Source organism: Gardnerella sp. DNF01144 (assembly GCF_049244245.1).
GTDB lineage: Bacteria > Actinomycetota > Actinomycetes > Actinomycetales > Bifidobacteriaceae > Bifidobacterium > Bifidobacterium piotii.
This window is the reverse complement of the sequence record NZ_CP058390.1, coordinates 1,383,247-1,440,917: the sequence shown is the minus strand read 5'-3', so window position 1 is coordinate 1,440,917 and position 57,671 is coordinate 1,383,247. Positions and strand designations below refer to the sequence as shown.

Annotated in this window: 33 protein-coding genes and 1 other RNA gene (2 of these 34 only partly in view); 5 read left to right on the top strand and 29 right to left on the bottom strand. The window is 45.9% G+C overall.

The annotated features are described in order from the left end of the window. The 8 genes from HXT36_RS05880 to HXT36_RS05845 form a co-directional block, all read right to left on the bottom strand. Positions 1-1,304 carry the 5' portion of a KUP/HAK/KT family potassium transporter gene (locus HXT36_RS05880; protein WP_421778766.1) on the bottom strand. 1,228 nt of this gene lie to the left of the window's left edge, so the window shows 1,304 of its 2,532 coding nt (coding positions 1-1,304); its start codon is at positions 1,302-1,304; its stop codon lies beyond the left edge, outside the window. A gap of 197 nt (positions 1,305-1,501) precedes the next feature. Continuing rightward, the gene (locus tag HXT36_RS05875) at positions 1,502-2,482 is read right to left on the bottom strand and encodes a TatD family hydrolase (RefSeq protein WP_421778765.1); all 981 of its coding nucleotides are present in this window, start codon (positions 2,480-2,482) and stop codon (positions 1,502-1,504) included. A gap of 52 nt (positions 2,483-2,534) precedes the next feature. After that, the gene (locus tag HXT36_RS05870) at positions 2,535-4,331 is read right to left on the bottom strand and encodes an ABC transporter ATP-binding protein (RefSeq protein ID WP_421778764.1); all 1,797 of its coding nucleotides are present in this window, start codon (positions 4,329-4,331) and stop codon (positions 2,535-2,537) included. Between the two features lies 1 nt (position 4,332). Beyond that, positions 4,333-6,159 (bottom strand): ABC transporter ATP-binding protein, encoded by a 1,827-nt coding sequence (locus tag HXT36_RS05865; protein WP_421778763.1) that lies wholly within the window; start codon positions 6,157-6,159, stop codon positions 4,333-4,335. 330 nt (positions 6,160-6,489) lie between these two features. Next, positions 6,490-8,238 (bottom strand): ABC transporter family substrate-binding protein, encoded by a 1,749-nt coding sequence (locus HXT36_RS05860; RefSeq protein ID WP_421778762.1) that lies wholly within the window; start codon positions 8,236-8,238, stop codon positions 6,490-6,492. A gap of 324 nt (positions 8,239-8,562) precedes the next feature. After that, positions 8,563-10,458, bottom strand: a complete 1,896-nt coding sequence (locus HXT36_RS05855) for an ABC transporter ATP-binding protein (protein WP_016795340.1) — start codon at positions 10,456-10,458, stop codon at positions 8,563-8,565. A gap of 20 nt (positions 10,459-10,478) precedes the next feature. Further along, the gene (locus HXT36_RS05850) at positions 10,479-11,426 is read right to left on the bottom strand and encodes an ABC transporter permease (RefSeq protein WP_004132192.1); all 948 of its coding nucleotides are present in this window, start codon (positions 11,424-11,426) and stop codon (positions 10,479-10,481) included. A 26-nt stretch (positions 11,427-11,452) separates the two neighbouring features. Further along, positions 11,453-12,436 carry an ABC transporter permease gene (locus tag HXT36_RS05845; RefSeq protein WP_032815600.1) on the bottom strand — a complete coding sequence of 328 codons (984 nt, stop codon included), beginning with the start codon at positions 12,434-12,436 and terminating at the stop codon, positions 11,453-11,455. A 464-nt stretch (positions 12,437-12,900) separates the two neighbouring features. Between HXT36_RS05845 and HXT36_RS05840 the strand changes: the two genes are divergently transcribed. Then, positions 12,901-14,331 carry an aminopeptidase C gene (locus tag HXT36_RS05840; protein ID WP_421778761.1) on the top strand — a complete coding sequence of 477 codons (1,431 nt, stop codon included), beginning with the start codon at positions 12,901-12,903 and terminating at the stop codon, positions 14,329-14,331. 700 nt (positions 14,332-15,031) lie between these two features. Here the strand turns inward: HXT36_RS05840 and metG are convergent. Then, on the bottom strand, positions 15,032-16,897 hold the full coding sequence (gene metG / locus HXT36_RS05835) for a methionine--tRNA ligase (RefSeq protein ID WP_421778760.1): 1,866 nt from the start codon (positions 16,895-16,897) through the stop codon (positions 15,032-15,034). A 402-nt stretch (positions 16,898-17,299) separates the two neighbouring features. On the opposite strand from metG, the gene HXT36_RS05830 reads away from it, so the two are divergent. Together HXT36_RS05830 and HXT36_RS05825 are read left to right on the top strand one after the other, a co-directional pair. After that, entirely contained in the window at positions 17,300-18,061 is a 762-nt protein-coding gene (locus HXT36_RS05830) for a hypothetical protein (RefSeq protein WP_421778759.1), read from the top strand. After that, the gene (locus tag HXT36_RS05825) at positions 18,051-18,341 is read left to right on the top strand and encodes a hypothetical protein (RefSeq protein ID WP_421778758.1); all 291 of its coding nucleotides are present in this window, start codon (positions 18,051-18,053) and stop codon (positions 18,339-18,341) included. Before HXT36_RS05830 ends, HXT36_RS05825 begins: the two co-directional genes overlap by 11 nt. Before the next feature lie 88 nt (positions 18,342-18,429). On the opposite strand, the gene rsmI is transcribed toward HXT36_RS05825, so the two are convergent. Next, positions 18,430-19,335 carry a 16S rRNA (cytidine(1402)-2'-O)-methyltransferase gene (gene rsmI, locus HXT36_RS05820; protein WP_421778757.1) on the bottom strand — a complete coding sequence of 302 codons (906 nt, stop codon included), beginning with the start codon at positions 19,333-19,335 and terminating at the stop codon, positions 18,430-18,432. 184 nt (positions 19,336-19,519) lie between these two features. Here rsmI and HXT36_RS05815 point away from each other — a divergent pair, with 184 nt between their 5' ends. After that, the gene (locus tag HXT36_RS05815) at positions 19,520-20,365 is read left to right on the top strand and encodes an alpha/beta hydrolase (RefSeq protein WP_421778756.1); all 846 of its coding nucleotides are present in this window, start codon (positions 19,520-19,522) and stop codon (positions 20,363-20,365) included. A 258-nt stretch (positions 20,366-20,623) separates the two neighbouring features. Here HXT36_RS05815 and HXT36_RS05810 read toward each other — a convergent pair whose 3' ends face one another. The 12 genes from HXT36_RS05810 to HXT36_RS05755 form a co-directional block, all read right to left on the bottom strand. Further along, on the bottom strand, positions 20,624-22,141 hold the full coding sequence (locus HXT36_RS05810; RefSeq protein ID WP_421778755.1) for a formate--tetrahydrofolate ligase: 1,518 nt from the start codon (positions 22,139-22,141) through the stop codon (positions 20,624-20,626). 214 nt (positions 22,142-22,355) lie between these two features. Next, positions 22,356-23,975, bottom strand: a complete 1,620-nt coding sequence (locus tag HXT36_RS05805; protein ID WP_421778754.1) for a C69 family dipeptidase — start codon at positions 23,973-23,975, stop codon at positions 22,356-22,358. A 202-nt stretch (positions 23,976-24,177) separates the two neighbouring features. Further along, positions 24,178-24,729: a YbhB/YbcL family Raf kinase inhibitor-like protein gene (locus HXT36_RS05800; protein ID WP_016636093.1), complete on the bottom strand. Its 552-nt coding sequence runs from the start codon at positions 24,727-24,729 to the stop codon at positions 24,178-24,180. Positions 24,730-25,241: 512 nt separating this feature from the next. Beyond that, positions 25,242-26,429, bottom strand: coding sequence for a DNA polymerase III subunit delta' (locus tag HXT36_RS05795; protein WP_421778753.1), 1,188 nt, complete (start codon positions 26,427-26,429; stop codon positions 25,242-25,244). Positions 26,430-26,447: 18 nt separating this feature from the next. After that, positions 26,448-27,158 (bottom strand): dTMP kinase, encoded by a 711-nt coding sequence (tmk, locus tag HXT36_RS05790; RefSeq protein ID WP_421778752.1) that lies wholly within the window; start codon positions 27,156-27,158, stop codon positions 26,448-26,450. 20 nt (positions 27,159-27,178) lie between these two features. Beyond that, the gene (gene topA, locus HXT36_RS05785; RefSeq protein WP_421778751.1) at positions 27,179-30,091 is read right to left on the bottom strand and encodes a type I DNA topoisomerase; all 2,913 of its coding nucleotides are present in this window, start codon (positions 30,089-30,091) and stop codon (positions 27,179-27,181) included. A gap of 192 nt (positions 30,092-30,283) precedes the next feature. After that, positions 30,284-31,378, bottom strand: a complete 1,095-nt coding sequence (locus HXT36_RS05780; protein ID WP_421778750.1) for a phosphatase PAP2 family protein — start codon at positions 31,376-31,378, stop codon at positions 30,284-30,286. Between the two features lie 213 nt (positions 31,379-31,591). After that, positions 31,592-33,370 carry a cellulosome anchor protein gene (locus HXT36_RS05775; protein WP_421778749.1) on the bottom strand — a complete coding sequence of 593 codons (1,779 nt, stop codon included), beginning with the start codon at positions 33,368-33,370 and terminating at the stop codon, positions 31,592-31,594. Positions 33,371-33,583: 213 nt separating this feature from the next. Next, positions 33,584-35,419: a CAP domain-containing protein gene (locus HXT36_RS05770; protein ID WP_421778748.1), complete on the bottom strand. Its 1,836-nt coding sequence runs from the start codon at positions 35,417-35,419 to the stop codon at positions 33,584-33,586. Between the two features lie 428 nt (positions 35,420-35,847). Next, the gene (locus HXT36_RS05765) at positions 35,848-37,035 is read right to left on the bottom strand and encodes a hypothetical protein (RefSeq protein ID WP_421778746.1); all 1,188 of its coding nucleotides are present in this window, start codon (positions 37,033-37,035) and stop codon (positions 35,848-35,850) included. A 726-nt stretch (positions 37,036-37,761) separates the two neighbouring features. Continuing rightward, positions 37,762-37,858: signal recognition particle sRNA small type (gene ffs, locus HXT36_RS05760), an RNA gene on the bottom strand. A gap of 132 nt (positions 37,859-37,990) precedes the next feature. Continuing rightward, a complete protein-coding gene (locus tag HXT36_RS05755; protein ID WP_421778745.1) occupies positions 37,991-39,133 on the bottom strand; it encodes an inositol-3-phosphate synthase in 1,143 nt (380 codons plus the stop codon). Between the two features lie 189 nt (positions 39,134-39,322). Between HXT36_RS05755 and HXT36_RS05750 the strand changes: the two genes are divergently transcribed. Further along, on the top strand, positions 39,323-41,716 hold the full coding sequence (locus HXT36_RS05750; RefSeq protein ID WP_421778744.1) for a transglycosylase domain-containing protein: 2,394 nt from the start codon (positions 39,323-39,325) through the stop codon (positions 41,714-41,716). A 122-nt stretch (positions 41,717-41,838) separates the two neighbouring features. Here the strand turns inward: HXT36_RS05750 and HXT36_RS05745 are convergent, their stop codons facing one another. The 7 genes from HXT36_RS05745 to HXT36_RS05715 all read right to left on the bottom strand — a co-directional run. After that, on the bottom strand, positions 41,839-42,552 hold the full coding sequence (locus HXT36_RS05745) for an HAD family hydrolase (protein WP_421778743.1): 714 nt from the start codon (positions 42,550-42,552) through the stop codon (positions 41,839-41,841). 139 nt (positions 42,553-42,691) lie between these two features. Next, entirely contained in the window at positions 42,692-43,300 is a 609-nt protein-coding gene (locus tag HXT36_RS05740; RefSeq protein ID WP_016789920.1) for a heat shock protein transcriptional repressor HspR, read from the bottom strand. Positions 43,301-43,383: 83 nt separating this feature from the next. Then, positions 43,384-44,415, bottom strand: coding sequence for a DnaJ C-terminal domain-containing protein (locus tag HXT36_RS05735; RefSeq protein ID WP_421778742.1), 1,032 nt, complete (start codon positions 44,413-44,415; stop codon positions 43,384-43,386). Between the two features lie 234 nt (positions 44,416-44,649). Continuing rightward, positions 44,650-45,381 carry a nucleotide exchange factor GrpE gene (grpE, locus tag HXT36_RS05730; protein ID WP_421778741.1) on the bottom strand — a complete coding sequence of 244 codons (732 nt, stop codon included), beginning with the start codon at positions 45,379-45,381 and terminating at the stop codon, positions 44,650-44,652. Further along, a complete protein-coding gene (gene dnaK / locus HXT36_RS05725; RefSeq protein ID WP_421778740.1) occupies positions 45,381-47,279 on the bottom strand; it encodes a molecular chaperone DnaK in 1,899 nt (632 codons plus the stop codon). Before dnaK ends, grpE begins: the two co-directional genes overlap by 1 nt. A 626-nt stretch (positions 47,280-47,905) precedes the next feature. Beyond that, positions 47,906-55,267 (bottom strand): peptidase, encoded by a 7,362-nt coding sequence (locus HXT36_RS05720; RefSeq protein ID WP_421778739.1) that lies wholly within the window; start codon positions 55,265-55,267, stop codon positions 47,906-47,908. Between the two features lie 635 nt (positions 55,268-55,902). Further along, positions 55,903-57,671: the 3' portion of a TIM-barrel domain-containing protein gene (locus tag HXT36_RS05715; protein ID WP_421778738.1), read on the bottom strand. 1,015 nt of this gene lie beyond the right edge of the window; the window shows 1,769 of its 2,784 coding nt (coding positions 1,016-2,784); the start codon falls outside the window, past its right edge; it ends in the stop codon at positions 55,903-55,905.

Genomic DNA, 57,671 nt, shown 5'->3' with positions numbered 1-57,671 from the left:
CGAGTTCGCGCAGGGTATCGCACTTGAAGATGAGGCATCCAGTTAAGGCTGGTAGCTTCCGAAACCATAGTAAAAGCACCAGTAATCAAAGCCTGGGACGCAATAATGCCAGCTGTTACAGAAAGCACAACGGCAACGTAACGTAAATTCGGGCTTAGCATCTGGAAGAACGGGTTTAAGCCTTCTATAGACCACAATGCTTTATTGTTTTGATGCTGAAGCATCCAGCTGCCTTGACCGAAGTAGTTTAGAATAAGCGCCACTTTAATAAACGGCCAAGTAACATAAACGTTTCCACGACCAACGTGACCCATATCAGAATACAGCGCTTCTGCACCAGTTGTAGAAAGGAATATAATGCCCATTAAGGCCATTCCTTGCATATTGTGCGAACTAAACAAGAACTTTAGGCCATAAATCGGGTTCAAAGCCTCAAAAATCGCCAGATTTTCGCCAATATTCATGATTCCAACAAGCGCTAGGAATCCGAACCAAATCATAACGACTATGCCGAAAACTTTTCCAATTCTTTCGGTTCCGCGCTGTTGAACAGAAAACAGAATCACAATAATAATTACCGTGATCATTAAAGAAAGATTGTCGTTTTCTAAGAAGATAGGCCTAAATGCAGATATTGTGCGCAAGCCTTCTACTGCAGAAGATATTGAAACTGCTGGAGTTAGAACAGAATCCGCAAGGAACGCCGCACCACCAATCATTGCTGGAATCGCAAGCCATGCGCCTTTTCGCCTAATAAGCGAGTAGAGTGCAAAAATTCCGCCTTCGCCCTTGTTGTCTGTTCGCATTGCAACAAACACGTATTTTACTGTTGTGATTAGCGTAATTGACCAAAACACAAGGGAAAGCATGCCATAAACCGCTTCGCGACTAATGTTTTGCAATCCGCCTTGACCTGCCAAGAATGTTTGAGCAGTGTACAAAGGAGACGTTCCAATATCTCCATAAACAACGCCCAATGCCACAATTGACATGCCCAAAGTGAATTTATCGGAGCTGGTTTGTATCTTTGCCCACAATCTTCCAAGCGGGCCTCTAACAGCACTATCCGCAAGCTTTTCGGCCTCTTTAACCTCTTTTGCTTGCTGATACGCCAACGCCTCTCGCTCTTCGCGAGTGGTGGTTTTCTGAGAAACCTTTGGCGCTTTTGTAAAAGAAGCGGCCTTTAGAATCGCCTCTTTAGGGTTTGTTACGCCCTTATTAGCGGCCTTCTCAGACTCCTTCGCCACGTTACGAAGATCTTTAGCGTTATCACCAGATAACGCTGAAACGCGTGACTTAGTCATGCTTGATTTTTCCTCCAAAAAGTAAAACCTCTTCTTGGCAATAATCTGCCATAATAAGAAGTCGCATACGGTCTTACCACTTACAGTTTTATTTATTTGTACCTAAATATTGTATACAACAACAGATATATAGCGCAAAATTGCCGCAGAATCCTTGAAAAATAAGGGCTAATTTAAGCGTGATTAATGCCTAAATTTTAAAAACCATAAACTTCATGCGTTGTTTTTAAGGTTGACTTTGCTACCTCCCTCAAAGAACAGTCAAGCGCGGTTGCTAACGATTCAAGAGTGTAAGGCACCATATAAGGCGCGTTAGGCCGCCCGCGGTAAGGCATCGGCGTAAGGTACGGCGCATCCGTTTCAACAGTTATGTGGTCTTTGCCAATGATTCGCGCAGACTCTTGCAAATCCTCATTTCCCTTATAGCTAATCGTTCCAGAAAAACTTGCGTACCATCCGTTTTCTTTTAGCACTTGAGCTAAGTCTTTTCCGCCAGAATAGCTGTGAAACACTGTTCGCTCTGGCGCTCCGTCTTTTAGCAAAATTTCTACAACATCGCTATGCGCATCTCTATCGTGAATTTGAAGCGGCAAATTAAGCTCTTTTGCAAGCGCTATATGCGCGCGGAACGAGTCGCGTTGGTAAATTCTTGCGCGTTCGCCTGTGCGGAAATAGTCTAATCCCGTCTCTCCAATCGCCACTACTTCTTTTGGATGCTCCATTACTAGCGAGCGCAAGCGTTGCATTGCTTCGTCAAATGGAATATCGTGATACGGCTTATAAACTACTGGCAAGCCGTCTGGCCCTTCTGCTCCCCTATGGCCATGTAAAGGCGCTTCGTTTGGGTGAATCGCTATTGCAGCACGTACGCAATCCGCGTGATCTGCCGCAAAGTCTATTGTTGGCTGCCAATCTGGGTATTCGCATCCAACTTCAATCATTTTAGAAACGCCTGATGCTTTTGCATGATTTACTAAGTCGTTTGCGCTAGGCTCAGCTATTAAATCTCGACCTTTTTGCTCTAATTCTTGATTAAGATTTTTTGCAAAATCCACTACGCTTAGCATATGCGTGTGGTCGTCTGCGATTGTTATGCCTTCTTTAATTAGATTCTGCCATATTTGGGACTTCTCTGTTAAAGAAGGCGCCCAATTGTGTTCGCGATGATGCTTACTCATGATTTACAAGTGTAGTCGCATATTTAACGCGACTTAAACGCGACTTTTGCGCTTATTGAATCGCCGCACTAATCGCAGCATACTGCGATTCCACAAGTCTGTAATACGCACCTTTTTGCGCCATAAGTTGATCATGGCTTCCGCGCTCCACGATTTGCCCATGGTCAATCACGCAAATCAAATCTGCATTCTCGATTGTAGAAAGCCTGTGCGCAATCACAAAAGAAGTGCGATTTTTAAGCAATTGAGCTAATCCTGCTTGCAAAGCTTCTTCTGTACGCGTATCTATATTGCTTGTTGCTTCGTCTAGGATTAAAATTCGCGGGTCTGCTAAAAGCACGCGCGCAAACGATATAAGCTGCCTTTGGCCTGCAGAAAGAGTAGCTCCTCGCTCTTCAATCTTAGTATTGTAGCCATTAGGCAATTCTTCAATAAACTCGTGCGCGTGAACTACTCTAGCCGCAGCCTCAATCTCTTCGTCCGTTGCGTCAAGCTTGCCGTATCGAATGTTTTCTTTAACAGTTCCGCTAAATATAAAGCTGTCTTGAAGCATAACGCCCATTTGTTTGCGCAAAGATGCTAACGTTATTGAACACACATCGTAGCCGTCAATTGTGATTGAGCCTTCGGAAACGTCGTAGAATCTAGAAAGCAGGCTTACAAGCGTTGTTTTGCCCGCTCCAGTAGGGCCAACAAGCGCAACCGTTGTTCCAGGCTCAACATGCAAGTCAACTAAATTCAAAATCGGCTTTCCGCCCTCTTCGTAGCGAAAAACAACATCGTTTACGTCAACCTTGCCTTTAATTTTCGGCAATTCTTTTGCATCTGGCTTATCTACAATATTTGGCTTAATACTTAAAGTCTCAAAAATACGCTCCAAATACACTGAGCATGTTACAAGTTGCGTGTAGAAGTTACCAATGTTTACAACTGGCTCCCAGAAAGTGCTCGAATACCACACAAATGCTATAAGAGTACCCGTGCTTATGTTCATACTGCTCGCGTTTGTTATGCCAACATAGTAGAGCAGCGAAATTGCTGCGCTTTCAATAATCGAAGCTCCAGGCCAAAGCAGCATTTGCACTCTAACATTTTGCATCCACGCTTTTCTAACTCCCGACTGCTGCTCTTGGAATGTAGCGTATTGCTCCGATTCGCGAGCAAAAGTCTGAGTTGTTTTTACGCCTGCGATTGATTCGTGCAAATATGCGTTAAGATTGCTTTGCTTATTTGATAGTTTTTTAGACGCTTTTCGTTGCAAAATTTGCAAAGTGCGAGTCCAGATTATAAAAACTGGGAATAATACAAGACTCCACAATGCCATTCGCCAATCCAGAGCAAACATTGCGATTAGTGTAATGATTAGCACAAAAACATCGGAAAACACGTTGATTAAACCAGAAGAAAGCGTGTCGGAAAGCGTGTTTATGTAGTTTACTATGCGAATCAAAATCTTGCCGTGTGGGCGCGAATCGAAGTAATCAAACGATAACGATTGCACGTGCGTAAAAATATCTCGCCGCATATCTTTAATTATCATTTGACCGAGTCGCGTAATTGCAAGCGTTCTGTAGGCTAACCCAAGCTCATACAGCACAATAAGCACGCCAAACAATGCAATAAGCGCGTACAAATAAGAAACGTTTTTATTAGGCAAAACTACGTCTATAAGTGTTTTTGTAATCATTGGAGTTACTGTCATAATGCAACTTCCGCTAATAACAACTAAAACTATTTTGACTAGCTGCCATACGTACGGCTTTATATATTTGCGAACGCGCATCAACTCGTGCAAATTTACGTGCTCTTCTTGGCCTTCGTCTTCTCTATAAGTGTTGCGCTGCGCCATTCTACTCCCCCTTAGCCTCGTGTGAATCTTCAAATCCCAAAGCTTTGCCTGTTTGCATACCAAGCTGCTTTTTATAGATTTCCCAATATCTTCCATGCGACGCAACAAGCTGCTCATGTGTTCCGCGCTCTACGATTTTGCCGTGATCTAGCACAACAATCATGTCTGCGTCTTTAACAGATGAGATTCTGTGAGCAATTGTGATTACTGTTCGCAAGCAGTCTAACTTTTTTAGCTCTTTTTGAATATGCTCCTCAGTTTCCATGTCTACTGCAGAAGTTGTATCGTCCATAATTAAGACTGCGGGATTATTAGCTAGCGCGCGAGCAAGACTTAAGCGCTGCTTTTGACCGCCCGAAAGGCCAACTCCTCGTTCTCCTACAACAGTTTCGTAGCCTTCTGGCATACTCATAATAAAATCGTCTGCATCTGCGATTCTTGCCATGCGCCTAATAGTGTTATCTAACTCTTTGCAATTTTCCTCGTTTTGAGGCAATCCAAAGCTAATATTTCCTGCAATCGTATCGGAAAACAGGAATGTTTCTTGCGCGACTATGCTAACTTGATTTCTAACAGTTTCTAGAGGCCATTCGCGCACGTCTTTTCCATCAATCAAAACGCGACCGCTCGTAGTGTCATAAAAACGCGCTATAAGACTTACAAGCGTTGACTTTCCAGATCCTGTTTCGCCTAAGATTCCAAGCTTTGTGCCTGCTGGAACATCTAAATCAATATCGCTTAAAATTGGGGAATCAAGATCGTCTGGGAATGCAAAATCAACGTGTTCAAAAGTTACGCGCCCCTTAACTTTAAGATTTTCCGCAGATGTAGATGGCAAATCAATATGCGATTCTTGCGTAAGAAGCTTACGAATATTTACGCATCCTGCGTTGAATCGCTGCCAATCATTAATAAGCCACCCAACCATTCTTACTGGCATGTGGAGCATCCAAAGAAAACTGTTAAACGTTACAAACGCGCCTAAAGTCATGCTTCCATTAAGCACAAGCCATCCGCCAAATCCTACTGTTACAAGCTCCAGCGCAAAGCCCATACCGTCCAGCCATGGCATGTATTTTTGCGTGTTTTTTGCAAGCGTAATATTGCGATTAAAGTAGTCTTCGTTGCAATCGTCGAATTTCTTTGTTTCAAAAGGTTCGCGAACAAAAGCTTTTACAACGCGATTGCCTTCAATGTTTTCTTCTACCATTGAATTCATGCGCGCAAACGATTCGCGAATCGCAAGGAACTTCGGCCTAGCATTCTTGCCCATAAGCTTTGCAAGCCAGAATAAAAATGGTGTAATTGCCATAAGTGCTAGAGCTAGCTGCCATTGGATTGAAAACATTATAACTAGCGCAAACACAAACATCACTAAGCAATCCAGCGCCATATAAGACACCCAGCTTAAAACGTGGCGAATCGCGTCCGTATCCGAAGTCATGCGGCTCATAATGTCGCCTGTGCGCGTGTGATTAAAGTACGTAAAATCAAGCGAATGTAGCTTTTCGTACTCGTCGCTTACAAGGCGATACACGGCATTTTGGCCAAACTTTTCCATTAGAAGCTGGTAGATATACCTTGATCCAACGCGAACAATCATCATTGCAACCATTAGCACGCATACAAAAGCAAGCAAATCATGCTGTTTGCCAATAATTATTTTGTCTACAATAAAGCCCGAAAGCAGAGGCATTGTCATTGCCATTGTGTCGTTTATAGTAAAAAGAACTAGCGATACGCCTACTCTCCACATATCTGGCTTACAATATTGCAAAACCCAGCGCACGTTACTCGCGTCTTTGCGTTTATTTGGATTTACATACATGCGCTAGATTCTCCCTTATTTTTGGCTTTGTTTTTTGAGACTTAATCTTAAATTTATAGTTTAATCGACAGCTCTTGTTTGGTGTTGAGCGAGTTTCATAGCGAGCGCTTATTCCTCACGGCATAGCCGTTCGGCTGATTTGGCATGTGAAGCACACCGTGCTTCACAATTGAGCCAAATCACGCTTTGAAGGAGCTTGAAATCCTGTTGATTTCAAGCTCAGTCAAAGCGCACGAAAGCATGTGGCGTGCAGCCAAAGACCACACGCCACATGCTATAAGTTAAGCAATCAGCTTAGTAAACTTGCGCGAGTTATCGCTACAAATTTACTCACTTCTGCCAACCAATGTTTTCAACAAAAACGTTAGCATATCCAGCAGGACCGCCGTTAGCGAAGCCCTTCTTGTATGCCTGGTAGGTTGGAGGAGCAGAAACTGGGAGCGTGCCATACTCAGCAAGAGCCATGGACTCAGCCTTGTTGCTCAATGCAGTCTGTTCCTTGTAATCGTAAGTCTTACCAACCTTGGCAAGCAGGGCATCAATCTTCTTGCTGCCAGTGCCAGTAAAGTTGGAATCGCTCTTAGAACCGTAGACCTGGGAAGCGGATGCCAAGAAGCTCAATGGAGATTGGGAAACCCAAGCCATTGGAAGCACCTGGAAGTCGAAGGAAGCAACAGTCTTAGAGAACTTAGATGCAGGCTTGTTTACAGTCTTGCACTTCATTCCAGCCTTCTTCATCATGGCCTGGAATGCGTTAGCAAGAGCTGCCTGAGTGGAGTCATCGCCGAAGAAGGTGAATGTGAACTGAACGGTCTTGCCATTCTTAGCGTAGTAACCGTCTTTGCCCATCTTGTAACCAGCGGCCTCAAGAGTCTTCTTAGCGTTTTCTACGTTGAACTTACCATCAGCTGGAAGGTTGTTCTTGTAGCCAGCCTGGAACATGGAGAGAAGCTCCGAACCTGGCTGCTCGCTCTTCCAGCTCATACCCTGGAACTGAATCTTGTTGTATGTAGCAACGTCGAATGCCTGAACAACAGCCTTACGCACGGCCTTATCCTTGAATGCGCCAGCCTTTGCGTTTAAGTTAATAACACGAATCTTGGTGCTGTAGCCGTAACGGAGCTGAGCGCCCTTAACGCTACGAGCAGCCTTAATCTTATCCTTGGTGGAGATGGAATCCACGGAATCGATTTCGCCGTTCTGGAAGGCGTTCATTGCAGCGGTATCTTCCATACGCTTTACAACAACCTTGTCAAGCTTTGCCTTCTTGCCCCACCACTTTGGATTGCGCACGAAAACAACCTGATCTTCGGTTGCGGACTGAATCTCGAATGGACCTGCGCCCCACTCGTTGTGAGGATTACCTACCCAACCCTGGTTGAACACGGTTGGATCGGTTGCCTTTGGATGAACCAATGGAGCGAAAAGCAATTCCCAAGTTGCGCATGGCTTATTGTACTTAACGATTACTTGCTTAGGATTTGCGCCCTGCTCAACGGACTCAATGCAGTCGTAGCCCTCGTGAGATGGAACGGAGTAGGCTTCGTTCTTGCCATTCATAACTTCCCAAGTGGCCTTAAAAGCAGTGTAATCAATGTCTGTGCCGTCGTTCCACTTAGCCTTTGGATTCAAATCGTACTGAACTACGAGTGGCTTGTCGCTAACCTTCTTAACAGAAGTAATGTAATCAGGGTTGTACTTAACCTTCTCGCCCTTAACGGTATCGTAATAAGGAAGCGATGGCTGGTAGAAGCCCCACAAAGTGGCCATATAAGCGGTGTTACCGTCGTTAGAAGCGTAGTTCCAGTTTGGACCCATGTCGGAAAGCGAGAACGTGTAAGTACCGCCATCCTTAACATTGTCACGAGGCTGTGGATTGTCGTAACGCTTGTCAACCTTAGGCATTGGAAGAGCGCCAGTGTAGGAAGTATCCACACCTGCGGCTGGCTCTTCGGTCATTCCGCCCTTAGCTTTATCTGCCGTAGTGGCGGTTGTACCACCACAAGCGCCGAGCAGCATTGCAACAGAAAGTGCAGCTGCGGCGAATACAGTTAATTTACCTGCATTAGTTTTTTTCATGATTCCTCTCATTCCCCAGAAATGATGTCCACTTTCTGGTATGTGTGTAGAGTATATCTAATCTTTTGACATTTTGTGTTACGACTTTTTTAACAAATGCTGAATTTAAGCTTTTGTTACTTAAGATTTAATCCAGAAAAAAGAAAATTAAATGCAGAAAACAGCAAAACAGAAAATTTTTTAGTTTATTTTGATTAAAAAACAAAATATATTACTTTTTTTAGAATTTATGCGCCTGTAACAAAAATCGCGTGTGTCTTGCATAACACACGCGATCAAACTTGCCCTAAACAAAAGTTTAGGCGTATTCACAAAAGATTAGAATCAGACGCTTGCAACGTCATCAAACGAATCTTCTTCGTTGAGAATAATACGCTTACGATTCTTCTCAATAACAGGGTCTGGAATTGGCACAGCGCTAATCAAAGCCTTAGTGTACGGGTGCTTAGGATTATCGAATACCTCATCCGTTTCGCCAGATTCAACAATGCGTCCGTGGTACATAACAGCAATTCGGCTAGAAATATGACGAACAACCGCCATGTTGTGAGCCACAAACAAGTAAGCAACACCCAACTTGTCTTGCAAATCTTCAAGCAAGTTAATAATTCCAGCTTGAATAGAAACATCCAAAGCCGAAACAGGCTCATCAAGAAGAAGCAGCTTAGGGTTTACAGCCAAAGCGCGAGCAATAGCAATACGCTGACGCTGACCACCAGAGAACTGCGTTGGGAAGCGATCAACCTGATCTGGATTTAGCTCAACAAGCTGCATAAGCTCCGCAATACGCTGACGAATCTCTTCCTTCGACTTCTTTTGAACATGAAGAGGCTCTGCCAAAATATCGTAAACAAGCATACGAGGATCAAGAGAGCTCATAGGATCCTGGAACACATATTGAATCTTAGAACGAAGCTCGCGACGCTGCTCTTTAGTCAACTTATCGTTAAGCTCGGTGCCAAAAACTGTAATAGAGCCAGCTTCTGGCTTCTTTAAGCTCATGATTTCCATCAAAGTAGTTGACTTACCAGAACCAGATTCTCCAACAAGAGCCACAGTTTCGCCTTCGCGAATCTCAAGGTCAATGCCATCAACAGCGCGAACTTCGCCAACCTTACGTCGCAAGAAACCGCCACCTGTAATTGGGAATGTTTTAACTAAGCCCTTAACATCCAAAACAACCTTGCGATCCTCGCGAGGAATGCCTTCAAACATTGGCTTAATCGTTTTTTCGGTTTCTGCGTGAAGCATCGCGCGAACAGTTTCGCTTTCTGCCTCAAGGCCCATCATATCGCTGGTATCGCCACTCTTTTCTTCTGCAATCAACATATCCATTGTTGGCTTAGAGATTGGAGTTAAGCGGCGAGTACGCTTTTGATCAACGCGCGGAACAGCGCCAAGCAAACCGATTGTGTATGGCTGAGTTGGGTGAGCAAAAATCTCCTCAACGCTATTATGCTCAACCAAATGACCCGCATACATAACAATAACTTCGTCTGCAACGCCAGCAATAACGCCCAAATCGTGAGTAATGAAGATCATTGCGGCGCCAGTTTCTTTCTGAGCCTTCTTCAAAACATCCAAAACCTGAGCCTGAATCGTAACATCCAAAGCGGTAGTAGGCTCATCAGCAATAATAATATCTGGGTTGTTAGCAATTGCCATTGCAATCATAACGCGCTGACGCATGCCGCCAGAAAACTCATGAGGGAAAGCCTTTAAGCGCTCAGCTGGCTTAGTAATACCAACCAAGTTAAGAAGCTCAATAGAGCGATCGCGAATCTGATCTTCGGTCATATTTGGATTATGAATAACCAAAGCTTCCTTAAGCTGATCTCCAATAGAGAACACTGGAGTTAAAGCAGAAAGAGGATCCTGGAACACCATTGCAATGTTCTTACCGCGAATCTTACTCATCTCTGCATCAGACTTTGTTAAAAGCTCTTCGCCCTTATAAACAACAGAACCCTTAACAGAAGCATTCTTATCTAGCAAGCCCATAACAGCCAAAGAAGTAACAGACTTACCAGATCCAGATTCGCCAACAATACCAATGGTTTTGCCGCGGTACAAATCAAAGTTCATATTGCGAACAGCGTGGACTGTACCAGCTTCCGAAGCAAAGCTAATTTGCAAGTTGCGTACAGAAAGAAGTGGTTCGTTGTTCTGATTTTCCATTGCAAAGTCTTCCTTATTTGCGTTATTACCCATATCAGTCATGTTTAAACCTCCAACAAGCCTTACTCGGCCTTACCAACAGACCTAGAATATGGATCAATCGCATCGCGCAAGCCATCTCCAATAAGCTGAACGGAGAAAGTCAAAACAACCAAAACCGCAGAAGGAACCAAAAGAACCCAAGGAGACGTCATAACGCTACTTTGACCAACGTTAAGAAGAGTACCCAAAGAAGTATCTGGAGCCTTAATACCAAGACCCAAGAAGCTCAATGCTGTTTCGCCATTGATTGCGCCGATAACACCAAGAACCGTGTTAATAATCAAAACGGAACCAAGATTTGGAACAAGGTGGCGAACAATAATGCGGAACGAAGAAACGCCTTCAAACTTAGCGGCACGCACATATTCACGTTCGCGCAAGCTCAAAGTCAAAGTTCTAAGCGTACGAGCGTAACCAATCCAGCCAAAGGAAGTCATACCAAACGCAAGCCACAACCAATCGTTGCCGCCAGTAGCAGAGCTAACAATCAAAGCAATAAGCAAGAAGGATGGAACAATCAAAAGCATGTCTAGAAGCCACATGCCAACCTGCTCAAACCAACCTTCAAAGTAAGAAATAGCAGTACCAACCAAAGCAGCAATAATCGTAATCGAAATGGAGCTTACAATACCAATAGAAAGCGAGCGACCAAGTCCGCGAACAACCATTGCATACATGTCTGATCCGCCAGGCGTAGTTCCAAGCCAATGCTCGGCGCTAGGAGGAGTTGCAAGAGCCGTAAAATCAGGCTCGTCGTAGCCCCACTTGCTAATCTTAGAGCCAAACAAAGCAAGAAGAATCAAGAGAACAAGTAAAACTAAGCCAACAACAGCGGATGGACGCCTAAAGAAGCGGCGCGTATAAAGCGTTATTTTGCCTGTGCGCTTAAAATTACCCCAAGAATTAGCAGTTGCCTTCTTATCAGCAGCAGACTCTTGAGCCTTTGAAGATACATCTTTTTTACTCATATCAATACACCTACACTATTGCGCAATTAGCTCAAACGAATACGAGGATCAAGCCAAGCGGAGAAGATATCTGCCAACAAGGCTCCAGCCAAAGTACACACGGCTCCGAACGCAGCAATAGCAACAGAACCATTAATGTCGTTATTAGAAATAGTTTGTACGAAGTAGCTACCCAAACCGTTAATTGCAAACACGGTTTCGGTAATCACAGCGCCCGTAAACACGCCTGCAATAGAGAAGGCAACGTCTACGGCAGTAGGAATCAAAGAAGTACGCAAAGCGTGACGACGAATAGCCACATTTAGAGGCAAACCCTTAGCGCGAGCAGTACGAACGTAATCAGCATTCATAGTATCGAGCAAATAGGTGCGCTGCGTAAGATGGTAGCCAACCATGCCAGGAACGGTCATAACAATTGTTGGCAAAATCAAATGCTGCAAGAAATCAAGAATAAAAGCAATAGGATTAGAACCCTGGTAGGAATGTAATCCAGTAACAAAGAACAAACGAGAACCAGCAGCGTTGTTAATGCTAATCGCAGCTAAAACAATAAGTAATCCAAACACGGCGGCTGGAACAACAAGCAAGAACGTAGCAATAGAGTTAAGAACCCTGTCTTGCCACTTATATTGGCGAATAGCAGTATAAACACCAACGCTAACGCCTAAAACAATGCCAAGAACAGTTGCGCAAGTAACCAGCTGCACCGATGCGCCGATTCGCGCAGCAATCGCAGGACCAACAGGCGCTTGCTCTGGGCTTAATCCCCAATCCCAACGAGTAAGAACACCAGTAATCCAACGCAAATACCTTGTAATAACTGGAGTTTGGTCGTTAATATTTGCTAAATCCAAAGAACGGTTAATCGAAGGAATTGGCGGATGCGGATGCCTAGACATATAGTTCGATCTCGGATCCATAAATGCACTTGCCAAGAAATACGTCATGGATACGGACACAAACAGCATCACAACATAATTCAGGCATCGTTTAACGATGTATCGTATCATTGTGACTCTTTTCTACGTCTAAACATTGTTACCTCCATCTGGTAACTGCAAACTTACGCTTGCACACTGCCATCATTTAATCACTAATTAAAAAGGCAAATCATAAGCGTTTAAGGCACACTTAAGTAAGCCCTAATAATTTGGACGTGTAATTAGTATATTTTTAGCTAACCTATGTACATTGCTTAAAATAAACATGTAATAACACGTAATAAATAGTAATCTTAGTCAAAATTAATACATAAAATTGGCAAAATATCAAAATATTTAACGAAGTTACTTAAAATTTACGAAAATTAGTTGCGCAAATCGCCATAAACACATAAAAATGCATATTTTGCATAAATAAGACACGAACACTCGCGAACACTCACGAACGCTTTAAGCCACGCAAAACGCGACTCGTGCATTGAGCAAGCTACAATAACGCTTATTCACTGTTTTTAACAAGATAAAGGAGATATATGTCTGAAAACGTAAAAGCCGTTACACTAAACGACGTTCGCGAATATTCTAAGCATTTTAACGAACAGCGAGCAAATCGAGTAGCAGCAAACGCTTCGGTATCGAGCGGCGTTCTTAAAGCAGCAACAAGCTACCAGGGTCAGCGCGCACTTCCACGCGAATTTTCTATAGAACTAAAGCAAGGAACAATAACAAATCAGCAGCATTCTGGACGTTGCTGGATGTTTGCATCGCTTAACACTTTGCGCTACGAGCTTATGCATAAGTGGAATCTAGAAGACTTTGAGTTTTCCGAAAGCTACTTGTTCTTCTGGGACAAGATTGAAAAAGCAAACGCATACTTGGAAAACGTTTTGGAGACTTTAGATGAGACATTAGATAGCCGAATTTTTGAGAGCATTAACTACGGTCCGATTGACGACGGCGGATGGTGGCAAATGTTCGTTAACTTGGTAAACAAGTACGGACTTATGCCAAAGAGTGCATACCCAGATTCGCAAAACGCTACCGATTCCGAAGCATTCGTGCAATACATTAATAGCAAGCTTCGCGAGTTTGCATGCGAGTTGCGCGAAGCACACAAGAATGGCACTTCTATGGAAGAGTTGCGAAAAATGAAGATTCGCGACTTGGAAACTGTGTACCGCATGACCGCGATTGCTCTTGGCGAACCACCAGAGCGTTTCGACTTCTTTGCACGCACTAAAGATGACGACGATAAGAAGGACGATAAGAAGAGCGGCGAAAAGAAAGACGATAAAAGCAGCGAAAAGCCAAAGAGCGGTAAAGACGATCGCCCAATGATTTGCGAATACGGCATTACTCCACTCGAGTTTGCAAAGAAGTACGTGCCAGTAGACGTAAACGACTTTGTAAGCTTGTGCAACTCCCCAATGGAACGCACTCCGTTCAACAAGCTCTACCAACTCAAGTACACAACAAACGTTGCCGAGACTAAGGAAATGGAGTTTGCAAACGTTGCGCTAGAAGTGTTCCGCAAAGCCGCTGTTGATCAGCTAAAAGACGGACACCCAATTTGGTTCGCTTGCGATTGCACGCAATTCTCGCTAAGGCAAGAGGGCTTCTTTGACCCAGCAGTTGTGCGCGTAGACGAGCTATTTGATGTAGAGTTTACATTCGACAAAGCTAAAGGTTTGGAATACATGGATTGCCCAGGCAACCACGCAATGACCTTTACTGGCGTAAATCTTAACAAAGATGGCGAGCCAGACCGCTGGAAGATTGAAAACAGCTGGGGCAAAGATAACGGCGAAGACGGATACTACGTTGGATCCGCGCAGTGGTTTGACCGCTACGTTACAGAAATCATTATTAACAAGAAGTATCTTGATGAAGCAACGCGAGCAATATTGGATCAGGAGCCTGTAATGCTTGATCCGTGGGTGCCACTTACAAAGCGCTGCCACTAAACTTGATTTAGCACACGCTGATTTATAAACGCAGATTGCATTCGCAAATTACAAATGCAGTCTGCGTTTTTTGTTACTGAATGCATGCTATTTAGCGTTGCGAGATTTCCTATTTAGTGTTGCGCGAGGTTTGAGTATTTCTCTCCTCGCAGGCGCGCCAACCTGCCGTAGCGCTTAAAGCGTAGCGCGCGAAGGCAATTTGGCGCGCTGAGCAGCTCAAGGCAGAAGCACTGCTTCTGCGCTGCGAAGACGTTAGCGCGCTTAGACCGCGCTAACGATACGCCTCTTTCACTGCGAAAAATCTCGAATCTCTACCTAGCTAGCGCGGCTAATCCGCGCGAGCGATTTTACGCTTTTTGTACCATTTTTAGGCCAAATTTGGTACAAAATGCGGAGTGTTTTTCCGCGCGAAAGATACGCGTAGACGGCAAAACTTGAAAAAGATAAAAAGATAAAAAGAAGCCCGGTGGGAAAGAGAAAACCCACCGGGGCAGAGAGAAAGAGAGAAGAAGGTTTCAGTTATGGGGTTCGCGAACGAACCTCACTGATGGAAGAACCATCAGCAATATTCATTATAACCACATTTTTCTCGCAAAACACGCATATAAACTAAAAATTTCCTGAAAATTTTTTCATATTCCTGGCAGTATGCCAATTTTTTGTTATATACGTCACTCTTCCTTAAAATTTTCCGCTAAAATCACTCAGATTCCAACGATTTTTTAGCTGCAGCCAATCTTTCTTCATCAGCTTTACGACGAGCAGCAAGAGCAGACTCAAAACGCTCAAGCTCCTCATCAATCGCCTCCTTAGGAATCTTGGCAAAAATCGGAGTTGGCTTAGCAACAGGAGTACCAGTAACCAACGGCTCACTTTCCCATGGATGAACAGTCTTTCCAAGCTCATAGTCGCCAGTAATAATCGGGTACTTAAAATCTGGATTATCTAAGTCGCTCACCTCTTCGATTCTTGGAAGCGGCGAGAACACTCCCGTTCCACCAAGAGCTTCCCAAACTTTTTGCGCAGAATGAGGCAAGAATGGAGCAAGCAAATGATTAGCATCCGAAACAGCTTGTGCAGCAACATGCAAAACAGTTCCAAGACGAGACTCGTCATCCTTAATCTTCCAAGGCTCCGTAGCAGAAATATACTTGTTTATATCCGATACAACGCGCATAGCCTCGTTAAGAGCATTCTTTTGATGATGGCGCTCAATCAAGCCTCCAACAATCTCAAACGCGTTAGAAGTTTGATCCAAAAGCGCACGATCCATATCTGTCATTGAATTTTCATCCAACGGCGGAATCTCTCCAAAATTCTTATTAATCAAATTTGCAACACGATTAACAAGATTGCCCCAACTTGCTGCAAGCTCTTCGTTATTGTGACGAACGAACTCTGCCCAAGTAAAGTCAGCATCGGAATTTTCTGGACCCGCAACGGAAATGTAGTAGCGCACAGCATCCACTGGGTAGCGCGCCAAAATGTCTTTAACATAAATCACGATTCCGCGCGAAGAGCTGAACTTCTTGCCTTCCATGGTCATAAACTCGGAAGCAACAACCTGCTCTGGCATGTTAAGTGGGCCATAAACGCCAGCCTCGCCACCTTTAGAGCCAGCGCCGTTATACGCAAGCATCTCTGAAGGCCAAATTTGAGAATGGAAAGTAATGTTATCTTTGCCCATAAAGTAGTAGCCAGGAGACTTAGGATCGCACCACCAATCGCGCCAAGCGTCTGGCTTGCCCTGCCTACGCGCCCACTCAATGGATGCAGACAAGTAGCCAATAACGGCGTCAAACCACACGTACAAGCGCTTATTTGGGTTATCAATCCAGCCTTCTACAGGAACTGGAATGCCCCAATCAATGTCTCGCGTAATTGCTCGAGGCTTAACTTCCTTAAACAGGCCAATTGAGAAGTTAATAACATTTGTACGCCAGCCATCCCTGGAATTAAGCCAATCCAAGTTTGCGTTTGCTAAAGCAGGCAAATCGAGGAAGTAATGTTCTGTTTCTTCAAATCGCGGAGTTTCGCCGTTAATCTTAGAAACAGGGTTAATAAGCTCGTCTGGGTCTAGCTCATTTCCGCAAGCATCGCACTGGTCGCCCCTGGCGCCGTCCGCGCCGCAAATCGGGCATGTGCCCTCAATGTAGCGGTCTGGAAGAGTGCGGCCTGTAGAAGGCGAAATCGCAACCTTTTGAGTTCCCTTGTAAATATAACCATTCTTAAGGCACTGGCGGAACATCTCTTGAACAACATGCTCATGATTTGCCGTTGTTGTGCGCGTAAACAAATCGTAGCTTAAACCCAAATCGCACAAATCTTTAGTAATCACGCGATTATATCGGTTTGCAAGCTCTTGCGCGCTCACGCCTTCTTTATCTGCCTCAACCAAAATCGGCGTGCCGTGTTCGTCTGTTCCCGAAACCATAAGCACGCTGTTTCCCTTCATGCGCTCGTAACGCGCGTACACGTCGGAAGGGACGCCAAATCCTGCAACGTGACCAATATGACGAGGGCCATTTGCGTAAGGCCATGCAACATTCACCAAAATATGACTCATAGCCAAATATTATCTTGTTCAGCGAGGACACATTAAATAATACACAGAAAAATCACACTAAAAAATCGCTATAAAAATCTATATAAAATCGCATAGCATAGGTTATAAATCAAGCATAATCACATGTAATAAAGCGGAATCACACACAACCACATTTAATCACATATGATTTAGTCACATATAGTCACATTTTTTTATGTAAAAAACTAAAAATCCACTTTTCCACAATTACAAAAAATCGAGTAGACAAAAAAGTAAAACACGATATTGTGTATAAAACTTAGAAAATTAAAACCTAGAACAGCAAAACACTACAGCGTTAAAACATTACAACCTTACAACACTAAAACATTACGGCACTAAAAAGTTAGCGTATAAACACATTACGCAGAAAGGAGAAATATGAGCACTTCAACGTTGAACAAAAAACGCACAATACACAATGACGAAAAAAATAAAAAAGCAATAAAAGACTACAAAAGACGCAAAGACTACAAAACTCGCGAAGAATACGAAGACTACAAAAACTACAGAGAATATAAAAATTACAAAGACGAAGAGATGATTTTATTTTCGGAAAAACAAAACGAGGAGCTGCCTATTCTTATAGACACAAAACACCTACCAGGGCCACTAAGCATGAAGAAACTATGCAATTTTGGAGCATTCAACAACGTTTCAATACGCACTGGATTTACGCAATCTACCGCAAAAACCCCAGAAGGACGATGCAACGTGCTAAAAAATCTGCTGCCAAACGGAACAGTGGCATGCGCATTTACAGCATCTTGGATTTGGCTTGGCGGAAAAATCCCAAACATACTAGAGATAATATCCAAAAGTCATTATCGAATAAAGCCGTACGATCACCGACTACAAGTGTTTAGAAGAAAACTAATGAAAAAAGAACAAAGGGTGATTAAAGACTTGTGCGTAACTTCTCCAGCACGAACTATTTGCGACATTGCGCTAACGCCATCAAAAAACATTTACGAAGAAATAAGAAGAGTAGATACTGTGTGCGAATTGGCGCAAAAATACAACACAAGTTTTAAGGATTGCGAAAAAATCATAGACAGCAATCCTTATTTTCCAGGAGCTGCGAAGGCAAAAGAATGGATTAAATACATAATAGACAAGGATGACGTTCTTTATGACTATTAGAGCAAATATTAAGAATTATAAAGCGAGCGCAATGCCGACAGCAATGCCGCCAAAACCGCCAATTGTGCTCACTGCGCAAGTCGCGTGCTGTGAAAACACAAGCAAAGACGTGCTATGGCATATTGCTAAGAACGTGCCTGAATTAAGAAAATGGGTTGTTGCAAACCCAATTGCGGATGCAAAAATGCTAGAATACATATCTCAGCAAGGAGGGCCAGGCGTTAAACAAAGTCTAGATGTGCTTTTAGAAGCATACGAATATGCAAAAAATGGGGATTAATTGCTGCTTAATTTTCTACATTTGCACATTTTTCGCTTTTATTGATGCGACTTTTGCACATTTGCACATTTTTGGCTTAATTTCCTACTTAGTTGTCCACATTTTCCTTGATTTTTAAGCAAGCTGCATAAACTTCTTTACGATTAGCAAAAGAGCCGTCTGAAAGAGGATTTTGTGAAACAACTCGAGTTATAGCATCTTTGATTCGCAAGCCCTCGTTTTGTGAAAGATCGCAAGCCATTTTAGCAAGCTGATCCACGCTTAAATCAACGCTTTGTTGCGCAACATCACTTTCGCTAGCGCCAGAAAGTACAAGCACAATCTCGCCACGAGGAGGATCATTTTCTACGCTTTTTGCAATCTGCTCAATAGTTCCACGACGTACTTCTTCAAAATCCTTAGTAAGCTCGCGGCACAGCGCCATTTTGCGATCTGCTCCAAAAACTGCAAGAAGAGCTGCCATTGACTCCGCAATCCTGTGCGGCGCCTCGTAAAACACGATTGTTCGCCTCTCTAAAAGAAGCGAGCGCAAATGCTGCATGCGCTCCCCCGACTTGCGCGGCAAAAAACCTTCGTAGCAAAAACGATCTGTTGGCAGGCCAGAAAGCGCCAAAGCATCCAATACGGCACTCGGTCCAGGCGCGCAAGTAACAGGCAAATCGCGCTCTATTGCGCGGCGAACAATCGCAAGCCCTGGGTCGTTAATCGTAGGCATGCCAGCGTCGGAAACAACAAGAACAGTGCTGCCTTGCTCAACCTTGTCTAGTAAACCATCTGCCTTATTGCGCTCATTGTGATCGTGATACGCAACAACTTGCCCAGAAACGTGCACGCCAAGGCGATTTGCAAGGTCGTAAAGCCTACGCGTATCTTCTGCTGCAACAATATCCGCAGTTTCTAGAAGATTAATCAAGCGCGCAGAGGCATCTCCCATATTTCCAATCGGAGTGGCTGCAAGAACAACTTTTCCTGAATTATCTTCTTCACTGCTCATCTTAAATCTCCTTATAAAACCTCTTAAGACTCTACACGAATTTATAAAATAACGCACATAATGCACACCAAAAACAAGATATTTGATTAGAATTATGCTTAAGTTTATGCTTAGTAATGCTTAAGTTTATGCTTAAGTTTGTGCTTAACATAAATTGCAATCGCGCAAAACGAAAAGAGATACCATGAAGATTATAGAACGCCAAATTAAAGGCATTGATGGCAGTAACGCGCTTCTAACTGCATATGTTTTAGACGATAATTTAGATAGCGAAGGGGATCAAACGCGACCAGCAGTGCTGATTTTGCCAGGCGGCGGATTCTTGCGCGTTTCTAATCGAGAAGCAGAGCCTATTGCTATGAAGTTTGCTGCCGCTGGATTCCACGCTTTTGTTTTGCGATACTCGCTTGTGCCTAGCGCACACCCTACTCAGCTTTTGGAAGCCGCGCAAGCTATGCAATTGATTCGCAATAATGCAGAAGAATGGCATGTAGATGCGCAAAAAGTGGCGATTATTGGATTCTCTGCAGGCGGCCATGTTGCTGCAAATCTTGCGACTAGCGTTAGCGACGATGTTGAAGAAGCAAATGGATATAACGCAAACAGCGTTCGTCCAAACGCTCTTATGCTTGCTTACCCTGTGATTTCTGCTGGCGAATACGCGCATAAGCCAACTTTCGACCGTCTTTTTGGAGACGTAGATTCTAGTACTCGCGAGCAACTCGTTGAACAGCTTTCGCTGGAAAATCACGTAGATTCTAAGACTCCACCTGTGTTCGTTTGGCAAACGATTACGGACCAGACGGTTCCAGTTCAAAACTCGATTATGTTTGTAGACGCGTGTGTTAAAGCTGGCGTAAGCGTGGAAGCACATTTGTTCCCTAAAGGCCCGCACGGCTTGGCTTTGGCGGTTAAAGAGACAGCTAAGCGCGATGAAAATGGCGCAGTGCTGCCTGAGTTTGTTCAGCCAGAAGTTCAGCAATGGATTGATCTTGCTTGCGATTGGCTGCGCCGCACATTTGCACGCTAATCGACTTGCATGAGCGCTTTGTTTTAGATTCGTTATATTTGTCTCATAAATGATGCAAATGTAACGAAAATCAGCCTAAAAACGTTATATTTGTCTCGCAATTGATGCAAATCTAACGAAAATTGGTCTAAAAACGTTACAAACGCCTCGCCCACTAGACAAATATAACGAATCTGTAGTGCGATTGCGCGACGACCTGCCCTGTAGTGTGTTTGTACTGAATTTTGGTGTTTTTTGGCACAAACGCACTACACAAAATCACACAATCTTTGGCATTGGAGTTGTTAGTGAAGCTGTAAGGTTGACTTGAACAACGCCTGCGCCAGAATGAACTTCTACCTTTTTAAGCGTTACAGTGCGAGAATCCTCAGGCGCGTGATCGTCATCCGTCATGGTTGCTGGCGACTTTACAGCAACAAGAGCCAAGCTATCAAAATCAACACCAGCCTTATTGCACAAATCCTGCGCTTCTTTCAACGAATCCGCAAAACCTGCTTTGTCAATTACGCGCTCAGCAGGCACACCATACGCCTCGGAGCAAAGCAAATTAATACGCTCGCGAAGAGACTTTCCACGGCGGCTTTCTGGAACTTTCGTTTCTGCATCAGCGGTAATCACAGACACAAAATCGTCTAGCTGATCTGCCAATCCATCTCCGCCATCTCGGAAAAGATTGCCAACAATCGGCTTGCGGAATCCCAAAGCCTTAGCTTGTTCAAGCAAATCTGGAACTTGCCCATCTTCCCCATCCCATAAATTAATAAGAGGGAAAGTAGGAATATCAAGCGACTCAAGGCGCGAAACGTGGAACGGGTAGCGCCACGCAAGCGTTTCGTCATCTCGCCAAGTGCTGGCACGAGTAACAACAACCGCAGCAGCAGGCCACTTTGCGCCGAACTCGCGAGCAGCAATATCTAGCCACTTTTGCGCGCCAGCATCCGTGCCATACCCTGCTTCCACAACAACAACATCGTGTAGCGCGCAAGCCATCTCAACGCTCACAAGGCTTGGAATTCCAAGCGAAACGTTGGCAAATGGCCCGCAATGAACGTAAATCGGAGAACCATTAATCGTCTCTGTTTTTGCAGGCTTTACAGCATCGGCAAGAATATTTGTGATTCGCCACAAGTCAACAAAATCGCCAAATTTAACAGGATTCCCGTCTTTTGTGCCAGCAATCATAGAAGATACGCGATTTGCGATTTCTTCCATGCTTCTAGAAAGCACTACGATTTGCATAAGTTCACAAGTTGGCGTTAACACAACGCGCTCTGCAACCGTGCTCTTGCCAAAATCAACAGCAATACTACGCAAAGATCTTGAAGGCACTTCGCTTACTCGCGGCACTAAAATCGTGTCTAAAATACCGTCGTCAATCGCCTTTTCTGCAAAAGAAACAAGCAAATTCTGCGCACATTCAATAGCCGCCATTTCTCCGCACAATCCCCAGTCAATCAACTCTGGGTGTGCAAGAGACGACTTTCCGCCGCCACTAGCGCCGCCTTTAGAACCCGCCGCAGTAATGCCCATGCTTGGCTGCCTTAAAACAGCCACCGCATCTACTCCGCGTTCGCGCAAAGCGTCTACAAGCGCAATAGTGGTGGTTGTTTTGCCTTCTCCTCTAGAAGCCTTAAGAGGAGTATCTGCAGTAACGAGCAACACTTTACCGTGCTTTCTTGGCTCGCTTGGATTCCTCTTTAGATAATCCATAAATCCAAAAGCGTCGATTTTTTTAACCAGTCCAAATTGTGCAGTAAACGAATCAAGAATGCTCATATTCCCCACTTTCAGGCAAAACGCCTAATAGACGCTCAACAACAAATACTCAACAACAAACGTTCAATAACAGATGCTCAATAAGCGCTCAATAATAAACGCGCATAGCTAATGTAAATGAACAATTTTTATACTATACGATTGCATAGGCGTGGTATAGCAATATTACATTAAAACTATGCGCGTTATTAGTAACGTCTATAACGGCTTGCGATTAGTGATCAGAGCGGTTAAAACCATTCTTCATGCGCATGCTAGTTATGTACAGCACTGTGTCAAGCAAAGAATCGGTTTCTTTCTTCAACTTTGCAGCCATACCCTCGTTCGCTTTAGCCAAAGCCGCGCGCACGTCTTCGTTTCTAAGCTGCGCAATAATGGCATCTACATCGCGAACTAAATCGCAATAGCCTTCACAACCTTCATCGCCTTCGCAACCTTCAAACTCTGGCTCGTAATCTTTCAAAGAAACGCCAAGAATCTTTGCAACAGCAGCATCCGTAGACTTAACCATTGCGTGACCAAGAGAACCAACAACTTCTTGGTAACGCTCGATCGCGTTTGCAGTGTCGTTAAATGCAGCATCCGCAAGAGCTGCAATAATGCGATTTTCCCAATAGAAGTTTTCGCTTGTTACGCGAGTAGTTGTATCTTCCAAATACTTTGGAGTTTCGTTTACATTTGGGTAGAACGGCACAAGCGCATTAAACGGATTAGAGCCGTACGCCATCCACTGAATTGTGCGGAACGCTTCTGGCACGTAAGGGCGGATTTGCATAACAGCAAGCTGGCTTTGGCGATTAATGCCGATTGGGCGGAAAAGATGACGCGTATGCTCATCGCCAAGCTTGCCGTAAGGATCGTACTCGGTTCCCTGATAGTGCGAGCTAAGCACATACTTAACGTCTTCAACAGTCACTTTGCGCTCAGGCTGACGCGCCCACGGAATGTCGTTGCTATCTGGCTTATGATCCGCGTCTTTACCATCCCACACTTCGTCATACGGATTCAAGAAACGCTCCATAAACCATGCACGAGGCGTGTTATACACGTGGTCCGCATCTGAATGGGATCCAAAAGCATCTCGAGGATTAAACGGCGAAGCGTTTTCCACCGCCAAATCCAAGTGATTTTCTTCAATAAACTCAAGCAAATCAGCCGAGCACATGTGCTCTTCTTGGTCTCCCAAAGCGTCTTCCAAATCGAACTCGTCGATTCCAAGCTGGTTTGGCATAACAACATACGCCTCGTCTGGCACGCGCTTAGCAATCCAGTGGTGTCCGCCAACAGTTTCCATCCACCAAATCTCGTTTACATCCGAGAACGCAACGCCGTTCATCTCGTAAGTGCCATACTTTTCTAGCAACGCGCCCAAACGCTCAACGCCTTCGCGAGCGCTACGAATATAAGGCAAAACAAGCGTTAAGAAGTCTTCTTCGCCAATTCCACCAGGCACTTCTGGCTTATAATCAGCGTCACCTTCTTTGCCTTGCGCTTTTTGAAGCTCCACCATTGGGTCTGCGCCCAGCACGCGCTCGTTGGATGTAAGCGTTTCTGTAGCGCTCATTGCCACGTTTGCTTCGTTAACGCCAGCTTCTCCCCAAATTCCTTCGCGCAAGTCTGCGTTTGGAACGCTTGTGTATTGCATTGGATTATCTGGAAGCTCTACTGTTACGTGGCTAAGCACGGACTTATAAACACGAGGCTGGTCTTGCGGCTTTACTACCACTAAGCGCTTTGGGTTAAACTCTCCATTTGCGGAGTCTTCGTTACGCGCAATAAGCGTGGATCCGTCGTAGCTCGCTTTGCGTCCTACTAAAATTGTTGTGCATGCCATATTTGCATCCTCATTTTTCTAATTTTTGATCATTTTGGTTATTTGATTATTTTAGATAATTTTGTTTGTTTAGATTAGTTTTGCTTAGTTTTGACTATTTTACACACGCGCATCTAGTCGTAAGCTGCTTGCGATTTGCCAGCGCGAAGTCATATAAAGCCTAAATCCTATACTCTAAACCTTAAGCTCTAAACCTTAAACTCTATGCTTTTCCTCGCAAATATAATCCGTTAACGTCTACATACGACTTGCAATGCCTAATCTCGTTCATCATCTCGTTAAGGTAAAAGCCCTCTTTAAGATTTGCAAGAGGCTCTTGCGTGCCGAACACTTCTAGCATGTAGTCATGATCCTTGTCTGGCGGCTGCGGGCCATTGTAGCGCATTGTAATCGCAGGGTCCGTGCATCCAACAAATCGGCTAGCTTGCGAGTTTCGCCCTTGTACAACTTCTGGAATCATGGTTGGCATTGTGCGAGAAAAGTCTTGCGGAATTTGCAAAGCGCGCGAGTCGTTAAAGTCAAACATAAGCGCTTCCACTGGAACATTTGCTACAACCCAATGAATCCACTGGAATCCGCACACTGGTATAGCGTCGTCGTCTACAAATCGCCAATGCAAGTAGTGCACAAAATCAGGCAACTTGTCTACATAAAATGGAAAAGATACGACTGGAACGCCGTTAATCTTGTTTTCTTCCGGCGCAGCTTTTGCAAAGTTGTCTGGAATAGTGGTGAAATCTGTAGAAATATTCATAATTTAAGTATCTACTACCGCTGTGACTATACGAAAAAGCAGATCATGTCGCTCGCGCGGTCTATGCACTAAAAAGCGCGTAGAAAAACTTCCGCACTTTGTACCAAATTTGACCTAAAAATGGTACAAAACCCGGAATTATTTTCCGCACTTTGTACCAAAATCGACCCAATTTACGTACAAAAAGCGGAAAATCGTTCGAGCGCGGTTACGCCAAGCTAGGTAGAGATTCGAGATTTTTTGCAGCGGATGAAGCGAACCTCAGCGCCGAAGGTGGTGATTCGCTGAAGTAGCAAGAAAAATCGAGAATCTCGGCGATAAAAGCTACGCAACAGTCCTAGATATCCAGAAGGTTTGATGTATTTCTCTACGAGCAATAAATAGCGCCGTACTAAAACCTAAAACCTTAGAATATTAACGTTCATAAACTATACGCAAAAGTGCGCGTCACTTGCGAGGAGAGAAATACTCAAACCTCGCGCAACACCAAATAGGAGAATCACTCGCGCGCGTTAAAGCGAGCAGAAAAGTGCTTCAAAAACAAGCGTTGCGTTTCCATTGCCAGCAAGCCGCTTTTTAGCCACCGAAAGCGCATCAAGGCATTTAAGCGCGCGCTCTGCTGTAATTTTTTTAGAAAGCTGCATAATCTCTGCTTTAAATTCTTGATTCACAAGTGGCGTTTGTAATTGCGCATTGTTTAACACAACAAGCACATCTCTGTACACGCTGCAAATCGCATCTATTGCGCGGTTTAGAACATCTCTGCTTACGCGAGTCACTTTGCGCTTAACGTCGTCTTTTTTGCCAATCGCATTGTATGCGCTACGAATTTTAGGCGGAATTTTATCTGTTGGCTTAATGCCATTTATGCGCAAAAACTCGCTTTGCTCGTCTTCCACGCACTTTTGCACCTCTTCTTCTGCCTGCGCTTTAGCATCTTCGATTAGCGTTTGCGCAAGCATAATCGCATCTATTGCGCTGCTAATGCGCAAAACGCTAGCAACAAGCTCTTCTCGCCCGCTTCGAGCACGCTCGCTTGTAGCATAAAGCATTGCCAAATCAACGTTTCCTTGCGCAATTCGTGCAACGCTCTCCGCTGTTTTTGCATCAACGTTCGAGCATTTTTGCACGTATTCTTGCACATCTTGGTCGCTTGGTTGCACCAGATTCACTATTTGAGACCTGGAACGAATTGTTGGCAAAACATCTGCCGCGCTTGCAGCGCAAAGAATCCATATTGTGCGAGGTGCTGGCTCTTCGATTTCTTTTAGCAAAACGTTTGTTGTTCGCTCAAGCATGCGCCCAACGTCTTCGATTATTATGATTCGCCACGGTGCAACACTTGGCATTTGCTCGGAAATTGACACAATTTCGCGCACTTCGTCAATGCTTACTGTAACTTTGTCTGTGCTTAAAATGTTTACGTCTGGGCTTGTTCCAGCTAATACTTCACTTGCGATTTTATCTGTGTTGATTTGAGGATTTATTTGAGTTGCGGAGTCTTCAACGGCGCGGAAGCTTGCGACTTTTCCGCTCGATTGCAATGCTGCTGCAAACGCTCTTGCTACTTTTGCGCATCCAAATCCCGAAGCGCCGCAAATAAGCCACGATTGCGCGATTTTGCTTGAATCGCCTTGCGCTACTTTTTTAAGACGCTCAACAACTTGCGCTTGACCAACTACCGATTCCCAAACGTCCATTGCTAAAATCCTAGAGTCCTAAAATCCTTGATTTTCTGCGGTTTCTGGCGATTTTTCGTCACCTATTCCAGCATCATCCATCAACTCGCACACATCTTTAGCAATCAACTTCGATAAGTCGCAAGCTGGCAAAGTGGCGTCTAAAACGCAAAATCTTTGCGCGTTTTGTTTAGCAAGATCCAAAAACGCTTCACGCGTTCGGCGTGCAAAATCAAGCCCTGCACTTTCCATGCGATCCGCCTGCCCATGCAATCGCACAGCAGCATCTTTCTCGCTCATATCTAGCAAATACGTGCGATTTGGCCAAAGGCAATTAGACGCCCACTCGCTTAAATCACGCACGTCTTGCATAGTGAGTTCGCGCCCACCCGATTGGTACGCTAGCGAAGAATCAATGTAGCGATCCGTTATAACAACCGCACCGCGCCGCAACGCTGGAATAATGATTTGCGCAGCATGTTGAGCGCGATCTGCCGCAAAAAGCAAAGCCTCTGCACGCGCAGAAATCGCTCCGCCGTGCAAAAGAATATCTCGCAACTGTTTTCCTAATTGCGTGCCGCCAGGCTCTCTAGTCACAACAACCTCAAGTCCGCGCGCTTGCAAAAAATCGCGCAAAGCTTCAACCTGCGTGGTTTTTCCAACGCCATCTATGCCTTCAAAAGATATAAAAACACCCTTAAGACCATTGTTTAAGCCGCTAATCCCGCTGTTTTTAACACATATAGCCATTTTGCATACCTCTACCAGGTTTACTCGGCTTTAGACGTGGACTTTTTTGCTGTGCTCTTTTTTGCAGCAGGCTTTTTAGCTGCCGTTTTCTTAGCAGCCGTCTTCTTTGTTGCCGTCTTCTTAGCAGCCGCTCTCTTGCGCTTTACAGGCCCTGCCGCTCGCTTTTGCGCCAAAAGCTCAAACGCAACTTGCGGCTCAATCGACTCAGGCGTGTATTGCTTTGGAAGCGTGCGATTTGTAACGCCATCCGTAATATAAGCTCCGTAGAAGCCGTCTTTAATTACAACTGGCTTGCCACTTTCTGGGTCTTCTCCAAGCTCCCTAAGTGGCGGTTTTGCAGCTCCACGCGTGCGCTTGCCGTACTTTGGTTGCGCAAAAAGCTCCTTAGCTTCGTCTAAAGTCACGCTAAAAATCGCGTCTTCGCTTGCAAGTGAGCGGTTATCTGGCTTAGAATCCGCAGCCGAATCGCCAGAATCCGTTCGCTCGTAAGTCTTAGTCAAATACGGGCCGTATCGACCATTATTTGCCTCAATCCTTGCGCGCTTAACCTCGCCCTGCTCGTCAACTTCTTCTACAACGCCAACTAATCGCGGCAAATTCAAAAGTTTCAAAGCGTCTTGCAAAGTTATTGTTGCAGGATCCATTGTTTTGAACAAAGACGCCATCTTTGGCTTAGCTTTAGCAGTCTTCTTGGATTTTGCAGAAGACTTTGCAGATGACTTTGCGCCAGTTTTAGCGGAATCGTCGGTTGCTTGCGACTTATCCTCGCCCGAATCCTCATCCGCAGCCTCAACAAGCGCAACATACGCTCCAAAACGCCCATTCCTAACTTCTACACTGCCGCCAGTTTGCGGATCTGTTCCCAAAATGCGCGGGCCGTCAGAGTTGTTTTCAATCAAATCTCGGGCAACCTGCTCGCTCAACTCGTCTGGAGCCAATGTGCTTGGAATCGAAGCTCTGCGCGCATTGCCCTCTTCGTCTAGATTCTTAGTATCTTCCAAATATGGGCCGTATCTGCCTACGCGCACGTGCAATCCGCCGCCAATATCAATCGTGTTAATCTCTCGAGCGTCAATCTCGCCAAGCTGATCAACCTGCTTTTGCAAGCCTTCACGCATTGCAAAGTCGCCAGCAACCGCAGAATCGTTAGCAGCCGCAGAATCGCCAGCAGCCGCCGCATCATCTCCAAAGTAAAACTTGTAAAGCCAATCCTTACCAGCTTCCTCGCCATGCGCAATGCGATCCAAGCCATTTTCCATGTCTGCCGTAAACGCATAGTCAACGTAAGTTGGGAAATTAGATTCCAAAAGCTTAATAACAGCAAAAGCAAGCCAGCTTGGAATCAACGCGCGCCCACGCTCATACACGTATCCGCGGTCAATAATCGTAGAAATAATGCTAGCGTAAGTAGACGGCCTACCAATCTCCTTAGCTTCAAGCGTTTTAACTAAAGACGCTTCCGTATAGCGCGCTGGCGGCTGAGTTTCGTGACCATCCGCACTAACTTGCAAAGCTTTAAGAACATCGCCATTAGCCATAGGCGGCAAAGCCTTAGACTGCTCGTCTTCGCTAAATCCGCCAAACACCTTCATAAATCCAGCAAACTCGATAACGGTTCCAGAAGCTTGGAAATTAGCCGTTCCAAAGCTGCCAGCTAAAGCGTCTAGCTTAACTGTAGCTGTAAAACCAGTGGCATCCGCCATTTGAGATGCAAGCGTGCGCTGCCAAATAAGCGTGTAAAGCTTAAGCTGATCGGCAGGCAGCACGCCAGCCAAATCCGCAGGATTCCTAAAAGTAGATCCAGCAGGACGAATACACTCGTGCGCTTCTTGAGCGCCTGCAGAAGTCGTAGCATACTGCTTTGGAGAATCCGCTAAATACTCGCTGCCAAAACTAGACTTAACGCAATCTCGAGCCGCAAAAATCGCCTCTTTAGAAAGCGTTACAGAATCCGTACGCATGTAGGTTATATAACCGTTTTCGTACAAAGATTGGGCCGCGCGCATAGTTTGGCGAGAGCTCATAGACAAGCGGTTTCCAGCAGTCTGTTGAAGAGTAGACGTTGTAAACGGAGGCAACGGGCGGCGGCGATACGGCTTAGTGTCCATTGAGTTTACAACAAAATCGGCCGCGCCAAGGATTTGTGCAATCGCGCAAGCGTCTGCCTCGCTTAAATAGTGCGCTAAAGCAGATTCGCCCTTGGCTTTTTGAAGCTCTCCAAGCGAATTAAAATCTTTAGAACCAGCCAAACGCGCTCCGTTTAGAGCCGTCATTCGCGCCGTAAAATCAACGCCGTTTGCACTCAAATCCGCGCAAACATCCCAGTAGCTTGCTTTTCTAAACGCCATTCGCTCGCGCTCGCGCTCAACAATCAAACGCGTTGCAACCGATTGCACTCGACCAGCCGAAAGCCCTGGCCCAACTTTACGCCACAAAACTGGCGAAAGCTCGTAGCCGTACAATCTATCCAACACGCGGCGCGTTTCTTGCGCGTCAACCATGTGGTTGTCAACGTCTCGCGTGTTAGCAAGCGAAGCTTGAATCGCGGGCTTTGTAATCTCGTGAAACACCATGCGCTTTACTGGCACTTTTGGCTTAAGCGCTTGCACAAGATGCCAAGCAATCGCCTCTCCTTCGCGATCCTCATCAGTCGCAAGGAACAACTCGCCCGACTTTGCGAGCGCAGCCTTTAAGTCCGAAACTGTTTTCTTTTTATCTGCGCCAACAACGTAGTATGGCTCAAAACCATTGTTTACATCTACGCCAAACTTGCCAAATTCCGCCTTTTTAGCGGCTGGCACCTGGCTTGGCTGTGCTAAATCGCGAATATGGCCTACAGACGCCATAACCGTGTATCCGCTTCCAAGATATCCGCCTATTTTACGCGCTTTAGTGGGAGACTCCACAATGACAAGCTTGTTCTGCTCTGTCATACTCTCTCCTTTCATTCAGATGCATTCTATATGCAATTCCGCGCTTTTATTACTAAAATCCACGCCAACTCTAACGCAATACGCGTTGCAAATTCTGCAAAATCAACAAAATCAAACTTTGCGAAATATCAGCATATACTCCTATATATACCACTTTAATTATTTTTTATTCAATTTTACTTATTTTTTTATTTAATTAGACGATAGCATTTTTAACAAATCGCTTTCATTAGACTGACTTTGCTCATCGCTTTTTGATGGTGCAGCAGGAGGAATAGGAGGCGCTCCCACTAATCCGAGTCTGCTTAAAGGAGCGGCCGCGCATTGCTTAATAACCATTAAAACGCCGAAGGTTAGGCTACACGCACCTGCAACAGCCCAATATGTTAAAACGTGCGAAATGCCAATCGCCCATTTTGCGCCCAGCTCAATGCCTGGCATGATTTGATAAAACATGTATGCAAAATACGCTATGCAAATAACGCCCATTGTAATCATTGCGCTTCCAACAATTTGCACGCTTATAGACGACTTTCTGCGACCAGGCAAATCCATTGCAGAACCGCGCGTAAAAGCCATTACAGCACAAGAGATTGCGCCCACTATTAGTACCGACATTACAACGTCTGCAGGCCTATGCCAGTGGCCTCCCATAAGTGCCACAGCCAGCAAAAACGTTATTAACGCTGCTCCAGCTGCAGCCCATGCTCTAAACGCGCGAGACGCCGCGCAAACAAGTATTGCGCAAGCAGCCGCCATTAAAAGAGTGTGGCCAGAAGGTGCGGAATTTTTTGCAAGAGTAGCAATGTTTACAAGCATTTGTCTAGGAAGAACGCGTTTTAATGGCTCTGCAGCAAGCGATAGCACGAATATTGCGCAGCATTGTGCAATCAGCAACCATCGTTTTCTTATGATTGATATTATTAATGCCACAACACAAATTAGTGCAGATAAAACTATAACGATTATAGAACTTCTAAGCGGCGCTAAAATTGCGGCGAATGTTGGCGGAATGGCACTATATCCAAAAGTGCTGATTACCATTTCTTCGTACGATTGGCCGATTGGTGTTCTAACAGCTAGAAGCCATACAGCACTAGCAGATGCAGCAAAAATCAATGCGAATATAGCGCATAACACGATTGTTGATATTCTAGGACGATTCATCAATGGATCGAGCTTAGAAATATCTTGGTTAGCTGCGCTGCTTTGAGAGTTTTGGCTATTTTGGATATTTTCGCTAATATCGCTAATCTGGCTGCCTTCTAATAGACTCATACCAAGCATTTTATCAAACAACACTCCATATGCTACATAGTGCTATTCCTCACGACTATTAATAGCCGTGAGGAATAGCACGCTCTAAGCGCACAGGCAGGTCATGTTGCTCGCGCGGATTAGCCGCGCTCACGTCTTCGCCGCGCGTAAAGTCCACTGGACTTTACGCTTAAGCGGCTCAGCGCTTTGAAGGAGCTTGAAATGCGTTATGCAATTTCAAGCTCAGTCAAAGCGCCGAGCGTCTACAGCGTCGAAGTTGTAATCAAACGTAAAGTCACTTGGCGTTACGTTTGAATCAGAATCACTAGAAGGCGCTTCATCAAAGTTTGGCGTGAAGTCAAAGTCAGACGGAGTATAAGTATCCTCACTTGGCGTCACGTCAAAACTTGGAGTGAAATCAAAATCAGACGGAGTCTCCTCACTTGGCGTCACGTCAAAACTTGGAGTGAAATCGAAATCAGACGGAGTATAAGCATCCTCCGAAGGAGTCACGTCAAAACTTGGAGAGAAGTCAAAGTCAGAAGGAGTATAAGTATCCTCAGAAGGCGTCACATCAAAACTTGGAGAGAAATCAAAGTCAGACGAAGTACCAGTCTCATCCGAAGGTGTCACATCAAAGCTTGGAGTGAAGTCAAAATCAGAAGGAGTATAAGTATCCTCAGACGGAGTTACGTCGAAACTTGGCGTGAAGTCGAAATCAGACGGAGTATAAGCATCCTCCGAAGGAGTCACGTCAAAACTTGGAGAGAAGTCAAAGTCAGAAGGAGTATAAGTATCCTCAGAAGGCGTCACATCAAAACTTGGCGTAACGTCGAATGAAGGCGTAACGTCATGCTCAACACCTGGCTCCTCCGAAGGCGTCACGTCCGAAGCGTCAGGCGCAGCAATCGCAGCGCCACGCGAAATATCACCAACGCTCTCGCCCTCTTTATCAACATTTATTGTGGTCCATCCAAGCTGCCTTCCGTCCTCGCCTACAAGCAAAAGCGTATATAAGCCGTGGCAGCCTTCTGGAATTGAAACACTAACAGTCGAATCATCAGAATAACTTGGATTATTACCTATAAGCATATTCCTGCTATTCGAAAAATCCCCGTCAGTCAACAATACTGGTTTTTCGCCGTATGCATCCTCAGAATCGTCTACACTGCCCTTATAGAGGTATGCGCAAGCAAGAATAGGATGCGACAATACTATTCTTCTTGTTTTAAACGTAACTAAGCTAGGCATTCCAGCTTCTGCACCAACGATTTTATCTAAGACTAAGTTGCCTTTTAAGTCTGGATTAACATCACTCAACGACGCAGGTGCTGGAACAATAAAGTCATCAACATTATCAAAACGTGACTCAAAGCCATTTAAGTACGAAAGATCATAATTGCCAAACTTAGATTTTGTAGGAGTTGGGTCTACAAAACTGTTTGACTTTGGATTTTGCATGCCATCCGTAAGAACACGATTCGAATATGCAATTCCAATATATGGCTGCATAGTAGTTCTAATAAAAGAACGCATATCTTTTGTAAGATTTTTGTATGCTTTCTTCAACTCTTCTGGGCTTTTAGCTGCATCAATATGCTTCCAGTTCTTTTCAAGCAAATACCAATCATAATTCGAAAAATTACCAATAAGCCTATAACGATAGTCACACTTTCTAATTTCCTCTTTTATTGAATTAAGAAGCTTTTCGCTAGCAGCATCAAGCTTGCCAGTTTTGCTTGCCATTCGCGTATTGTTAGATGCCATCAACATGTCGTAGTACAGCTGGAATGCAAACACTTCCTCTCCCATTGGATCCTTATCCACATTGCCATTCTTATAGATAAGGCCAACGCCATCCGTTGTGCCATAAAGCTTTGCAAGGTTAACATTCGTGCTTCTTTGAACACTTGCGTACGAGTCAGCAAACGCAGGCGCGCCCGCAATAAAGCAAGGAGCCGCCATCGAAAGGCCTGCTACCACTAACGCAATCTTTTTTGCGACTAAAGTTTTATTTTTCATAATATTCTTTCTTTTCTTATCTACGATTTTTGATACGATAACGCTTTTTAGCTCTAAACGGCGTGTCTAACAACAAAAAGCGGAATAGATGATCATGTCGCTCGCGCGGATTAGCCGCGCTCACGTCTTCGCCGCGCGTAAAGTCCACTGGACTTTACGTTTGAGCGGCTCAGCGCTTTGAAGGAGCTTGAAATGCGTTATGCAATTTCAAGCTCAGTCAAAGCGCCGAGCGTCTACAGCGTCGAAGTTGTAATCAAACGTAAAGTCACTTGGCATTACATTTGAATCAGCGTTTGAATCAGAATCACTAGCTGGCGCTTCATCAAAACTTGGCGTGAAATCAAAATCAGAAGGAGTATAAGTATCCTCACTTGGCGTTACGTCAAAGCTTGGCGTGAAGTCAAAGTCAGAAGGAGTATCCTCAGACGGCGTCACATCAAACGAAGGAGAGAAGTCAAAATCAGACGGAGTATAAGTATCCTCACTTGGCGTCACATCAAACGAAGGAGAGAAGTCGAAATCAGAAGGAGTATCCTCAGACGGCGTCACATCAAAACTTGGCGTGAAGTCAAAGTCAGAAGGAGTATCCTCACTTGGCGTCACATCAAAGCTTGGCGAGAAATCGAAATCAGAAGGAGTATAAGCATCCTCAGACGGAGTTACGTCAAACGAAGGAGTGAAGTCAAAGTCCGAAGGGGTCACATCCTCGCTAGGAGTTACGTCAAAGCTTGGCGTGAAATCGAAGTCTGAAGGAGTATCCTCACTTGGCGTTACATCAAAACTTGGAGTGAAGTCAAAATCAGAAGGAGTATAAGTATCCTCAGACGGAGTCACGTCAAAGCTTGGCGAGAAATCGAAGCCAGGAGTCACATCCTCGCTAGGAGCTACATCGAAGCTTGGCGTAAAGTCAAAGTCCGAAGGAGTATAAGTATCCTCAGACGGAGTCACGTCAAAACTTGGAGTGAAATCGAAGTCAGAAGGCGTCACATCAGGTGTCACGTCAGGAGTCACGTCAGGAGTCACATCCGAAGGCGTCTCCTCCGAAGGAACAGGCGCAGGCGCAGGCGTAACATCACTTGGCGTCACGTCACTTGGCGTCTCCTCGCTTGGCGTCACATCATAAGGCTGCCCATTAATGTATGCATTAATAAGCTTTTGGTACTCGTCCAGCGTAAATGGCGCCTTATTTCCTTCCAAGTAGCTAGCTGGAACAGCTTCCCAAGATATAACAGTGCCGTACTCGTTGCTAATGTTTCCGCTAGTAAGACCCATTGCCGTAAGCGTTGGATTAATGAAGTTTAGGTAGTGGCCAAACTCTCTATAATAGCCAGAATTTATTCCGCCAACAGACATACCCTTAGCTATAAAGTCATCATACTTGGCTTTTTCGTCAGTAATCCACATTTTCATTGCGCCAGTCATGGTATCCGTGGTGCTGCCGCCGTCGTAGGTTCCGCTATCGTATGGACCCCAAGCCAAATTTTCAAACGTCTTATAGTGCATTGCGTGGTCAAAAATATTGGCAGAATAGAACGCGTCATTTATTGCTACTGCCGTCGTATAAAGACTTACGCCAAGAGGATTAAGACCACGACTCTTGCGATACTCGTTAATCGCGCGCATATACGATATTGAATTATTCAAGCGAGTAATGTTATCTGGAGAGTCTTCGCCACTATTAAGCTTTACTTTTGAATCGTACCAGTTTGGCTTTTCTGTAAAACCATGCAATATTGCAAGAGCTTTAGCTGCATCATCGCGCTGAGCACGCGTAAAGGATTCATTATCCATTACGCTTGCAAAAAGCCCACTAGCAGTGCTTTTTGCGCTGGTGCTATCGTAACTGGTTGCTGGGTGCGCGTAGCTAGATACTGTTACATCGCTAGCAAAAGCGGTGTTTGCAGTAGCTCCAAACATAGAAACCGCTGAACCAGCCAAAATTGCGGCTACGGTTGCAGCGGTGAATTTTTTAGAAAATGAACTGAAAGAGTTGTTAGAAAATGAATTGAAAGCCATTTTTTCGGCAGATTTTGGAGTTTGCTTTTTCATGGATTCTCTCTTTTACTATAGGGGTTTACTATAGGCTTTTACTATAGGCCTTTACTACAGAGACAAATAACAAAAAAGCTTTCGGCTTTGAATGCCCCTAGTAGCAAACAAAACCGAAAGCAACACGCTCAACACCTAAAACACACTATCTAACGCTAAAACTCCAAGAAGAAAGAAAATTAATAGCAAATCAGAGTTTAAGCAATTAGTAAGCACGCAATTGGCATATCAGCAAGGCGCTTCCCTACAAAACCCCTTACCAACCGTTGAGCGCAAGTATAAACGCTCTTAAATTTCGAGCCGAGGGTATTTATCTAGCTGCGCAATTAGCAACGCGATTAACAATGCAATTAATAATTACTACTAAGCGCATCAATCGCAATGCTTAAACTACGCAGCTAGACAAATTTAGTTTTTACACTTTTAGCTTAGTGACGAGCCTTGCGAACAGCAGCACCCATGCCAGCAAGCATAGTGGCAGCCAAAGCGGTCAAAGTTACGCCAACACCAGTACCAGTGTGGGTGTTACCGCGCTTGTCCCTGTCCTTCTTGTTCTCAACCTCAGCCTTAGAACCAGCAGCGGCAGCACCATTAGCAGCGCCAGCCTTACCTGGCTGAGCACCTGGCTTTACAGCACCTGGGGCAGTGTGGCCAGCAGCGCCTGGTGTAACGTGGGCAACGCCTGGCTGGTAGTTAGCAGCAAGTGGCTCTAAGTCATCTGGCAAAGCATAGCCAGCAACCAAAGCAGCATTCTTATCCTTAGCAGCCTTGAATGCAGTCTTGTAAGCAGACCAAGCATTGTGAGCAGCGGTAAATGCCTTTCCAAGCTCGTCCTTAGCCTTGTTGTAAGCCTTAGTAGCGTCGTTTACTTCTTCAGTAGCGTCCTTAACAGCCTTACCAAGTCGAGCCAACTCAACCTTATCTGCTTTGGTATACTCGTCATGAGCAGTCTTGAAGCTTGCAAGAGCAGCATTTGCGCTATCAAGCTTGGCTTGAGCAGCCTTTACATCAGAGTATGCAGCATCGAACTTGGTGTAGGCCTTCTCGAGCTTGCCGTTAGCTTCGTCGAAATCAGCGCTGGTCTTTACCAAAGCAGCCTTAAGAGTGGACTCAGATGGGTCAGCTGGCTTGACTGGATCCTTGTAGTTGGTAAGAGCAGTCTGAGCAGCAGTCAAGGCAGCCTGAGCGGTCTTAACATTCTCAGCAGCCTTAGCAGCATCAGCGGCTGTAGTCGTAACGGCAGTCTGCTTATCCAAGAACTTCTGAAGAGTGTTTCCCTCTTCTGTTGTCAAAGCAACAGAATCATCCTTAGCATATACATGGGTTGTTTGATCTTCCTTAGCGCCCTTTGGAGCACCAGCAGTCTTAGCTGCACTCCAATCATTGGAAGCATCCGCAGCCTTCTTATCAGCCTCAGCCTTAGCAGTATTAGCCTTCTCAAGACCAGCTTCAGCGGTCTTAACAGCAGCCTGAGCCTTCTCAAGACCAGTAAGTTCCTTTTCAGCTTCCTTCTTAGGAGCCTGAGCATCAGCAGCGAACACTGGGGTTGCCATTGCGAAGCCAGCAAGCAAAGTTGCGCCAGCAGCGAAAGCGGCGATAGCCTTCTTATTCATCATTTTATTTCCTTTCTTCTTCTCCCCCACTCGCAAAGCGAACAAGTCGCAATGCGGCGAGGAAAATATAAAACGCGCGTTTACGCATTCCACCAACGGTTATCCACCGTGTGATGTTGCTATTAACATACCCCCCCCCCGTTTGAAAAAGTCAAGCCCCAGCCACACGTGCTAAACCGAAAAAAATGATGTTATACACAAACTAATCCACAATAAAGGCCACATTGCCGTAAAATTTGTGGATAAACAACACTTAAACCGTAAAAATACGCATTTCAAGGTTTTTGAAGAATTTTCCCAGGTTTTTTTAAGGAAAGCTTTTCGCGCGTGTCGCAAAACAAAAACTGTAGTGCGTTTGTACTGAATTTCAGCGTTTTTTAATACAAACGCACTACAAGGTGCATGGGTTGCATCAAATAAGGTAGAGATTCGAGATTTTTCGCAGCGAATGAGGTGAGCCTCAGCGCCGAAGGTGGTGACTCGCCGAGAGAGCAAGAAAAATCGAGAATCTCGGCGATGAAATATACGCAAAAATTCTAGGTATCCAGAAGGTTTGATGTATTTCTCTACGAGCAATAAATAGCGCCATACTGAGGCCTTGTAATATCAACGTTCATAAGACCCCCGTAAAGGAGCGCGTCACTTGCGAGGAGAGAAATACTCAAACCTCGCGCAACGTTAAGTAGGAAGTAGCGCGCTCTAAGCGAAAAGGTATGTCGTCGCGCAGAATACAGAAAACCCCCGCGCACCCACCAGAGGCCACTTACCCTTGCTGCATTCCTGCCCTGGGGGGATTGGGTGACGTAGTGCCACGCGGAGGCTCTACCTATATTACACGATTCTGTATAAAAGTCGAGCGCAAGCCAAGCGCGTGCCGAGCGCAAGTCGCAAGCAACCGACGAAAAGCCAAGCGAATGCCGAAATCAAATCGCAAGTAACCGCGCCATTAGACACGCCGCTAAGCGCGCCACACGCTTTTACCGCTCTTCTTTGCATCCTCAACATCTGCATTAAGCTGCGATTCGTCTGCCTCAACATCTCCATTAATATAGCGCTCAACAAGCTCGCGCGCCTCGCCATCTTCGTGCTGAACAGCTGGCGACTTCATAAAGTAAGAGCTAGGAGCCAAAATAGGGCCCGAAAGCTTGCGATCCAGCGCAATCTTCGCCGCGCGCACAGCGTCTATAACAATGCCTGCAGAATTAGGCGAATCCCACACCTCAAGCTTGTACTCCAAGCTAAGCGGAACATCGCCAAAAGTGGTGCCCTCCAAGCGCACAAACGCAAACTTGCGGTCGTCAAGCCAAGCAACATAATCCGAAGGGCCAATGTGCACGTTGTGGTCATCCATATCGTGCGGAACAATCGAAGTAACCGCGCGCGTCTTAGAAATCTTCTTCGACTCAAGCCTAGAGCGCTGCAACATGTTCATAAAATCCATGTTTCCGCCAACATTAAGCTGGTAAGTGCGGTCCAAACGCACTCCTCTATCTTCAAAAAGTCGCGCCATAACTCGGTGCGTAATCGTAGCTCCAACCTGGCTTTTAATATCGTCGCCAATAATCGGAACGCCTGCATCGCGGAATTTTTGCGCCCAAACTGGGTCGGAAGCAATAAAAACAGGAAGGCAATTTACAAACGCGCATCCAGCTTCCATAGCCGCCGTAGCATACGCCTTATCTGCCTGCTCGGAGCCAACTGGCAAGTAAGAAACAAGCACGTCTACGTGCAAATCGCGCAAAACCGCTGCAACATTTACAGACTCTTCCTTAGACTCCTCAATCATTTGCTTGTAGTAGTCACCCAAGCCATCGTAAGTAGGGCCGCGCTGCACTGTAACACCAAGATTAGGCACGTCTGCAAAGCGAATCGTGTTGTTTTGAGAAGCATAAATCGCCTCGCTTAAGTCATGACCAACTTTTAAAGCGTCAACATCGAAAGCAGCTACAAACTCAATGTCTCGCACGCGATATTGCCCAAAAACAGCATGCATTAATCCTGGAATTTTATCGCCATCATTGGCATTCTTGTAGTATTCAACGCCCTGAACTAACGACGAAGCACAATTGCCAACACCGGCAATGGCAACGCGGATACTCATATAAACTCCTTAACAAAAATCATCGGCACAAAAACGCCGCACTAATACACTTTTATAATACTAGCTTTTACAAATATTACATACGATATTAAGTATGATTAAAATTCTGCGTTATGTATGATTAAAATATGATTAAAGTTCCGCGTTATGTATGATTAAAGTTCCTCGCCAAGCGCTAACTTGGATTATATGGTTGCAAATAGTTATAGACGAAATTCGCACTCTTCTAGCACAAGGCGCACCGTAAGAAGCGCGGGCGCTGGCGATGCTGCTGGCAACGGCGCAGGCAACAGAACAAGCGCAAAAAACGGCGGAAGAAACAGCGCAAGCGCAAGGCGACCATACAATCAACCATACAATCGCAGAAGCCACAGAAGAATCCAAAAAAACTTTAGAACAAAACACCCGATTCTATTTTGGGCACTAATCGTAGTTTTTACGCCAATAATCCTTGGAATTCTAACGGTTGCGTGGATGTACGTAACAACAGACATTCCGCAGCCAGACAAAATCGCAATGGCGGATAAAACAAAGGTTTACTACGCGGACGGAAAAACGGAAATCGGCAGCTTTGCAGAGCAAAATCGCGAAATCATAAACTGCTCTGTTCTAAAACCGTATGTTGGAAACGCAATAATCGCAAGCGAAAACAGGTCATTCTACAAAGACGGCGGAATCGATCTTAAGGGAATTGGGCGCGCAATAATCCACAACGTAACGTCTAAAGGCAGATGGGGCGGCTCTACGATTACGCAACAATACGCGGAACGCTACTATCTTGGTGAAACAAAAACGTATTTAGGAAAGCTGCACGAGGCCATTCTTGCGCTAAAAATCGCGCAAACACAAGACAAAAACACCGTTCTATGCAATTACATGAACACGATTTATCTGGGCCGCGGAGCGTACGGAATCCAGGCGGCAGCAAAAGCGTACTTTGGCGTGGAAGCGAAGGATCTTACGCTATCTCAAGCGGCAATGCTGGCTGGAATAATCCCTGCGCCAAGCAGCTGGGACCCTGCAATCATGCCTAAAGAGGCGAATATTCGATTCAAGCGCGTGCTAAGAATCATGCTTAAAGACAAGTACATTACAAGCGAAGAATACAAAAACGCAAAAATGCCGCAAACCATTAATCAAACCAAGCAAAACATGTACGCGGGGCCGCAAGGATACCTTTTGCAAATGGTTCGCAGCGAGCTTACAAGCGGCGGCGCGTTTACAAAAGAAGACCTAGACACAGGCGGATACCGCATTATTACAACAATCGACAAAACTAAGCAAGATTTAATGTTTAACGTTGCAAGCCCGACAGCTGGCGCGCGCGGAATTACGCCGCAAGGAGTGCAAACGGGCGCAATGAGCGTAAATCCTAAAGATGGGTCGATTATATCTGTGTACGCGGGCGACGACTACCTTTCTAAGCCGCTAAATAACGCCACTCAAGCGCTTTACGAGCCTGGAAGTACCATGAAGCCATTTGCGCTGATTGGCGCGATTCAGGCTGGAACAAACCTAAACACGCTGTTTAATGGAAATACTGGGCTAAAGTTTAAGGGAATCGACAAGCCGGTAAACAACTTTGCAAACACAAATTGGGGAATAATCAACCTTTATAAAGCAACAGCAAACTCTGTAAACACGCCATTTATGGCTTTGCAAGAAAAGCTGGGGCAAAAAGGCGTGGCAAATACGGCTGTTCTGGCTGGGCTAAATGCGCAGCGCGTTAACGGAAAGAATCCGTTTACGGTTCTTGGAAACGACCCTGTGCATATTAGCGAGATTGCGCGCGCGTATTCCACGATTGCAAACCAGGGGCGCAGGCCAGATTTGCACATTGTTTCTAGCGTTAAGAACCCAGACGGCAAAGAGTTTTATAGGGCGCCGACCGTTGGAAAGCAGGTGTTTGCTGCGGCAGACATGGCGCTTGCTATTAAGGCCATGCAAGGCGTTGTGCAATACGGCACTTCGCCAGAAGTTAGGGGCGTTGGAAAGCCGATTGCTGGAAAGTCGGGAACCGCTAACGATGCTTCGGCGTGTAGTTTTGTTGGATTTACGCCAAGTGTTTTGACCGTGTTTGCTATTTGGCACCCAGATGCGCAAGGAAATCCTTTGCCTGTGCCAACTTTCCGCGGGTACCCTGGTGGAATTGGGTATTCTGCGCATTTGTTTACGCGATACATGCGTGCGGCGCTGGCTGGAACGGCGGCGGAAAAGTTCCCAGAGGCTAAAGATAACGGCAAAATTGGCGGCGTTGACGGCACTTGGGGGCTTGGCGGAAGCAAGCGCGACTTTGCGGACGACGATAGCGAAGTTGCGGATAGCGAAAATAAGGAAGATAGTTCGAGTAGCAAAGATAAGGATAAAGCTAAAGATAAAGCTAAAGATAAAGCAGATAGTGCAAGTGGCGAAAATGGCGCGAGTAGTGAAGATGGCGCGAATGGTTCTGGCGCGAATGGTAACAACGGCTCGGCTGGCGGCGGCACTACTGTAGGCGGCGGAAGCGCTGGCGATGGGTCTGGCGCAGCATCATCTTCTGGAAGCGGCGGATCTAACCAAACGCAAAGTGGCGGCGGCGATTAAGCTGTATTTTCCCGAGAATGTACGTAAATTGGGTCAAATATGGTACAAAGTGCGGAAGTTTTTCCGCTTTTTGTACGTAATTTAGGCCAAATATGGTACAAAATCGGGAAAATCCGTATTAGTTACCGCGCAATGCGATCAATAATGTAGCGCTCAAGCGCTTGCGGCGTAAGGTCTTTGTAGCCGTCTAAGTCTGCAAACTGCGGCCCGCCGCTAACGTCTAAGTTAGAATACGCTCTTTGCGCAAGAGTGGTCGCCCCCGAAGCCGCTGCCGACTTTAGCCCTGCAAACGAATCCTCAATCGCAATGCAATACTTCATGTTTTGCGCGCTAATGCCAAGCAGCCTACCTGCAGCCAAATACGGCTCGGGGCTTGGCTTTGTAGCATACCCATCGTCTCCGCAAACAAAACCAGCAAACGCACCTTTAGGCGCATGGTTCACAATGTTTTCAACAAGTCGCCTTGGCGAATTGCTCACTAAAATCGAAGGGATTTTTGCGTCGGCAAGCTTTTGCAAAAGATCCAAAACGTCTGGCACCCATGGAACTTCCGCGCTTTCGCGCTCGGCAACATAGTCCACCATTGCGTTGCCAATCTCTTCAACGCCCATCTTTGTTCCGCGCGCAATCATAGCTTCGGCAACGTCTTTTAGAGAGCCGCCCGAGTATTGCCATGCAAGCTCTTCGCTCCACTCGCCGCCGTGTTTCTTTGCGATTTGGATTTCGGACTCGTGCCAATACGGCTCTGAGTCGATTAGCGTGCCGTCCATATCCCAAAAAACTGCTGCCAACTTGCGATTTGTGGCGTTTTGCGCTGCTGTTGTGTTTAATGCCATTAATACCCTTTATTTTGTAGCTTTTAGCTTTACATACGCAATATTTATAATATTTACATTTACATTTATATTTAAGCATTTGACTAGTATTTAGAAAAATCTAAACTAATGTTTATATAGGCACTTGTTAGCGTAATCGCTATAGACCAAACGCGCGCCACAAAACAATCGACCTATCGTCTTCTAAATCATTGCTCGCATAATCATTATATTGCGAATCGCCATTATTGTCTCTTGCATAAGACGACGTCAACTCGCGCTGAGGCACGCGAATATCTCGGCGCCAATCCTTTGCGCGCTGCGAGCGCTGAACCTCTACAATGTTCCCGTCTGCACTCGCTGCAAAAATGTTTCGCTCCGCACTCGCCGCCTCGTCAACTAAGCGCCTCACTTGCCTTTTAAGCTGGCGATTTTCTTCTTGAAGCTCCAAAATCCGCATAATCCCAGCAAGATTCACGCCGTTTTCTTGGCTCAGCTTTTGCGTTTGCACAAGCCTATCTATGTCTCTAAGCGAGTATCTTCTGGCTCCGCCTTCTGTGCGCTGCGGCATAATCAAACGCAATCTATCGTACTGCCTAAGCGTTTGCGGATGCGTGTCGGTTAGGTTGGCTACGTGACTCACGGTAAAAATCGGCATGTCGATTTTAAAGCCCACTTCGTCCGCGCCGTCAAGCGTTGCATTTCCGCGCACTAGCGCCACTGCACACATCTCATACAGCGCCCTAATTTGGCGATCCAACCTAGCCATGACTTTCCTTTCTACACGCAAACGCTAAGCAAATCTGCGACTCTTAAACGTAAACGCTAAGCGCATCTGAATATCATCTGCATCTATTCGCGCAAATCCTTAACTTCTTGCTCGTAATCTGCGCCACACGCCTTTTCAAACTCTTTTGCAGCATGTTTTACCGCCATTCCAGGCTTTTTTGGAACGTGTATTTGCGCAATTCCAACAAACGCGCCATTTTTGCCTGGCACGCCTTCGCCTTCTACGCGTATTCTGCTGCCGCCCGAAGTTCCAGATGGCACCTTAAACACAATCGGCTCGCCATCTACGTTTTTAAGCGTGACTTTTGCTCCGTGCACAGCTTCACTTAAAGTGAGCGGCAAAGTGGCCACCAAATCGCATCCTTCAATCGAGAATTGCTCCGACTTTTCCACTTGCACTTGCAAATACATGTCTCCAGAAGCGCCGCCAAACTTTCCTGGCTTGCCTTTTGACTTTAGGCGTATTTTTTGCCCGTTTTTTACGCCTGCAGGAATGTGAGTTTTGAACGATTCTCCGCCCGATCGAAGCGAAACTGTAGCGCCTTTAAACGCCTGCTTAAACGTTAGTTTTATAGACGTTGTAATGTCTTCACCACGTTCAGGCGTGTTTTGCGTAGCAGCTTGACCAGATTGGGCGTACTGCTCGTAATCTGCTCCGCCAAATCCTGCTTGCGATGCGCCCGCACCGCCAGTAAACATGGAGAATATGTTTCCCATATCTGGACCCGCGCCGCTTGTGGAGAATCGCACTCGTGAGCCGCCGCCCATTGGCGATCCGCCAAACATTGATGAGAAAATGTCGCTGAATCCGCTTGCGTCGAATCCACCTGCGCCCGCGCCGCCAGCGAATCTTGCTCCGCCTGCGCCGAATTGGCGAATCGCATCGTAGCGAGCGCGCATCTGCTTATCTTTCAAAACGTCGTACGCTTCGGATACGTCTTTGAATTTTTCTTCTGCTTCTTTAGTTTTGTTTAAGTCTGGGTGATATTTTCTAGCGAGTTTTCTGTACGCTTTTGTGATTGTGTCTTCGTCAGCATCTTTAGAGACGCCGAGAACCTTGTAAAAATCTTTGGCTAGCCATTCATTCTCAGCCATTTAAGCTCCTTTTTCTTTGAGCCACTGGCATTTACTAAACAACTTATATCTATAGCTTGTATCTAAATAACCTACTCGCGCTAGCTGCTTAGAATCTAAACCGCCAACACGAGTAGGCATGGGACTTGCATAAGTAAACATTTGATGAAATGCGCGAGCTAAACAATCCAAACAAGCGCTGACATTAGCGATGTTTCACGCATTGTTTCACACTGTTTTACGCTGCGCACACTACTACTCATTGCTTGGAGACGCCACTACGACTCTTGCAGCGCGAATCACTCTATCTCCAATCCTGTAGCCCGATTCCACAACAACATCAACCGTTTCCTTCGTAGCATTCGCATCTGGCTTGTGTAGAATCGCATCGTGCTTTGTTGGGTCAAAGTCTTCGCCCTTTTCGCCAAACTTTTCTACACCAAACTTTTCAAACGCCTTGTCTAATTTTGCGGCCACAGCCTTGAACGAATCGTCCATTGCGCCGTGTTCGCGAATCCTATCAATGTCGTCTAAAGCTGGCAATAAAGCCGTAAGCACGTCTGTTATTCCATGCTGCCTAAATCGGTCTTGCTCTTTGGCTGCGCGGTTACGGAAGTTGATGAACTCAGCTCGCTCGCGTTGCAACGCTTCCAAATAATCCGCCGCCTCTTTTTTGGCTTTGCCAAGAGGTGTTAAGGAATCGTCTTCTTCGCTGCTTTGAGCGTCTACAGAATTGTCATTTTCTTGAGATTTACGCGCGTTGGATTCATCTGCGGTTGCTTGCGACTTTTCCGCGTCGGCGGCTGCGCTAGCGGCCGCATCGGTGTTAGCAGCAGCGTGCTTTGCTTCATGAGTTTCCTCATGCTCCGCAACACCATCAGCCGCAACACCATCCGCCGCAGCGCTATCCGCTGCACGCGAATCGTCAGAATCCGACGGCACATCTTCCAATCCGCTCAAGTAGTCGTTGGCGTTAAACTCGGACATTACTTGTTGTCCTTATCGTCCTTGTCGTCGTCCACCACTTCGGCGTCAACCACGTCGTCATCTTTAGAGGCACCTGCATTTGCATCAGATGCAGCACCAGCACCAGCCTGAGCACCTGCAGCACCTGCAGCGCCAGCCGCACCCTGCTGAGCGTAAAGCTGCTGACCAATCTTTTGCGCAGACGTCATAAGCTCGCTTTGCGCACTCTTAATCTTCTCAACGTCATCACCCTTCAAAGCTTCCTTCAAAGCATTCACCTTTTCGGTAACTTCCTTAGAGATTTCGTCGGAAAGCTTATCCTTATTGTCGTTCACAAGCTTTTCAGTCTGGTAAGCAAAGGATTCTGCCTGGTTGCGAGTATCCGCTTCTTCCTTGCGCTTCTTATCTTCCGCTTCGTGAGCTTCCGCCTCTTTAACCATGCGGTCAATCTCGTCCTTTGGCAAACCAGAACCGCCCGTAATCGTCATGGACTGTTCCTTGCCTGTGCCCTTATCTTTAGCAGAAACGTGCACAATGCCGTTAGCATCAATGTCGAAAGTCACTTCAATCTGAGGAACGCCACGAGGAGCTGGAGCAATACCCGTCAGCTCAAAAGTGCCAAGAGGCTTGTTATCGCGCGCAAACTCGCGTTCGCCCTGGTATACCTGAATCAACACGGATGGCTGATTGTCCTCTGCAGTAGAGAACACCTCAGATCGCTTAGTTGGAATTGCGGTATTACGCTCAATAAGCTTCGTCATAATTCCACCCTTGGTTTCAATGCCCAAAGAAAGTGGAGTTACGTCAATAAGCAGAACGTCTTTACGGTCTCCCTTAATAACGCCCGACTGCACGGCTGCGCCAACAGCCACAACCTCATCTGGATTCACGGACTGGTTAGCTTCCTTACCGCCCGTAAGTTCCTTTACAAGCTCCTTGACGGCTGGCATACGAGTAGAACCACCAACAAGCACCACGTGATCAATCTGGCTTACGGAGATGCCAGCGTCGGAAAGCACGTTGTTAAATGGCGTACGGCAGCGACCGAGCAAGTCGGAAGTCATCTCCTCAAAGTGAGCGCGAGTCAAAGTCTCATCCAAATGCACTGGAGTGCCGTCTGGAGTCATTGCCAAGTACTGCATAGAAATTGATGTGGAAGTAGAAGAGCTAAGCTCCTTCTTTGCCTGCTCAGCAGCTTCCTTCAAGCGCTGCAAAGCAATCTTATCTTTGCTCAAATCAACGCCGTACTTGTTCTTAACTTCGCCAACAAGCCAGTCAATAATCTTCTGATCCCAGTCATCGCCACCCAAGTGGTTATCTCCATTAGTGGCCTGTACCTGGATTGTGGAGAAGCCGTCGTCATCCTTACCAATCTCAAGAAGCGACACATCGAAAGTACCGCCACCCAAGTCGAACACCAAAATGCGCTCGTCTTCCTTGCCTTTTTCGAGGCCATAAGCCAAAGCTGCAGCAGTTGGTTCGTTAATAATACGCAGCACGTTCAAGCCTGCAATCTTACCTGCATCCTTAGTTGCCTGACGCTGAGCATCGTTGAAGTATGCTGGGCATGTAATAACGGCATCGGTTACTGGCTCACCAAGGTAGGCTTCTGCATCGCGCTTCAACTTCATTAAAACCTGAGCAGAAATCTCTTGCGGAGTCCACTTCTTGCCATCAATCTCAACAGACCAATCCGTACCCATGTGGCGCTTTACGGAGCTAATCGTGCGGTCAACGTTTGTTACAGCCTGACGCTTAGCGACTTCGCCAACCAAGATTTCTCCCGACTTGCTGAAAGCCACCACGGACGGTGTTGTACGCGCACCTTCTGCGTTAACAATAACTGTTGGGCTGCCGCCTTCAAGCGTTGCAATGCAGGAGTTCGTTGTTCCTAAATCAATACCTACTGCGCGTCCCATAATATCTCCTAGCTATCTTATCTATGTACCTTTTAATCTATGTACTCAAATTCTTGGCAGCCAGCCTTGCGACTAGCCGCTTTTTCTTTTTACAAAACTTGAGTCTAACACACTCAAGTTATTAAAGTCAAGCATTTTTGTGTGCGTTTCGCAAAAACTTAATACTCCCTCACTCAACTTTTAACCTATTTATATAAATTACGCAGAGTACGGTAGAGATTCGAGATTTTTCTCCGCTAGCGAGGCGAGCCTCAGCGTCGCTAGATGGTGACTCGCCGAGAGAGCAAGAAAAATCGAGAATCTCGGCGATGAAAATCACGCAAAAGTTCTAGATATCCAGAAGGTTTGATGTATTTCTCTACGAGCAATAAAAGAGGAGCGTAGCGACGGGACTTGCGAGGAGAGAAATACTCAAACCTCGCGCAATACCAAATAGGAGATATCGCTCGCGCGTTACAGCGCGCTCACGTCTTCGCCGCACGTAAAGTCCACTGGACTTTACGTTTGAGCGGCTCAGCGCTCCGAATTGCCTTTTCGCGCTACGCTTTAAGCGAAAAGGCAGGTCGGAGCGCAAGCCATTTTGTGCTATATCAGTTATTAGCTATCGAATATCAGCTATCAGCCAGCTACTTGCTAGCGTGCTTACGGCGCTTAGCAGACACTCCAAGTCCCGCCAGCCCAACAAACACAGCAGCGAACGCGCTTAACGTTGCGGAATCAACGCCAGTTTGCACTCCCATGTTTCCGCGCAAGTTGCTGCCCTTGTTTGCCTTTGCTGCATTAAGCGCAGCACGAGCCGCACGAAGTCGCATAGTCGCAGCTTCAACCTGCTCCTGTGTAGCATTCGGGTCAGCGAGCACGCGGCGAGCGTTTTCTAGAGCATCATTAAACTCCTTGATCACGCTTGCGTCTACAAGCGCGCCCTTAGAACCCTTAGCGCCATTCGCCGCGCCAGCAGCGCCCGCGCCATTGGCAACGTCCGCAAGCGCGCCATTCACTTCGGCATGCAACATAGACTTATCAACCGCGTTCGCAGCGTTCGCATTCGCATTCGCGTTGTTTGCGCCTGTGCTGCCACCATCGGAATCGTCATCACTACCCGAACCAAGCGAGTTGTAGAAGTCAATTATCCTCTGCTTTATAGCTTGCAACTTTCTGAGCGCTTCATCAACCTGAGCCTGGGTAGCGTTTGGATCCGCGAGCACAGCATTTGCTTCGTTCAGCGCCTTGTTGTACTCAGCTATATCCTTGCCATCTGCAATCAAGAACGGAATCGACTTACGGAACTCAGGGTCATTGCCCTTTTCTTGGTAGAGCTTGTTCTTATCCGTCTTGTGCTTGCTTGTAATGTCATCCTTAGCTTGCTTAAGCTTCTTCAAAGCATCGTCAACCTGCGCCTGAGTTGCGTTCTTATCGCCAAGAACCTTGTTCGCTTCGTCGAGCGCCTTCTTGTACGCGTCTGCCTCTGGGCTTCCTGCAGCGTTCTGGAATTCTGGCGTCTTTGCAAAGTCGCCATCTTTACCAGCCTCAGTGTTCAAATCAGTCTTATTAGTCTTGTAGCCGTCAGTAATCTTCTGCTTGGCGGCTTGCAAGGCGTCTAGAGCGTCGTCAAGCTGCTTTTGAGTTGGCGAAGTTTCTCCTTGCTTTGGCTTGCCAGTTTTACGATCAAACTTGTCAAGCAGAGCCTTGGCATCGGCAAGAGCCTTCTTGTAGGCCGCCATGTCGGTATTATCCTTACCGTCTGCATCCTTCTTAGCATCAGCGTTCTTGAACTCTGGAGTATCATCAAACAAGCCATCGCGCGTATCGTTGTCGCCATCCTTTGACAGGTCAACTTCTTCTTGCAAGTCGTGTGGATTGGTCTTGTAGTTAGCAAGAATCTTGTCCTTGATTTCCTTAAGAGCCTTCTGAGCCTCGTCAACTTCTTGCTGAGTTGGAATTTGTGTTCCAGCTGGGATATCAGCTTTCGGGTTACCATCATCGTCGAACAACGCAAGAAGATCATTAGCTTTCTTTAGAGCAGCTTGGTACGTTTGTACGTCCTCAATGTCCTTTTTGCTATCACCCTTCTTAGCAAGCGCATTCTTGTACTCAGTAGAGTTTTCGAACTTGTCTGCTTCTGGCGTTTCCCCACCGTCGTCCTTAAGCTCTTTCGTTTCTTTCTTAAGAGCGCCAACTTTGGTCGTAAAGGCATCTTTGATAGCGTTCTTGGCTTCTTGCAAAGTCTTAAGAGCAGCGTCTACCTGCGCTTGTGTTGGCTTTTTATCTGGATCGGCGTTGGGGTCGGTGCTATTTACCTGAGCAATCAAGTCTTGAGCAGCTTTCAGCTTGTCGGCATATGCTTTGAGCTTTACGGTTGCGGAGTTAGTGCCAGCTGTAGCAGCATCTTCCGTCTTCGCCTTTTCAAGCGCGTTCTTGTACGGAACCGACGCTTCAAACGGAGGAACAACCGGGTTGCCATCTTGATCCTTATCGCCAACCTCGTTAGAAAGCAACTTGACATCAGTCTTGTAATTTTCGGTGACTTTGTTCATAGCATCTTGCAAAGTCTTAAGCGCTGCATCGACCTGCGCCTGAGTTGGGATTCTGCCTCCCGTATTTGGATTGCCATTCTCATCGAACTTATCGAGAATTTCCTTGGCTTTCTTCAGAGCGCTGTCGTTAGTGTTCTCATCGAGAGCATCAACATCAGCCTTAGCCGCGTTCTTCTTTTCTTGTTCTGCATTCTGATCATCTTTAAGCGCCGCAGCATTCTTATACTCAGGCGTTTTCTTAAAGTCGCCAGCTGCAAATTCCTTCACACCCTTAAGCGCGGTCACATTGGTCTTGTAGTTGTCGGCGATCTGCTTCTTGGCCGCTTTAAGAGCGTCAAGCGCCTCGTTAATCTGTTGTTGCGTTGGACGCTCGCTGTTCTTCTTGCCCTGCTCCGTAGCAGCTTTTACAAGGTCACGAGCTTTCTTAAGAGCTTCCTTGTAGGCTTTAACATCCGCCTTGGCGTCTTCGCCCTGCTCGGCGTCGGCGTTCTTGAACTCTGGAGAGTCCTCAAACTTGCCAGCTGCACTAGCGCCTGCAGTGTCTGCCTGTGACTTCTCAGCTTCTGTGTTCAAAGCAGTTGTATCTGTCTTGTACGTACCCAGCTTGGTGCGTGCATCATCGAGCTTCTTAAGCGCGTCGTTAATCTGCTTCTGCGTTGGCTGAGCATCCAAAGGTGTTTTGCTGTTAGGATCTGCTTTCTTGAGCAAGTCCTGAGCATCAACTAATGCCTTGTCATACGCCTTTTTGGCGTCCGCGGCCTTCTTGTTCTTATCCGTATCAGGAACAAGCTTGCCGTCCTGCTCCTTCATGAAGTGAGGATCAGACGCATTGCGATACGCATCAGATGTAACAGTACCTTCGGTAGCCGCAGTCTCGCCCTGCTTCTCTTTACCGTGTGCAGCAACACTCTTTTCGAGCTTGGTGGTATCGGTGTTGTAAGCATCAAGAGCCTTACGCGCCTTATCAAGTTTATCCTTAGCGTCGTTGATGTCCTTCTGCGTAGCGTTAGGATTGTTCAACAAATCCTTAGCTTCATTAAGAGCTTGACCATAATCACCGGCAGCCTTACGCGCAGCAGTATTCTTATCAGAATCAGCATTACCGTCATCACCTAAATACTTGTGCACAGACGCGTTCTTAAACGCTGGGCTTGGATGCGTGGTTGCGTCCTCGTTAATCGACTTAATCAACTCGTCGGTCTTAGTCTTAAACTTATCCAGCGCCTTGCGTGCTTTATTAAAGTCTGCAAGTGCGTCGGTTACATCTTTATTAAGAGGTTGACCTTGAGCATGACTTTGAATGCCATCAAGATAATTTGCAGATGAAGTATCTCCATCTGCATCTGGAACCTTATCAGCCGGAATCTCTTGACCGTCTTTTTGATCTTTGGGCATCTGGTTGTCAAATGCTTGGTGGATCTTTGCCATAGCTTTTGTATATGCTTCAACAGCCTTTTTAGCTGCTTCTACCTGTGCTTGCTCCTCAGGCGCAGGATTTTGTTTATCTGCAAGAGCTTTTGCATTCTTATATGCTGGGCTTGCAGTAATAGCCACATCACTCAAAATAGCAACAGAGAGTTTACTTGTGTCAGTTGCATAGCTATTAATAACTGCTCGTGCTTGTTCAAGCATAGTTTTTGCAGCATTGATTTCTTGCTGTGTTGGATGCTGAGCTGGATCAGCATTTTTGAACTTGGCCTGCAACTGCTTTGCTGCGTGATACGCATCGTTATATGTCTTAAAGTCTTTTGCAGCCTGTTGAGCTTTTTCTGCAAGAGCAGGATCTTTGCTTTGCGACAAGTTAAATGCGTTGAAGTACGCTGGCAGTAAGTACCCCGTAAAGTTATCGGCAAGTGTTTTAACCAAATCGCTTGCGTCGCTTTGCAATTTGTGAAGGTTTTCTTCTGCTGTTTTAAGCTGAGACAGCGCTTCGTTTACCTGCTGTTGTGTAGCGTCCTTGTTATTAAGGACTTCTTTTGCTTTTGCCAGAGCTTGATCATACTTATCCGCGTATTGCTTTGCCTCTTCTTTATCTACACCTTGTGGGAACTTGGTGTTAGTGTCAGCAAAGTAGTTTGGATCCTTTCCGTTCTTGTAGAATACACTCTTTTGATCGTCTGCATCGCCATTGTGATCGCGGCTTGTTTGAAGCTGTGCTTCAAGCAGGCTTTTGTTGGTTGCCTTAGCATCAAGTGCCTTCTTAGCAGCCTCAAGCGTAGCAATTGCCTCATTAACCTCTTTTTGTGAAGCAGCGGGATCTTTAGCCAAGCGCATAGCTTCCTCTAACGCATTATCGTATGCTTCACGCTCTTCATCAGTTGCATTCTTATACGTTGGGTCGGCATTTGCTAATTTTTGTTCGGGGGTAAGCTTGTTAAGCGTGTCATCAGTATACGTAAACACATGACCATGCTCAGCAAGCGCAGCGTTAAGCTTGTCTTTATTAGTGCTAAATTCGTTAAGCGCTTGACGAGCTTTATCCAGATTAGCCTTAGCATCGTCAACAGCCTTTTGAGTAGCATTATCATCAGCTGTTACAGTCTTGGCTTTCTCGAGTGCTTCATCATAAGCTTTTTTAGCAGCCTTAGCTTTCTCATTCTTGGTAGTATCAGGCTTGCCATCGTCTGTCTTAAAGTCAGGATCGCTTACGTTCTTGAACTGATTCGTTGCTTGCGTAAGCGTTGCAGGATTGTTGCCTTCAGCAGCTTTACCATTGGCTTCAATCGAAGAGTTCAAACCGTCTTTGTTGGTGTCAGGGCCATCAAGTTCGGCGCGCGCCTTATTAAGCGTAATCGTCGCGTTGTCGATATCAGCCTTCTGCTGCTCGTTAAGCTTCGACTCGTCGATATTCTTTACAGACTCGTACAGCTTATTAGCAGCATCAAGAGCTTTTTCGTACGCCTCTTTCTTATCCTTAGACGCGTTGTAGTACTTAGAATCAGTTGGAGTCTTCTTGTCAGCAGCAAGCTGGTGACCCTCAATCGACGTCTGCAAATCGCTCGTCTTGTGATTCGTTTGCGGCACAAAGATAACGTTAATTGCCTTAGGCGTGTTGTTAGGATTCTTTTGATACGGATCTGTATATATGCCACGATAATATGTCAGAGCATACGGTGCAACAAACAAGCGCGTCTTAAAAACTTTGTTCTGCTTAGCAGCAACGGTTACAGAACCAGCCTCTGTATCCCAGGTATATTTTCCAGCGATTGATTGGTCATTACCCAAGTTAACATCTGAGTTAGCAACTTGTGGATTGCCTATCCAATACGCGCCATTCATCATACCAAGGGTCAGCTCGGTAGTAGGTTCACCATTTTTATCAATTGCATAATTCATATGAGATTTACGCGCCTTGCCGCCCGTACCTTCGTGATCGAGCGCTTCACCACCCACAAGCGGACGCAAACCTGTTTTCTCATCCTTAGGCGTGGCTTTGATAAGTTTCACAATCTCAGGAGCGGTAAACGCTTGAGCTTTGGTTGGGTCATAACGATAGATGAGTGTAGTGTGTTTATCATCACTCCACGAGAAGCCCTCATCGCTATCGCGACCATCGAGCTTATTCTTTACCAGTTCAACCTTATAATCAGTACGAATATCGGGAAGACGCGTGAGTTTATCTTTGGTTATGTCCGATGTAAACTCTGCAAGTGCTTTATCAGTCTTAATGGTTACACTAATATTATTTTCTTGTAAACCATTTGAACGACCTTTATTAGCATCGCCTGCGCCAGTAAGGTCACTTGTAATGTAGGAAAGCGTAATTTGCTTTTCGTAATCTGTTGCGCTTAAACCTAATTTTGGATTATCTTTATTTGCTTCATAAATAGACTTTTTAATACGGGCAAGTTCTGCTTGTGAATATCCCAAAGGATTAGCCACATAGGTTGCTTTATCGCCTGTTGGAACTACATACTCATCTGTTTTAAGTCTTTTAATAACTAAATCTTTAAGAGCTATCACAGGTGCGTCTTTTGCGTCTACACCATCAAAGTTAATAACAACTTCGCCCTTATCGTTAAAAGTAACTTTATCCTGCGTAACGTTATTGAGTTTAGCTAGTTTCTTGCAGATTTCATCTTTGATATCTTGCGAGATTTGAGCAGGATCAACTTCATCTACCACAGGTTTTTCGATACGCGTGTCATAGCGCGCAACCGTAAGTGGAATAGCCTCAGACTTGTAGCCCAAATCAGAGATAAGGTGCGTATTGAGTGTTTGAGCACCAGTTTTATAGGTGGTTACTTTGGCACCTTGTGCAGAGGTTACCGTATTAATGCTATTTACTTGATTAGTGTCATAAGCCTGATTATCGGTAATAAGAATCTTTTTCTCAGGGTCATCAGGCGTATTCGTAACCTTATTCGTGTTTTCGTTACGCACACCAACCTTCGCGGCCGTGCTTGCAGCTGCGATTTGCTTACTAACTGACTTATTACCAGTAGCTTCGGTAGGAGCATCAAGAGCTTCTTTAAGCTTTTCTTGAATTTTGCTCCCTTCAAGCTTTTGATCATACCTTAAAACAATTGAGCCAGCTGTTTTAGGCGGAACAAGTGTTGCAGCACGCGCAACATTCGTCTTATACAGCAAGACTTCCTGCCCGTCAGCACCTTTTCCATACACATAAATGCAACGGTTTGCAGCATATTTTTCAGCTGCCATATCGGCGTTGCTATACAACTTAGTCATAGTAAGCTTAGCTGAGCCATCAGCATTTGGAGTAAATTCGTACGTACCAGAGTATGGCTTGTGCGCATTTGCATCATCAGAATAATACTCAAGAAATCCCATTGACGTGTTACTAATAGAATTAGTATCAGATGGGAAAATAGCTACCTTGCTAATTTTGTAATCACCGTCTGGCTTTGCAAACTTAAATGTAACGGATTGATTCTGTCCTTTTTCAATGTACACATTGTCAGACTTGCCCCATGCATACATGTTAGGAATCGTGTCTTTTGTTTCTTTTGAAAGTGTTATCTCACTGTTAACTTTTGGAGCTGGCGCAGGGGTAGCTGCGCGATCCTTATTTGCTTCATAATTAACTGCGCTACCCTGATTTGCTGCATAACCAGCTGCGCGAGATTCTCCCTGAGGTACTGTGCTTGCAAGAGTGCTCGCTGGGTTTTCTGCAGGAGTGTTATCAGGTGCTGGAGTGCTATCTGTAGTCTTCTTATTAGCCTCATCAACCTGCTTATTAGGATCATCCTTCTTATCAGTTAAATCCTGCGCATTTGCAGACGTAGAAGTATCAACAGGCGTAGAAGTAGCATCCGCCGCCATTGCAGGAGTTGCGCCAAAAGCAATCGCAGCGCCAGCAATCACGCCAGCAGCTCCAGCCGAAAGAGCGGCCACTTTGCGCATATCAACAGCCTTTGCAACACCATTGTTGGCTGCAGAATCAAATGCATTCTTTGCAATCTTGTTGGCGTGCTTACCAGATTTTGTAGTCATTTTCCTCTTCTTTCTATTAGAACAAATAGTCAAAAAGTTTTGAACACTCTAACCACGAGCGACAAAAAGTCATAAGCCCTAAAAGTAGTTATTTAATTTTCAATAGCGTGCAACTATAAATGAGCAGCAATCTTTAACAAGTCATTATAACATTTAGAGAATATTTTTAACACTACATAAACAAATGTTTATAGCTTTTGGGGATGCATACCCCCCCCCCCAGGCCTTTTATTTCAAGGGTTTTTGCGAGATATTTTTTTAGAAAACACTTGCAATTTTAACACGCCAGACGCCATTTTTAGCTTAATTATCTAAACATTTGTATATAAGACAACTCACACTTTTAACCCTCTGCAGCGCGCTTATGAATTCGCCGCAAGCATCAACTTTTTCCGCATTTTGTACGTAATTTAGGTCAAATTTGGTACAAAGTGCGGAAGTTTTCTCCGCTTTTTGTACGTGATTTAGGCCAAATATGGTACAAAGTGCGGAGGGTTTTTCCCGAGTTTGTACGTGTTTTAGGTCAAAAATGGTACAAAATACGGAGTTGTTTTCCGCTTTTTGTACCATTTTTGGTCAAATTTGGTACAAAAAGCGGAAAATCGTTCGAGCGTCAAAGCTCAGTTAAAGCTCAATCAAAGCGCGCTGCGAAGTAAAATCTCCTCAAGTGCGCGCTTAACCGAGTCAGGCAGCGTGCACTTCCATTGCGCCCACTTAGCAACCTCTGGGTGCTGCGGCGCATGCGCGTTAGTCAAGTCAACGCTTTGCTGATGTCGCTCAAAATCGCTCTCGCTAGTGTACTCAAGTGCGCAAAGCTCACTTATAGCACTCGCGCTACCACCAGCCTGGCGAATCGCGTCAAAAGCAATCTCCTTGCCGCGGTATGGCACTTGCGCTTGTAAAAGCAACCTGTAGCAATCGCCAATCTTAGGGTCTTGCGCAATGCACAGTCCGCCATCAACAATCACGCGCACGCAATCGCCAACAGGCACATTGCGCACAGAAACAGTAAGACTTAAGTCGCCCTCTTCGCCTTCGTATGAAACTTCTACAGACTTAGATTCAAGCTGATTTTCCCCAACAAAAACGCGAACGCGCGAAAAGTCTGGGCAAGCAACGCCTCTAAACACTACGCTCCAATCGCGCTTAGAAGGCAGCGAAGAAACGGCACTAGCGCATCCTTTTGCTGCATCAATCACAAACTGTGTAGATCCATTGCCATCTCGCCAAATCAACTCCATGCGCGTATCGGCAGTTTTCCCAGCGCACGCGTCTTCAAAGCGGCCATTATCTTCACGCATAACAAACTCGCCGCAATCCCCTGGGAATGCAAGAATGCGCAAAGATCGCGGATTTTCAACGCTATTAACATGCGCCGCAGCCTGCTCGCTACTTGCACAATCCGCTTCACTCGGCAAAACTTGCATTGGCACAATAGCCCCAGCGCGCGCAAACGCTGGCACGCGGTCGATTCCTCGCCAAACCTCAAATCTGCGACCCGCACCGCCGCGCGAAACGTAGCGCCTTCCGTCAAAGAAATCGTACCAATCGCCTTCTGGAAGCCAAACGGCAGTGCACCCGCGCTCAACTTGCGCGCACCCCTTGCTAACGATTGGCGCAACAACAAGCTGGCTGCCAAAACGGTACTCGTTCGGCATCTCGTACGCTGCAAGCGTTTCTGGCGATTGCCAATACATTGGCTCTACAATTGGCCTGCCGCAAACCGCCGCACGATAGTTCATCGTATACAAATAAGGCAGCAATTGCGCGCGAAGTCGCAACATTTTAACCATCGCATTTCGCGTCTCGGCAGGGAAATTCCACGGCTCCTTGCCAGCAAACGGCGAGCAGCTGGAGTGCAGGCGATTAATCGGGCTAAACGCGCCGAACGCATACCAGCGCGCCTCCAGCTCATCGCATCGCACGCCAAGCATGTGGCCGCCAATATCGTGACTCCACCAGCCGTAGCCAATGTTGGAGGCCGTAGAAGTAAAGTAAGTTTGAAAAGCCAGCGAATCCCACGTTGTTACGCTATCTCCCGAAAATCCCACTGGGTAGCGGTGCGAGCCAGGCCCCGCGTAGCGCGAGAACGTAAGCGGCCACGCGCCGCCGCGCCCCGAATCCTGGTAGTGCACGTGGTTAAGCATCCAAAGCGGATCCAAGCCAGCCTGCTTTGTAACTCCGCCCTGCTGCCAGTCAATCCACCAGAACCCAACGCCCTCGTTCTCCATGCGCCGATGCATGTTTAGGTATGCTCGCAAAAAGCGCGGATTTGTAAGGTCAAACTCAACTGCCTTGCCGCTTGCAGGGTCAATTCCCATATCGCGCGCAACTTGCGCATAGTCTTCTTCAAACGCGCGCACGCCGTCTCGCGGATGCAAATTAAGCGTTACGGCAAGCCCTT

Excerpts from the sequence above, each read along its gene's own strand:
- HXT36_RS05795 (WP_421778753.1), bottom strand. The coding sequence starts at position 26,429 with ATGGACGTTTGGGAATCGGTAGTTGGTCAAGCGCAAGTTGTTGAGCGT.
- HXT36_RS05875 (WP_421778765.1), bottom strand. The coding sequence starts at position 2,482 with ATGAGTAAGCATCATCGCGAACACAATTGGGCGCCTTCTTTAACAGAG.
- HXT36_RS05765 (WP_421778746.1), bottom strand. The coding sequence starts at position 37,035 with ATGATGAATAAGAAGGCTATCGCCGCTTTCGCTGCTGGCGCAACTTTG.
- HXT36_RS05770 (WP_421778748.1), bottom strand. The coding sequence starts at position 35,419 with ATGAAAAAGCAAACTCCAAAATCTGCCGAAAAAATGGCTTTCAATTCA.
- HXT36_RS05805 (WP_421778754.1), bottom strand. The coding sequence starts at position 23,975 with ATGGCATGCACAACAATTTTAGTAGGACGCAAAGCGAGCTACGACGGA.
- HXT36_RS05735 (WP_421778742.1), bottom strand. The coding sequence starts at position 44,415 with ATGGCTGAGAATGAATGGCTAGCCAAAGATTTTTACAAGGTTCTCGGC.
- HXT36_RS05740 (WP_016789920.1), bottom strand. The coding sequence starts at position 43,300 with ATGGCTAGGTTGGATCGCCAAATTAGGGCGCTGTATGAGATGTGTGCA.
- rsmI (WP_421778757.1), bottom strand. The coding sequence starts at position 19,335 with ATGAGCAGTGAAGAAGATAATTCAGGAAAAGTTGTTCTTGCAGCCACT.
- HXT36_RS05845 (WP_032815600.1), bottom strand. The coding sequence starts at position 12,436 with ATGATACGATACATCGTTAAACGATGCCTGAATTATGTTGTGATGCTG.
- HXT36_RS05855 (WP_016795340.1), bottom strand. The coding sequence starts at position 10,458 with ATGACTGATATGGGTAATAACGCAAATAAGGAAGACTTTGCAATGGAA.
- HXT36_RS05815 (WP_421778756.1), top strand. The coding sequence starts at position 19,520 with ATGAAGATTATAGAACGCCAAATTAAAGGCATTGATGGCAGTAACGCG.
- HXT36_RS05745 (WP_421778743.1), bottom strand. The coding sequence starts at position 42,552 with ATGGCATTAAACACAACAGCAGCGCAAAACGCCACAAATCGCAAGTTG.
- metG (WP_421778760.1), bottom strand. The coding sequence starts at position 16,897 with ATGAGTCATATTTTGGTGAATGTTGCATGGCCTTACGCAAATGGCCCT.
- HXT36_RS05775 (WP_421778749.1), bottom strand. The coding sequence starts at position 33,370 with ATGAAAAATAAAACTTTAGTCGCAAAAAAGATTGCGTTAGTGGTAGCA.
- HXT36_RS05780 (WP_421778750.1), bottom strand. The coding sequence starts at position 31,378 with ATGCTTGGTATGAGTCTATTAGAAGGCAGCCAGATTAGCGATATTAGC.
- HXT36_RS05800 (WP_016636093.1), bottom strand. The coding sequence starts at position 24,729 with ATGAATATTTCTACAGATTTCACCACTATTCCAGACAACTTTGCAAAA.
- HXT36_RS05750 (WP_421778744.1), top strand. The coding sequence starts at position 39,323 with ATGGTTGCAAATAGTTATAGACGAAATTCGCACTCTTCTAGCACAAGG.
- dnaK (WP_421778740.1), bottom strand. The coding sequence starts at position 47,279 with ATGGGACGCGCAGTAGGTATTGATTTAGGAACAACGAACTCCTGCATT.
- HXT36_RS05860 (WP_421778762.1), bottom strand. The coding sequence starts at position 8,238 with ATGAAAAAAACTAATGCAGGTAAATTAACTGTATTCGCCGCAGCTGCA.
- HXT36_RS05830 (WP_421778759.1), top strand. The coding sequence starts at position 17,300 with ATGAGCACTTCAACGTTGAACAAAAAACGCACAATACACAATGACGAA.
- HXT36_RS05870 (WP_421778764.1), bottom strand. The coding sequence starts at position 4,331 with ATGGCGCAGCGCAACACTTATAGAGAAGACGAAGGCCAAGAAGAGCAC.
- HXT36_RS05755 (WP_421778745.1), bottom strand. The coding sequence starts at position 39,133 with ATGAGTATCCGCGTTGCCATTGCCGGTGTTGGCAATTGTGCTTCGTCG.
- HXT36_RS05840 (WP_421778761.1), top strand. The coding sequence starts at position 12,901 with ATGTCTGAAAACGTAAAAGCCGTTACACTAAACGACGTTCGCGAATAT.
- grpE (WP_421778741.1), bottom strand. The coding sequence starts at position 45,381 with ATGTCCGAGTTTAACGCCAACGACTACTTGAGCGGATTGGAAGATGTG.
- HXT36_RS05825 (WP_421778758.1), top strand. The coding sequence starts at position 18,051 with ATGACTATTAGAGCAAATATTAAGAATTATAAAGCGAGCGCAATGCCG.
- HXT36_RS05850 (WP_004132192.1), bottom strand. The coding sequence starts at position 11,426 with ATGAGTAAAAAAGATGTATCTTCAAAGGCTCAAGAGTCTGCTGCTGAT.
- tmk (WP_421778752.1), bottom strand. The coding sequence starts at position 27,158 with ATGGCTATATGTGTTAAAAACAGCGGGATTAGCGGCTTAAACAATGGT.
- HXT36_RS05810 (WP_421778755.1), bottom strand. The coding sequence starts at position 22,141 with ATGAGCATTCTTGATTCGTTTACTGCACAATTTGGACTGGTTAAAAAA.
- HXT36_RS05865 (WP_421778763.1), bottom strand. The coding sequence starts at position 6,159 with ATGTATGTAAATCCAAATAAACGCAAAGACGCGAGTAACGTGCGCTGG.
- topA (WP_421778751.1), bottom strand. The coding sequence starts at position 30,091 with ATGACAGAGCAGAACAAGCTTGTCATTGTGGAGTCTCCCACTAAAGCG.
- HXT36_RS05720 (WP_421778739.1), bottom strand. The coding sequence starts at position 55,267 with ATGACTACAAAATCTGGTAAGCACGCCAACAAGATTGCAAAGAATGCA.